Genomic DNA, 56,452 nt, shown 5'->3' with positions numbered 1-56,452 from the left:
GGTTCAGTCGGTCAACCAGCCGGTGTCCATCGGTGCCGCCCGGGTCTGTGCCCGCGACATCGTAGTCGCCGACGCCAACGGTGTGGTCGTCGTCCCCCGGGCTCGTGCAGCTGAAGTGGCAGCGTGTGCCCGTCAGATCGAATCGGTCGAAGCCGACATTCGCGCGCTGATCAGCCAAGGCAAAACCCTTAAAGAAGCCCGGGTCGCACTGGGTTACCACAGCCTGCAGAGGAAAGTCTGATGACTATGCTCCCCCTCCCCCTGGATTCTTACGCACGGGCAAAAGTTCTGGGCAGTTCGACGCTGTATGAAGCATCTCATCTGCCTTGCGCGGTCGACAGCGCGATCCGCCCGATCTGGGACGGTGCCTTTATCTCCGCTCCCGCTTACCCTCTGGAATGCTCGCCCGGCGACAACCTCGCCCTGCACCTGGCGATGGAACGTGTACCCCGTGGCAGCGTGCTGGTCGTAGGCACGGGCAGCTTCATCGCCGGTTATTGGGGCGAAGTGCTGACCGTGGCGGCCGAAGCGGCTGGCGTGGTCGGGCTGGTGATCGATGGTGGCGTACGCGATATTGCGGCCCTGAAGAAACGCCAGTTCCCGGTGTTCGCCCGCGGCATCTCGCTGAAAGGCACAATCAAGGCCAGTGCGCCTTCGGTGGGGCAGCCGTTCAATTTCAATGGTGCTTTCGTGACACAGGGCGACTGGGTGGTGGCCGACGATGATGGTGTGATCATCATTCCCAAGGCGGATGCCGCACGCACCCTGGCAGAAGGTGAAGCGCGGGCGGACAAGGAAGCGCAGATGATGCAGGCGTTGACCGAGGGCCGCTCGACCCTGGAACTGATGAACCTGACTGAGTGGAGAACTCGCGCATGAGCGCCGATATCCAACGTCTGAATCAGCGTCTTGCCAATGCGCAACCGTCCGCGACTTACCGAATAATGGATCGGGTGGCAGAGCGCCGGGCGCAAGGCGCGAAAATTATTTCGCTGTGTGCCGGCGAGCCGGATTTCGATACGCCCAAGCATGTGCGTGAAGCAGCCATTCATGCCATTGAACACGGCCACACCCGCTACACCCAGGTCGCCGGTGTACGTTCACTGCGAGAAGCAGTGGCCGCCAAGTTCCGTCGTGAGAACGGTCTGGACGTGGCCTGGCAAGACACCCTTGTCTGCAACGGTGGCAAACAGGTGATCTACAACGCCTTGGCCGCGACCCTCAATGAGGGTGACGAAGTTATCGTGCCGGCGCCGTACTGGGTCAGTTACCCGGAGATGGTTCAATTGCGTGGCGGTGAAGCCCGAATCGTTACTTGCGACGCCGACACTGGCTTCAAGCTGACGCCCTCGGCGCTGGCCGCCGCGATCACACCGCAGACCCGCTGGTTGATCCTCAATTCGCCGTCCAACCCGACCGGCGCGGTGTATAGCCGGGAAGAACTGCACGCCTTGGCTGAGGTGTTGTTGGCTCACCCTCACGTGCTGATTCTGGCCGATGACATCTACGAGCATCTGATTTTTGATGATCAAGCGTTCTACACCCTGGCCCAGGTTGAACCACGACTGGCACCTCGCACCCTGACCATGAACGGTGTGTCCAAGGCCTATGCCATGACCGGCTGGCGAATCGGTTTCGCCACAGGGCCGCGCTGGTTGCTGGAAGCCATGGAAAAACTGCAAGGTCAGCAAACCTCTGGCGCCAGCTCTGTGTCACAACAGGCTGCGCTCGCGGCACTGGAAGGTCCCAAGGATTTCATCCGTGAAAGCCGGGTGGCATTCCAGAGTCGTCGCGATTTGATGGTGGCGCTGCTGAACGACACCCCAGGCCTTGAATGCGTCAGTCCAGCCGGGGCGTTCTACGCGTTCGCGTCCTGTGCCGGATTGATCGGGCGTACCTCTGCGGGTGGCCGAGTACTGCACACCGACGAAGATGTCGCGCATGCGCTGCTCGACGAAGCGGATGTCGCCGTAGTGCATGGCAGCGCTTTTGGACTTGGCCCCTACATACGCATTGCCTACGCCCTGGATGACGCTTCATTGCGCCGGGCTTGCGAGGGGATCCGTACGTTCTGCACCTCTGTGCGTTAATCATTTCCCTTCCCATAATGCGTGGCTATCGCCGTTGCCCGGCAGGCCACGCATTCACCCTACCTGCTATACAAAATGGGCATATCTCAAAGACAAAAACGGTAGTCGTAGTCCGCTCCCAGCACTCCCAGAATGTGTAAAAACACAAAAGCAGCACTGCTTGGGAGATTGGCATGTCAACAGAAGCTGAACACACCGTGGGACAGGATTGGCAGGAGGACGTGTTTCGCGTGCTCAAGGCCCACGACGTCAAACACGTGGTCTTCGTACCGGATGCAGGCCACTCGGCGGCGATCCGTATGTCGTATGCAGACCCGGACATCAAGGCCGTTGTCCTCACCACCGAAGAAGAAGGCATCGGCTATCTCGCCGGCGCATGGCTTGGCGGCGAGCGCGGCGCTCTCTTGATGCAGTCCAGCGGCGTCGGTAACTGCATCAATACCCTGGCACTTCAAGTCTGTGCCGGCTTTCCGCTGTTGATGGTGGTCACCATGCGCGGCGACTGGGCCGAATTCAACGCGTGGCAGAACCCGATGGGCCAGGCCACAGAAGCCTCCCTGAATCTGATGAAAGTAATGACCTGGCGCGCGGACGTCCCGGAAGACGTTGCCCCGCTGCTGCACGGTGCCGCGACCATGGCCTTCAACGGTGATTCGTCCACTGCCCTGCTGCTCGGTCAGCGCCTGATTGGAGAAAAGAAATGGGTCAAGTAAGCGCAAACCACACTCTGTGCCGCCGCGAAGTGGTCAAGGCCTTGCTGGCCGACCGCAAAGACGTGCTGGTCGTGACGGGTCTCGGTTCGGCGTCCTACGACGTCATGGCTGCCGGTGACAATGATCTGAATTATTACCTGTGGGCTGCCATGGGCAGCGCGATCACTGTGGGTCTGGGCCTGGCAAATGCGCAGCCAGACAAATCGGTGGTGGTAGTCACCGGTGACGGCGAGTTGCTCATGGGCTTCGGTGCACTGGCCACGGTAGCACTGCAAAAGCCCGCCAACCTGACCATCGCGGTGCTGGATAACGGTCACTTTGGTGAAACCGGCATGCAAGTCAGCCACGCCGGTTTTGGTATTTCCCTGGACCAGGTGGCGAAGACTTGCGGCTTCAGTTGGACCGATGAAATCCGCGACATGGAAGGCGTACATGACCTGCGCGAGCGCTTTGCGAGCCGCGACGGCGTCAAGCTCGCGACGATAAAGATCAAAGCGGAAAACCCGTCACGGGTGCTGCCACCGCGCGATGGTCATTACGTCAAGAATCGCTTTCGTGCCGCCTTGGGTTTCAACCCGATCTGATTGCTCTTTGCCCGGACCCGGTCACGCAGGGCAGATGCCGTGCGTGACGCGTTGAGGAGAATAATAATGACTGACCGTAACTCTGAAGAACTCAATGCCATCCGCGAGGGCGTGCGTGCCCTGTGCGCTGAATTCGATGCGGCTTACTGGCGCAAAGTCGACGAAGAAAAAGGCTTTCCGGAAACCTTCGTCAAGGCCCTGACCGATGCCGGCTGGCTGGCGGCGATGATTCCTGTCGAGTACGGCGGATCCGGCCTCGGGCTGGCCGAGGCCTCGGTGATCCTTGAAGAAGTGAACCGTTGCGGCGGCAACTCCGGCACCGTCCACGGGCAGATGTACAACATGTTCACCCTGCTACGACACGGCAGCGAGGCGCAGAAAAGCTACTACCTGCCGAAACTGGCCAGCGGTGAATTGCGCCTGCAATCGATGGGCGTCACCGAGCCCACTACTGGTACCGACACCACAAAGATAAAGACCACCGCCGTGCGTAAAGGTGACAAGTACGTGATCAACGGGCAGAAGGTGTGGATCTCACGCGTCCAGCATTCCGACCTGATGATCTTGCTGGCGCGGACCACGCCGTTGGACGATGTTAAGAAAAAATCCGAAGGCATGTCGATCTTCCTCGTGGACCTGCGCGAAGCCATCGGTAACGGGCTGACCGTGCAGCCTATCGCTAACATGGTCAACCACGAAACCAACGAGTTGTTCTTCGACAACCTGGAAATCCCCGCAGACAGTTTGATCGGTGAGGAAGGCAAAGGCTTCCGCTACATCCTCGATGGACTGAATGCCGAACGCACCCTGATCGCCGCCGAATGCATCGGTGACGGTCGCTGGTTTATCGAAAAGGCCAGCGCCTATGCGCGTGATCGCGTCGTGTTCGGTCGCCCTATCGGGCAGAACCAAGGCGTTCAGTTCCCCATCGCTGAAGCACACATTGAAATCGAAGCGGCTGACCTGATGCGCTGGCGTGCTTGCGAGGAATACGACAGCGGTATCAACGCCGGGGCCAGCGCCAACATGGCCAAATATCTGGCGGCGAAAGCCTCTTGGGAAGCCGCCAATGCGTGCTTGCAGACCCACGGCGGTTTTGGTTTTGCCTGCGAGTACGACGTCGAGCGCAAATTCCGTGAAACCCGCCTGTATCAGGTTGCTCCCATCTCCACCAACCTGATCCTGTCGTACGTTGCCGAACACCTACTCGAACTGCCGCGCTCCTTCTAAAGGATAAGCGTATAGCCCAGCGCGTCGGCCCAAGCAGGCGCGACTGGGGAGCCATGACAAGAGAGATAATAATCATGAGCCAACCCAAAGGCATCCGTCCGCTTGATGGCATTACCGTCGTCAGCCTTGAACATGCGATTGCAGCGCCCTTCTGCACCCGACAATTGGCCGACCTTGGTGCGCGTGTCATCAAGGTCGAACGCCCAGGCACGGGTGACTTCGCCAGAGGTTACGACCAACGCGTCAACGGTCTCGCCTCGCACTTCGTCTGGACCAATCGCTCGAAAGAAAGCCTGACCCTCGACTTGAAACAAAATTCGGCCACCGAGGTGCTGGACAGTTTGCTGGCCACCGCCGATGTCCTGGTGCAGAACCTGGCACCGGGTGCAGCAGCACGAATGGGACTTTCATTTGAGGCATTGCATCAGCGATTTCCACGCCTGATTGTCTGTGACATTTCAGGCTACGGCGCAGGCGGTCCCTATGAAAAGAAAAAAGCCTATGACCTGTTGATCCAGAGCGAAGGAGGATTCCTATCGGTCACCGGCGGACCGGGTGAGGAAGAAATGGCCAAGGCCGGTTGTTCGATTGCTGACATCGCGGCCGGTATGTACGCCTACACCGGAATTCTGTCTGCCTTGCTGTTGCGTGGACGCACTGGCGAAGGAAGCCACCTCGATGTGTCCATGCTGGAAAGCCTGGTCGAGTGGATGAACTACCCGATGTACTACGCCTACGATGGCGCTACACCTCCCCCTCGCGCCGGCGCCGCGCACGCCACGATCTACCCGTATGGTCCCTTCCCCATCGGTGACGGCACGACAGTGATGCTGGGTTTGCAGAACGAGCGAGAGTGGCAGCTATTTTGCGACAAGGTACTGCTTACTCCTGAACTGGCGAAAGACGAACGTTTCTCTGCCAACTACAAGCGCGTCGATAACCGTCAAGCGTTGCGGGCATTCATCGTTGAATCGTTCTCCACACTCAATTTCGATGCCGTGTTTGATCGGTTGGAGCATGCGCAAATAGCTAATGCTCGGGTCAATGACATGCAAGGTGTTTGGGACCATCCGCAACTTCAGGCACGTGACCGCTGGCGGGAAGTCGAAACCTCCGCCGGCACCGTTCCGAGCTTGATACCTCCCGGCAGCAACAGCGCGTTCGAGCCACGTATGGATGCCGTACCGGGCCTCGGTCAGCACACCGAACAGGTGCTCAGGGAACTGGGGCTGGGTACAGACCGTATTGAACAAATGCGCGCAGCCGGGGCGATTTAGCCTTGATCTGAAAACAAAAAACCTGCCTGCAACGATCAAAGTTTTTCGAGAGAACACTGCCCAATGAAAATCCTGGTAGCTGTGAAACGTGTGGTCGACTACAACGTCAAGGTTCGCGTCAAGGCGGACAATTCCGGCGTCGACCTCGCCAACGTCAAGATGTCGATGAACCCTTTCTGCGAAATCGCCGTGGAAGAAGCCGTACGCCTGAAAGAAAAAGGCGTGGCGACTGAAATCGTCGTCGTCTCCATCGGCCCGACCACCGCCCAGGAGCAACTGCGCACTGCGCTGGCGCTGGGTGCCGATCGCGCCATCCTCGTCGAATCCGCTGAAGAGCTGACTTCTCTGGCCGTTGCCAAACTGTTGAAAGCTGTTGTCGACAAGGAACAGCCTCAGTTGGTGATCCTGGGCAAACAAGCGATCGACAGCGACAACAACCAGACTGGCCAGATGCTCGCTGCATTGAGCGGCTACGGTCAGGGCACCTTCGCTTCGAAAGTCGAAGTGTCTGGCAACAGCGTTGCCGTGACTCGTGAAATCGACGGCGGCGCGCAGACCGTTTCCCTGAAACTGCCAGCTATCGTCACCACCGACCTGCGTTTGAACGAGCCGCGCTACGCGTCCCTGCCAAACATCATGAAAGCCAAGAAGAAGCCGCTTGAAGTGCTGACGCCTGACGCTTTGGGCGTTTCCACCGCCTCCACCAACAAGACCCTGAAAGTCGAAGCGCCGGCTGCACGCAGCGCGGGCATCAAGGTCAAGTCGGTGGCTGAACTGGTCGAGAAACTGAAAAACGAAGCGAAGGTGATCTGATCATGACTATCCTCGTAATCGCCGAACACGATAACAAGGCGCTGGCCCCGGCCACCATGAACACCGTGGCTGCCGCTGCGAAAATCGCTGGCGACATCCACGTCCTGGTCGCTGGCCAGAACGTTGGCGCGGTGGCTGAGGCCGCTGCGAAAATCGCTGGCGTGGCGAAAGTGCTGGTGGCCGACAACGCCGCCTACGCTCACCAACTGCCGGAAAACGTCGCGCCGCTGGTTGCAGCTCTTGCCCAAGAAGCAGGGGCTGCGGGCTACAGCCACATCCTGGCTGCCGCGACTTCCAACGGCAAAAACATCCTGCCGCGCGTTGCTGCCCAGCTGGACGTTGACCAGATCTCCGAGATCATCTCGGTAGAAAGCGCTGACACCTTCAAGCGCCCGATCTATGCCGGTAACGCCATCGCTACCGTTCAGTCGAACGCTGCAGTGAAAGTGATCACCGTGCGTGCCACCGGTTTCGACCCGGTTGCCGCTGAAGGCGGTTCGGCTGCCGTTGAAGCCGTCGCTGCTGCGCACAACGCCGGCACTTCGAGTTTCGTTGGCGAAGAACTGGCCAAGTCCGATCGCCCGGAACTGACCGCTGCCAAAATCGTCGTTTCCGGCGGTCGCGGCATGCAGAACGGCGACAACTTCAAACACCTGTACGCCCTGGCCGACAAGCTGGGCGCTGCCGTCGGTGCTTCCCGCGCCGCGGTCGACGCAGGGTTCGTACCCAACGACATGCAAGTCGGTCAGACCGGCAAGATCGTCGCGCCACAGCTGTACATCGCCGTCGGTATTTCCGGCGCGATCCAGCACCTGGCCGGCATGAAGGACTCCAAAGTGATCGTTGCGATCAACAAGGATGAAGAAGCGCCGATCTTCCAGGTGGCCGATTACGGCCTGGTGGCGGATCTTTTTGAAGCAATTCCAGAAATGGCCGCCCTGGCCTGATCACTGACCGGTTGGAGCAAATAATATGAGCAGCAGTTCCGATTTTTCCGCCTGGATTGGACGACGTCAGGAAAGCCAGGACCGGATCAGTTTCACTCTGGTCAGACGCATTGCCGCGACATTGGGCGAGTCGGCACCACAACCTGGTGAGCCGCTGCCGCCCCTGTGGCACTGGGCATTTTTTCAGGAGCCGGTGGGCGCCAGCGAACTGGGACCAGATGGCCATCCAGCGCTTGGGGGCTTTTTGCCGCCGGCCCATAACCGCAATCGTATGTGGGCTGGAAGCAGAATTGAGTTTTACCAGCCGTTAAAGGTGGAGGCTGAAGTAACCTGTGTATCGACCATTCTCAACGTCGAGGAGAAGCACGGTCGCACGGGTTCCTTACTGTTCGTCACGGTACGCCATGAGTTTTTCCAGGACGGCCAACGCGCCCTGCAAGATGAACAGGACATTGTTTACCGTGAACCCACTCCTCCCAAACTGAGCGACACCAAAGCACTCCCTGAAAGCCAATGGCAGGCACGGGTCGAGCCCTCAGCGACCCTGCTGTTCCGCTACTCCGCCGTCACCTTCAATGGCCATCGAATTCACTATGACTGGCCATACGTCACAGAGACCGAAGGTTACCCGGGATTGGTGGTGCATGGTCCTTTGATCGCCACCCTGAATCTGCGTGCCTTTACCAAAGCGCACCCGAACGTGCGCTTGAAGCGCTTCACCTTCCGTGGCGTCCGGCCTTTGATTTCGCCTCACCCTTTCGAAGTCGGCGGACGGCTGATAGATAGCGGCAAGGCACAGCTCTGGGCAGGCAATCAGGACGGTGCAGCGCAGATCGGCGAAGTCGAGTTCAGCGCAGGAGAAACACCATGAATACGTCCATTGTTCGCTCCGCCCTGTTTGTGCCGGCCACTCGTCCAGAGCGCATACCCAAAGCCATCACCACCGGTGCGGACCGGGTCATTGTTGATCTGGAAGATGCCGTGCAGGAAAACCTCAAGGAACAGGCCAGGGATAACCTGGAGCGCTTCTTGAGTGACAATCCGGACGCCCCGATTCTGGTGCGAGTGAATGCCCCGGATCACTGGGCCCACGTAGCAGATCTGGAGCTTTGTCGACGACACGCCGGCGTGATCGGAGTTTTGCTGCCCAAAGCAGAAAGCGCGGAGCACGTCCTCACGGCTGCCAATACCCAAAAGCCGATCTGGCCCATCATCGAAAGCGCCAAGGGCCTGGCCGAACTCCAAGCGATTGCCCAGGCCCAGGGTATTGAGCGCTTGTCGTTCGGAAGCCTCGATCTGGGCTTAGACCTGAACTTGACCACCGGTAGCCATGCCGCCGAAGAGATCCTGAGTCACGCTCGATACGCAGTACTGCTCGCGACTCGTGTGGCCGGCCTCGCTCCGGCGCTGGATGGCGTGTTTCCTTCCATACAGGACACCGTCGGCCTGCATAGCACCGTTCAGTTTGCCCGCGACATGGGGTTTGGTGGCGCGTTATGTATCCATCCGAGCCAGGTGGCAATCATCCATCAGGCGTTAGAACCAAGCCCTGAGGAATTGCGCTGGGCGCAACGCATTATCGAAGCCGCCAGCTCAGGTGAAGGCGTCTTCGTGCTGGATGGGCAAATGGTCGACGCACCGGTCATTGGTCGCGCGCGCTCCATTCTGGCGCGCGCAACCTGATTCAGCGGCGGCAGTTTGCTACGAAGCCGAGCAATCATTCCCACCTCGCAGGACGGTGCCATGACTAACGTTTCCAGCCTTACCCATGCCATTTCGATCAACCCCGCCAATGGTGAGCAGATCGGCCACTACCTCTTCGATTCCACACCTGAACTGGAGGCTTCACTGTCACGAGCTATTACCGGGTTTTCCATCTGGCGTAGCCACTCCGTCGAAAAACGTGCGCAGGCGCTGATCGCTCTGGCCAGGGCATTACGCGACAACGCAGAAGCGATGGCGAAGATGATCACTCAAGAGATGGGCAAACCCACCACGCAGGCGCGCGGTGAAATTGAAAAGTGCGCGCAGCTCTGCGAGTGGTACGCCGAACACGGCCCCGCCATGCTGACCGCCGAACCCACACAGGTTGAGGGCGCAAAGGCACGAATTGAATATCGTCCACTGGGCCCGATTCTCGCCGTGATGCCGTGGAACTTTCCCGTCTGGCAGGTGCTGCGCGGCGCCGTTCCGGCGTTGATTGCCGGCAATACCTACGTCCTCAAACATGCGCCGAACGTGATGGGATGCGCCTATTTGCTGCAAGACGCGTTCAAGCACGCCGGCTTTGCTGAAGGTGTGTTCGAAGTCATCAATGTCACGCCCGACGGTGTCTCCACTGCGATAGCAGATCCTCGCATCGCCGCAGTGACGCTCACTGGCAGTGTTCGAGCTGGCATGGCTATTGGCGCGCAGGCGGGTGCAGCCTTGAAGAAGTGCGTGTTGGAACTGGGTGGCTCAGATCCATTCATTGTGCTCAACGACGCCGACCTAGACGAAGCCGTCAAAGCCGCTGTGATTGGCCGCTATCAAAACACCGGACAAGTCTGCGCGGCTGCCAAACGCCTGATTGTCGAGCAAGGCGTTGTCGAGGAGTTTACCCGCAAGTTTGTCGAGTCCACCTGCAAGTTGGTCATTGGCGATCCACTGGCCACAGACACTTACATCGGACCCATGGCCCGCTTTGATCTGCGCGATGAACTAGATCGTCAGGTCCAGGATACCCTGGAAGAAGGCGCGACCTTGTTGTTGGGCGGCAGAAAGGCTGAAGGGCCTGGAAACTTCTACGAGCCTACGGTGTTCGGTGATGTCACCGACCAGATGACCTCGTTCAAACAAGAATTGTTTGGACCCGTGGCATCGATCATCACTGCGCGGGACGCCGCACATGCCCTGGAACTGGCCAATGACAGTGAATTCGGGCTCGCCTCGACCATCTACACACGCAATGTCCAACTGGCCCAGAAGCTGGCCGGCGAACTGGAAACCGGAGGCGTGTTCATCAATGGCTATTGCGCAACCGACCCACGCGTCACCTTCGGCGGTGTAAAGAAAAGCGGGTTTGGCCGTGAGCTGTCGCATTTCGGTGTGCGCGAATTCTGTAATGCACAGACCGTCTGGCTGGACCGTCACTAACAACAAGCAAGTCGCCAGGCCCAGCGAAAACGTCCGCTGAGCCAAAGATGGGCGAGTCAGAAAAAGACTCGCCCCACCCTTATGAGGAGCTTTTGATGCGAGTCTTCCCTGCAATGCTGGGCGTTACTCTGACTGCGGCGTTAACCTTCATGCCAGCGATGGCTGCCGAATTTACCGGTACACTTAAAAAAATCAAGAACTCGGGGACCATAACCCTGGGGCACCGAGACTCTTCAATTCCGTTCTCCTACATCGCCGACGCTTCCGGCAAACCAGTTGGCTACTCCCATGACATCCAATTGAAAATTGTCGACGCTATCAAGCAGGAACTTGAGATGCCCGAGCTGAACGTACGGTACAACCTGGTGACGTCACAAACGCGCATCCCGCTTGTGCAAAACGGTACTGTCGATCTGGAGTGCGGTTCTACAACCAATACCGCAGAGAGGGCGCAGCAAGTCGAATTTTCAGTCGGCATCTTCGAAGCCAGCACTCGACTGTTGGTCCGAAAGGATTCGACCTACAAAGACTTTGACCATCTCAATGGCAAGAGCGTGGTGACCACTGCTGGCAGCACTGCCGAGCGGATGCTCAAGGTCATGAATGCCGAGAAAAAGATGAACATGAACGTAATCTCTGCCAAAGACATTGGTGAGTCTTACCAAATGCTCGAGTCCGGCCGCGCCATTGCGTTTATGCAGGACGACGCATTGCTGGCGGGCGAGATGGCCAAGGCAAAGAAACCGGAAGATTGGGTGGTGACCGGTACCCCGCAATCCAACGAAATCTATGGTTGCACAATGCGTCGGGGTGATCCGGATCTCAAAAAAGTCGTGGATGACTCGATCAAGTCACTTTTCGTCTCGGGCGAAATCAACGCCATCTACGATAAATGGTTTACTCAGCCCATCCCTCCCAAAGGCTTGAATCTCAAATTCCCCATGAGCGTAGAACTCAAAACAATCATCGCCCACCCCAACGACCAACCGGCGCCGGAAAAGGCTCTTTAACGGTCGTCCCCTTCTGCTCGAGCGACCAGGACACAGCGAGGCACTCTTCTCGCGCCATGACCTTTGTATCAGCTGAAGATTCCACCAAGAGCCAGAGCTTTTGTAGGGGTAAAAACGCCTAAAAATAAAAAGGGGTCGCGAGATAAAATCTCGCAACCCCTTGAATTATATGGTCGGGACGGAGTGATTCGAACACTCGACCCCTAGCACCCCATGCTAGTGCGCTACCGGACTGCGCTACGCCCCGACTAGGCGTGAATCTTGTTCCGCTTCTCAGCGGAACGCTCAGGAATATATCGCAAGCTTTTGAAAACTGGAAGTATTTAAAAGCAGAAATTTATTTCTTGAGCACCACCAGCACATCTTCAAGCTCGGCGATCATCTGGCGGATCATCTGTTTGTACTGGGTTGTGTCGTCTTTGGCCTCGTCACCGGAGAGGCGCAGGCGCGCGCCGCCGATGGTGAAGCCCTGATCGTACAGCAGCGCGCGGATCTGCCGGATCATCAACACGTCCTGGCGTTGATAGTACCGGCGGTTTCCGCGGCGCTTGACCGGGTTGAGCTGAGGAAACTCCTGCTCCCAATAACGCAGCACGTGTGGTTTTACCGCACACAGCTCGCTGACTTCACCAATGGTGAAGTAGCGTTTGCCCGGGATGACGGGTAGTTCGTCGTTATGACTTGGTTCCAGCATAAGCCTCAACTCGGGCCTTCAACTTCTGCCCTGGACGAAAGGTGACCACACGGCGAGCCGTGATCGGGATTTCTTCTCCCGTTTTCGGATTGCGGCCAGGCCGCTGGCGTTTGTCCCGAAGGTCGAAATTGCCGAAACCGGACAATTTGACCTGCTCGTTGTCTTCGAGAGCGTGCCTGATTTCTTCGAAAAACAGTTCGACCAGTTCTTTGGCCTCCCGTTTATTCAGGCCCAGCTCCTCATACAGACGTTCCGCCATCTCAGCTTTCGTCAGAGCCCCCATACGTCACTTCCTTAACGTGGCGTTCAACCTGTTTTCGAGCGAGGTGAGGATGTTCTGCGTTGCGGTATTCACCTCATCGTCATTAAGAGTGCGCGATGGATGCTGCCAGGTCAAGCCGACTGCCAGGCTTTTTCTATGCGGATCAATGCCTTTACCCTGATACACGTCAAATAGCCTGAGGTCCGTAAGCCATTCGCCTGCATTTTCACGGATTACGTCCAGCACAGCGCTGGAGGCAACGTCGCGGTCAGCCAGCAGTGCCAGGTCACGGCGCACTTCAGGAAAGCGCGATAACTCGTGGAATTTCGGCATTTTCCCCAGTGCCACTTCGGCCAGGACCAACTCGAAGACGAACACCGGACGATCGAGGCCCAGGGCTTTCGACAGTTCCGGGTGAATGGCGCCGACATAACCCACTTCGCGCCCGTCTCGCTCGATGCGCGCGGTCTGCCCCGGGTGCAAGGCTGGATGCTTGCCCGGCACGAAGGTGAACGCGTCGAGCGCACCGGCGAAGCCAAGTACCGCTTCCACGTCAGCCTTGACGTCGAAGAAGTCGACGACATCGCGACCCTGCGCCCAACCTTCCGGCAGACGGCTGCCGCAGACGACACCGGCCAGCATCGGCTCTTGCTTCAAGCCGTCCAGTTGGCCGACGAAGCGCAGGCCGCTCTCGAACAGACGCACGCGGTCCTGCTGGCGGTTCAGGTTGTGCTGCAGCGACTTGACCAGGCCCGGCCACAGGGACGAGCGCATGGCCGCCATGTCGTTGGAGATCGGATTGGCCAGCAACAGCGGCTCGACGCCCGGGTTGAACAGTTCGAACTGGCGTGGATCGATGAAGCTGTAGGTGATCGCTTCCTGGTACCCACGGGCCACCAGCAGGCGGCGCAGTTCCGGCAGGTCGCTACGGGCTTCAGCCTTGGCTTGTGGAGCCAGGCGAGCTTGCGGGTAGCGAACCGGAAGGCGGTTGTAGCCGTACAGGCGGGCCAGTTCTTCGATCAGGTCGACTTCCAGGCTGATGTCGAAGCGATGGCTTGGCACTTCGACGCGCCACTGCCCTGCTCCGTCGGCGCTGATGTTCAGGCCCAGGGCACTGAGCAGACGCTCGACTTCGGGGGCATCCATGTCCATGCCCAGCATCTGGGAGATGCGTTGGGCACGCAAAGTGACCGGTGCGATCTTGGGCAGGTGCTGTTCGCTGACGGTTTCGATGATCGGGCCGGCTTCGCCGCCGGTGATCTCCAGCAGCAAGCCGGTGGCGCGCTCCATGGCTTCACGGGCCAGTTGCCAGTCCACGCCACGCTCGTAGCGATGCGAGGCATCGGTGTGCAGGCCATAGGAGCGGGCCTTGCCGGCCACGGCGATCTGATCGAAGAACGCGCTTTCCAGGAATACATCGCGAGTCGACGCGGAAACACCGCTGTGCTCGCCGCCCATCACGCCGGCAATGGCCAGGGCGCGGGAATGGTCGGCGATCACCAGGGTATCGCTGCGCAGGGTGACTTCCTGGCCGTCGAGCAGGACCAGCTTCTCGCCTTCCTCGGCCATGCGCACGCGGATGCCGCCATTGATTTCGGCGAGATCGAACGCATGCAGGGGTTGACCCAGCTCCAGCATCACGTAGTTGGTGATGTCGACGGCGGCGTCGATGCTGCGCACGTCGGCGCGACGCAGGCGCTCGACCATCCACAACGGCGTCGGCTTCGACAGGTCGACGTTACGGATCACCCGGCCCAGGTAACGCGGGCACGCTGCCGGTGCCAGGACCTCGACCGAACGCACTTCATCATGCACTGCCGGGACCGGCGCGACCGTCGGGCGAACCACCGCAGCGTCGTACAAGGCGCCCACTTCGCGGGCCAGACCGGCCAGGGACAGGCAGTCGCCACGGTTAGGCGTCAGGTCGACCTCGATGCTGGCATCGTCCAGGCCCAGGTACTCACGAATGTCCTGGCCCACCGGCGCATCGGCCGGAAGCTCCATCAGGCCATCGTTGCCTTCGCCGATCTGCAGTTCGGCCTGGGAGCACAGCATGCCGTTGGACTCGACACCACGCAGCTTGGCCTTCTTGATCTTGAAGTCGCCCGGCAGCTCGGCACCGATCATGGCGAACGGAATCTTCAGGCCAGGACGCACGTTCGGCGCGCCGCACACGACCTGGAAGGTTTCCGCGCCATTGCTGACCTGGCACACCCGCAGCTTGTCAGCGTCGGGATGCTGCTCGGTGCTCAGCACCTCGCCCACCACCACGCCGTTGAATTCGCCGGCGGCCGGCGTCACGCTATCGACCTCGAGACCGGCCATCGACAGGCGAGCAACCAGCTCGTCCCGGCTTACCTGCGGGCTTACCCAGCCGCGCAGCCACTGTTCACTGAATTTCATCCTGCTCTCCTAATAGATTCGTTACGGGCTGCGACCTAGCGAAATTGCGCAAGGAACCGCAAGTCGTTGTCGAAGAACAGGCGCAAGTCATTCACACCGTAACGCAGCATGGCCAGACGCTCGACGCCCATGCCGAAGGCAAAGCCCGAAAACTCTTCCGGATCGATCCCGGACATACGCAGCACGTTCGGATGAACCATGCCGCAGCCCATGACTTCCAGCCAGCCGGTCTGCTTGCAGACCCGGCAGCCCTTGCCGCTGCACATCACGCATTCCATGTCGACTTCAGCCGACGGCTCGGTGAACGGGAAGTACGAAGGGCGGAAACGCACCGCCAGCTCTTTTTCGAAGAACACCCGCAGGAATTCTTCGATGGTGCCTTTGAGGTCGGCGAAATTGATGTCGCGATCGACCAGCAGGCCTTCGACCTGGTGGAACATCGGCGAGTGGGTGATATCCGAGTCGCTACGGTACACACGGCCTGGGCAGACGATGCGGATCGGCGGCTTTTTCGATTCCATGGTGCGGACCTGTACCGGCGAGGTATGGGTGCGCAACAGCATGTTCGCGTTGAAATAGAAGGTGTCGTGCATCGACCGGGCCGGGTGATGGCCTGGGATGTTGAGCGCTTCGAAGTTGTGGTAGTCGTCTTCGACCTCAGGACCTTCGGCTATGCCGTAGCCGATGTGGGTGAAGAATTGCTCGATACGTTCCAGGGTCCGGGTAACCGGGTGCAGGCCTCCGGAGGTCTGGCCACGGCCAGGCAGGGTCACGTCGATAGACTCGGCGGCGAGCTTGGCGGCCAGATCCGCCTCCTCGAACAACGCCTTGCGCGCATTGAGGACCTCTGTGACACGCTCCTTGGCAACGTTGATCAGCGCACCGACTTGCGGACGCTCTTCGGCAGGCAGGTTCCCCAGGGTCTTCATCACCTGAGTCAACTCGCCCTTCTTGCCAAGGTAGTGAACCCGGATTTGCTCCAGGGCATTGATATCTTCAGCGCTTTGCACAGCCTCTAGTGCTTGAGAGACCAGCGCATCCAGGTTTTCCATGTACAGACTCCAGATACGAAATAGGGGAAGAGCTTTAAGGCTCTTCCCCTATTCATGACGTTTAACACCTGGGCCCACAGAGGTGGGCCCAGGTGACTGCCGGGGGTACTTAAGCCAAGGTGGCTTTAGCTTTCTCGACAATCGCAGCAAACGCCGCTTTTTCGTTCACTGCCAGATCGGCCAGAACCTTACGGTCGATCTCGATGGACGCCTTTTTCAGGCCAGCGATCAAACGGCTGTAAGACAGGCCGTTGGTACGAGCACCAGCATTGATACGAGCGATCCACAGAGCGCGGAACTGACGTTTTTTCTGACGACGGTCACGGTAGGCGTATTGGCCTGCCTTGATTACGGCTTGCTTGGCAACACGGAATACGCGGGAACGCGCACCGTAGTAGCCTTTAGCAAGTTTCATAATTTTCTTGTGACGCTTACGGGCAATGACGCCACGCTTTACACGAGCCATGAGTTACTTCCTCTATTCTTGATCCAAAAATTAACGAAGGCGCAGCATGCGCTCGACTTTTGCCACGTCAGACGGATGCAGCAAGCTGCTACCGCGCAGTTGACGCTTACGCTTGGTCGACATTTTGGTCAGGATGTGGCTCTTGAAAGCGTGCTTGTGCTTGATGCCGTTGGCAGTTTTCAGAAACCGCTTGGCAGCACCACTTTTGGTTTTCATCTTTGGCATGTTCGGATACTCCGCATTCAGTTGATAAACATAATCGCAAGGCCTGCCGTGCCCTGGTGATTACTTCTTCTTTTTCGGGGCGATGACCATGATCAGCTGGCGTCCTTCCATCTTAGGATGCTGTTCGACCGAACCGTACTCGAGCAGGTCTTGTTCAACCCGCTTGAGGAGTTCCATCCCCAGCTCCTGGTGGGCCATCTCACGGCCGCGGAATCGCAAGGATACCTTGGCCCTGTCCCCGTCACTCAGGAAACGTACCAGGTTGCGCAGTTTTACCTGGTAATCCCCTTCCTCCGTCCCTGGACGAAACTTGATTTCTTTTACCTGAATCTGCTTCTGGTTTTTCTTCGCCGCGGCAATCTGCTTCTTCTTCTCGAAGATCGACTTGCCGTAGTCCATCACCCGGCAAACCGGTGGGACTGCGTCTGCGGAAATTTCCACCAGATCAAGCTTGGCTTCTTCAGCAATACGAAGCGCTTCATCAATCGAGACGATGCCAATCTGCTCGCCGTCAGCGCCAATTAACCGAACCTCGCGTGCCGAGATATTCTCGTTGATCGGGGCCTTCGGTGCAGCTCGTTTATCTTGTCTCATTTCACGCTTAATAATAATTACTCCGAATCTGGGCGACCACGCCGGGAAACCGCTTGCGCGAGGAACTCGGCGAATTCGGCGACGGGCATCGAGCCCAGGTCAGCACCTTCACGAGTACGCACAGCGACAGTCTGCATCTCGACCTCCCGATCTCCAATAACCAAGAGATAGGGAACCTTGAGCAAAGTATGCTCGCGGATTTTAAAGCCGATCTTTTCATTTCTCAAGTCAGACTTGGCACGAAATCCGCTTTGGTTGAGGGTTTTTTCGACCTCGGCGGCAAAATCTGCCTGTTTATCAGTGATATTCATGATCACTGCCTGGGTCGGCGCCAGCCACGCAGGGAACGCGCCCTCGTAATGTTCGATCAGAATCCCGACGAAACGCTCGAAGGAACCGAGGATCGCGCGGTGAAGCATGACCGGGTGCTTGCGACTGTTGTCTTCGGACACGTATTCGGCGCCCAGACGGATCGGCAGGTTGAAATCGAGCTGCAAGGTACCACATTGCCAGACACGACCCAGACAATCTTTCAGCGAGAATTCGATCTTCGGACCGTAGAAAGCCCCCTCGCCCGGCTGCAGGTCGTACGCAAGGCCCGCGCTGTCGAGCGCAGCGGCCAGAGCGGCTTCGGCGCGATCCCATAGCTCATCGGAGCCGACGCGTTTTTCCGGACGAGTGGACAACTTCATCTCGACTTCGGTGAAGCCGAAGTCACGGTAGACGTCCATGGTCAGCTTGATGAACGCGGCGGATTCAGCCTGCATCTGCTCTTCGGTGCAGAAGATGTGCGCATCGTCCTGGGTAAACGCACGCACGCGCATGATGCCATGCAGCGCACCCGACGGCTCGTTGCGGTGGCAGGCACCGAACTCGGCCAGGCGCATCGGCAGCTCGCGGTAGCTTTTCAGGCCCTGGTTGAACACCTGCACGTGGCAAGGGCAGTTCATCGGCTTGATGGCGTAGTCGCGGTTTTCCGACTGGGTGGTGAACATGTTGTCGGCGTAGTTGGCCCAGTGCCCGGATTTTTCCCACAGGCTGCGGTCCACCACTTGCGGCGTCTTGATCTCCAGGTAGCCGTTTTCACGCTGGACCTGACGCATGTACTGCTCGAGCACCTGGTACATCGTCCAGCCGTTCGGGTGCCAGAACACCATGCCCGGGGATTCTTCCTGGGTATGGAACAGGCCCAGGCGCTTGCCGATCTTGCGGTGATCGCGCTTCTCGGCTTCCTCGATGCGCTGGATGTAGGCCGCCAGTTGCTTCTTGTCCGCCCAGGCAGTGCCATAGACACGCTGCAACTGCTCGTTCTTCGCGTCGCCACGCCAGTAGGCGCCGGACAGCTTGGTCAGCTTGAAGGACTTCAGGAAACGGGTATTCGGCACGTGCGGACCGCGGCACATGTCGACGTATTCTTCGTGGTAGTACAGGCCCATGGCCTGCTCGTCCGGCATGTCTTCCACCAGACGCAGCTTGTAGTCTTCGCCACGGGCCTTGAAGACTTCGATGACTTCGGCGCGCGGGGTGACTTTCTTGATGACGTCGTAGTCCTTCTCGATCAGCTGCTGCATGCGCTGTTCGATCGCAGCCATGTCGTCCGGGGTAAAAGGACGCTCGAAGGCGATGTCGTAATAGAAGCCTTCATCGATGACCGGCCCGATGACCATCTTCGCGCTCGGGTACAACTGCTTGACCGCATGGCCGACCAGGTGCGCGCAGGAGTGGCGAATGATCTCCAGTCCCTCTTCATCCTTGGGCGTGATGATTTGCAGCGTGGCGTCGCTGTCGATGACATCACTGGCATCCACCAGTTTGCCGTTGACCTTGCCGGCCAGGGTGGCCTTGGCCAGGCCTGCACCGATGGATGCGGCGACCTCGGCTACGGATACCGGATGATCGAATGAACGTTGACTGCCGTCGGGAAGAGTAATAGTTGGCATGGCGCCTCCTCTCCTAGTGGTGACCCCTACCAAAGGTCACGTGGGTTGGGATGAGCCAGTACAAGATCCAGTCCAGGCCATTCAATCATGAACGCCTGCCTTACAGCGGCAGGAGCCTTGCGGCCAACCGGGAAACCGAACCAGAGTGACTGGGATTCAAATCAGGGTTATTTCGAACATTTGCCGCCGCCGGGACCTGTCGTCATCCGGAGCCTGAAAATACCCGAGCCCGGCATGCTAGCACAGATGAACGGTCATCGCCGTATCGAGTGCGACACAAGCGTAAACCCCTGGTTTTTATGCCAGAGTGCTGAACTGAAACGCCCCGCAGCACCTCTGATAACAAGACATCGACCCAAAGGAGCATCCCAGCATGCGTCTGAATACGTTACTGGCAGCAGTCGCCCCCCTCGCCCTGCTGCTCCCGCTGACCGCCCACGCCGACTGGCCGAAAGGCGAACGCGAGAAATACATGACCCAGTGCACTCAGGCGGCCACACCGCAGATCGGCGCGGCGGCGGCCAAATCCCATTGCGCCTGTGGTGCCGATGCAATCAAGTCCTACCCGGCCGCCGACATCCAGGCCCTGATGGACAACAAGGCACCCGTGGAATTGCAGCAGAAAGCACTGGGACAGATCGCCAAATGCAAGGCCGATCCCTCGAAGAAAAAATGAGCAGACAGGCCTTTCAAGACCGGCCTGAGCCCATGAAAAGCCCTGAATTTGCCTTTTTTCAGACGAATTTTGCAGGTTTTACAGCTTTTTTTATCGCCTTTACTTTCGGCTGAAAGCCTTTAAAACCGGGGCTTTCAGCGGGTCAAGACGGTAAAGAAAAGACGACTGTTCGGCAAACAGCACGTCCGGGGGGCTCCCAAATCGAACATTTCGACTATGATACCCAGGTGTGCCCAGTTGGCCTGAGCAGCACAGCACTACTGAAAATATATGTTTCTTGGAGATACACCATGTCTAATCGCCAAACCGGCACCGTTAAATGGTTCAACGATGAAAAAGGCTTCGGCTTCATCACTCCTCAAGGTGGCGGTGACGACCTGTTCGTACACTTCAAAGCTATCGAAAGCGACGGTTTCAAAAGCCTGAAAGAAGGCCAGACCGTTTCCTTCGTGGCTGAGAAAGGCCAAAAGGGTATGCAAGCTGCACAAGTTCGCCCAGAGTAATTTCTCGGCGCGCTAAAAAAACCCCGTCCATGTGACGGGGTTTTTTATGGGCGGCTGTTGGAACGCAGAGCGTCCCTGGCTGCATTCCCAGCAGAGCATGGGAACGATCCTCCAACCTGCTCCAGGGCAATCAGCCGCAGTTCACCCGATTGACCACCAGGTTGGCATCGGTATTGAGATTCAGGCGATCAGAGCGATACTCAAGCGTCACCATGTCGTTGGGCTTGAGGATCCGGGCAATCTGCGCGCCGGAACGGGTGCGAGCCTGCTCCAGCAATTGTGGCGATGCCTGCTTACCGATGGCGAACTCGGCCGCCTTCGCTTCGCAGCGGTCGTAAGCGGTCTCGGCGGCTACCGGATCAGGGGACGATTCAGCGTTGCTGCTGCAACCGTGCAAGAACCCGGCGGCCAGCAAAATACCCAATGACGCGAGCTTCCAAGGCATGAAGCCTCCTTTCTTTGATCAATAAACAGAGAGCGTGCGACAACCCAAACGAAGCTTGGTTTCAGCATAAGGGCCACCGTCATGCCCTCACCTGGAAAACCGGCAGTTTGCCTGAGCCCGACGCCCTTGGTCAGGCATGAATCGTGACTGAATATGTTTGGCGCTCAATAAACATCAATGTAGTCGAAGGGTGGGTTCGGCCAATTATCCTTCAGGGCGTTGTAGATCTGCATGACCCAGACCTCGTCACTGGCAGCGACCCGTCCGACATACCCCGACCCCTTTGCCCACGTCTCGAGCCGAAACAGCAAACCATCGATGTCGGCACCCCCCACCACGCCCGAAGACAGATAGGCGATCCCCCCCTTGGTCACGCGCAATTGGGTGTGTTCCTCATCACTGGCCGAGGCCAGCAACTGGCGGACCGCTTCGAGGGTCAGCCCGTCAGGCGCATTCAAATCGATCTGCACGGCAGGGGTTCCTTGGACAATCAAAAAAACAAGTGTCGCACAGCCCTCCCCTGATGCCTAAGTCGCAGTGCCAAACCCCGGGCAAAAGTGGTTAACTCAGCCTACAGCCCCCCCCAACCCGCGAGCCCTGCCATGAGCATCATCAGCATCGAAGCCACCATCAATGCCAAATGGTCGGAGGGCCACAGCTCCTACAGCCCTGGCAGCCCCGAGGAGCTGGCAATCATCGGGATAGAACTGTTGGTGAAGGAACTGGGGACGGAGGTTGCCCGCAACTTCATCCAGCAGGCATTCGAACGCTACCCGAGCGTCGTCGACGCTGCGGACTGAGGCGACGCAAAGAGCCTGTGGGAACCGAGCTTGCTCGCGATAGCGGCGGGCTGGCAATTCTATCGCGAGCAGGCTCGCTCCCACAGGTCTGGTGCTTGAGGCAGGTTACTTGAGGCGAGCCAGGCGCTCGGTCAACAGGTCAAAGAAACCCTGGGCATCGCCGTTTTCCACCCAGAACGCATTCTTGGGCGCCTTCAGGCCGTCGTACCAGTCAACGATGGTCTGCCCGAAGGTCGGCCCCTCGCGGCTATCCACCACCACGTTGACCGAGCGACCAGTGAACAACTGTGGCTTGAGCAGGTAGGCAATCACCGTCGCATCGTGCACCGGTCCGCCCGACATGCCGTAGTGCTCCATATCGCCCTTGACGTACTCGTTGAGGATATCGCCGACCAGCTTGCTGGCATTGTTGTTCACGGCCGCGATCTGCTTCAGGCGAGCTTCGCTGGTGAGGATCTTGTGGGTCACGTCCAACGGCAGGTAGGTCAGTTTCACACCACTTTTGGCGACCACCTCGGCCGCCTGTGGGTCGGCGAACAGATTGAATTCGGCCACCGGCGTGATGTTCCCGCCATTGAAGTGCGCGCCACCCATGATCACCACTTCCTTGATGCCCTGGACGATGTCCGGCTCCTGGATCAGCGCCAGGGCCAGGTTGGTCTGCGGACCGAGCATGGCAATGGTGATGCTGTGGGGCTTGGCGGACTTGAGGGTGTCGATCAGGTAGTTGACGGCGTTGCCCTTGGCCAGGCCCTTTTTCGGCTCATGCACGGTGACACCCGACAGGCCTTCCTTGCCATGGATGTTTTCCGCATAGATCGGTGTGCGCATCATCGGCTTCGGCGCACCGGCGTACACCGGCACCTCTTCTCGCCCTGCCCACTCCCGGGCCAGGCGAGCATTGCGCGAGGTCTTGTCCAGGCGCACATTGCCGGCGACAGTGGTCAGCGCGCGGATCTGCAGTTCTTCAGGGGATGCCAGGGCGAACAACAAGGCGACCACGTCATCGGCCCCCGGGTCGGTGTCGATGATCAGATCGATTTTTTCCGCCGCCTGGGCGCTCGTAGCGGTGATCAGTGACAACAGCAGCAGACTCCGGAACAGTTGATGCATTTTCTGAGCATAGCGGTGCATGGCGCACTCCTTGTGCGGGGTTTTAGAAGGTTACTCCAGCAATCAGCACAACGTTGCAGTACGGAGAGCATTCTCCTGTGCGAATAATCGCTCGAGCTTGTCGGCTGAGGACCTTGAATTGCTCATGGCTGACCAACTCCCGCGCCCCCATTGCACCTTCGGCCTGCAACGACTCGAGGGTCGACAGGGCCGTCGGCTGTTTATCGAAGATTTCCGTGGCCAGCACATGGCTTTCCACCTGCATTTCACTGAGCACCACTTTCAGGGTACTGACGAAATCGGGAATGCCGTGGGTCAAGGCCAGGTCGATCAACTCGACCCCGGGAGGTACCGGCAGCCCGGCGTCGCCAATGACCACCTTATCGCCATGACCGAGGGAGGCGATCAGTCGCGAGAGCGCCACATTCAACAAGGGAGTCTTTTTCATGATTTGAAAGCCTGTACTTCCGACAAAGTGGGAATGGAGGGCTGCGCCCCGACGCGGGTGACCGACAACCCTGCGGCGACCTGACCGAAACGGATCGCGTCGACCTCACTTTTACCGTTGGCCAGGGCCGCCGCGAAGCCGCCGACAAAGGTATCCCCCGCCGCCGTGGTGTCCACAGCCTTGACCCGTGGCGCCGGGAAGTGTTCGAAGCTCGAGCCGTTGGCGAACATCAGCCCCTGGGCGCCCAGGGTCACGATGACCTTGCCGGCGCCGGCGGCGATCAACTGCGCCGCGGCAGCTTCGGCGGTTTCCAGGGAGTCCACCGCCAGCCCGCTCAGCATGGCGGCTTCGCTTTCATTGGGAATCAGGTAGTCGACACACGCGTACCAGTCGGCCGGCAGCGCACGGGAAGCCGGCGCCGGGTTGAGGATGACGATCTTGCCCAGCTCGCGGCCGCGCTTGAGTGCATGGCCAACCGTGGCATCCGGCACTTCAAGCTGGCAGATGATGACATCGGCGCCTTGCAGCACCTTGTCGAAACCGTCCAGGACCTCGGGCGTCAGCACGCCATTGGCACCGGCGACGATGACAATCGCATTCTGGCTGTTGTCATCGACCACGATCAGCGCCACGCCGCTGGCCCCCTCCACGACGCTGACGGCCTGGCAATCGATGCCCTCGGCCAGCAGCGCGCCTCGCAACTCCTGGCCATAGGCATCGCTGCCCACACAACCGACCATGGAAACCTGAGCCCCCAGGCGCGCGGCGGCCACCGCCTGGTTGGCACCCTTGCCTCCCGCAATGGTGGAGAACGACTCGCCGATCAGCGTTTCACCGCCCCGGGGCAAACGCGGCGCACGGGTCACCAGGTCCATGTTCAGGCTGCCTATTACCACTACTTTTGCAGACATACGTCACTACTCATTCCATTCGGTTCAGCGGTATTGGGCGAAGGCACCGGACAGCGGCGCGGTCGACTCTCGCAAGACAATGCTGGGCGTCACGATCCGTTGATCGGTGACAAGCCCGGGCGTGGCGATCCGCCGCAACAACACTTCTGCCGCCATCTCGCCCAGTTGCAGGATCGATTGCCCCACCGTGGTCAGCGCCGGGTAGACATAGCGACTCATCTGGATGTCGTCAAAACCGATGACCGACAGTTCGCTGGGCACCCGCACATTGCGCTCGGCGGCGGCTCGCAGCACACCGATGCCGATCATGTCGTTGGCCGCAAAAATCGCACTGGGAGGCTGGTCTTCAAGCAACTCGGCCGCAGCGCGGTAGCCGCCCGTGCTGGTGAAATCGCTCTCAAGCATGCGCTCGACGGGCAATTCGATCCCCGCCTCTTTCAGCGCACGGCAGTAACCGGCCAGACGCATCTGCGCCACACTGGTGTCCGCCGGCCCACCGATAAAGGCGATATCGCGGTGCCCCAGCTCCAGCAGGTGTCGGGTTGCCAGGTACGCGCCGTACTCGTGATCGATGCGCACCAGGTCCGCATCGACGCCATCAAGCCCACGGTCGACGATGACCATGGGCGTGCGCACGCCGGCCAGCCCCTGCGCCAGGCCGACGTCGCCACCGGCGGAGGCGACGATCAGGCCGTCAATGCGTTTTTCCAGCAGCACCCGCAGGTAACTGCGCTGCTTGTCCGGGTTGTCGTCGGAGTTGCACAGGATCACGCAGTAACCATTGCGCTCGCAGTAATCCTCGATCCCCCGGGCCAGCTCGGCAAAGTACGGGTTGAGGCTGTTGGGCACCAGCAGGCCGATGGTCGCCGTGGTCTTGGCCTTGAGCGAACGGGCCACCGCGCTGGGCACATAGTCGAGACGCTTGATCGCCGCCTCGACCTTGAGTCGTACTTCTTCGCTGACCGGCCGGGTCTTGTTCACCACATGGGACACAGTGGTATAGGAAATCCCCGCGAGCGCCGCTACATCCTTGATGGTCGCCATGGTTCAGGCCGGCCGACTGGCGCGCTGGCTGCGGTAGGTATCCAGCACCACCGCGACCACGATCACCGCACCGGTAATGATGCGCTTGGTCGGTTCGGTAGCGCCGATCTGCGCCAGGCCCGCCGCCAACACGGAGATGATCAACACGCCAAAGAAGGTGCTGATGACCGAACCGCGCCCACCCATCAGGCTGGTCCCACCGATCACCACGGCGGCAATGACTTGCAGCTCAAGCCCCGAGCCCGCATTCGGGTCTGCCGCCTCCAGCCGGGAAATCTGGAACAGCGCCGCCACACCGGCCAGCAAGCCCATCAGGCTGAATACCAGGATCTTGTAGGGTTTCGGATTGATGCCGGCCAGGCGCACCGCTTCTTCATTGGTGCCGATGCCGATCAGGTAGCGGCCGAACACCGTGCGGGTCAAAACGGCCTGGGCAATGAAGATCACCAGCAAGGCAATGATGAATGACGGCGAAATACCGAACGCAATCGGATTGGACAGCCAGGCAAAGGAATCGCCGATATAAGCTGTCCGGGAGCCGGTCATCTGGTACGCGAGGCCGCGGGCCATTTCCAGCACGCCAAGGGAGACGATGAACGATGGAATCCGCCACGCCACGGTAATCGAACCGGTCACGGTCCCCGCCAGCGCCGCCACGGCCATGCCCAGCAACGCCGATGGCCAGACGCTCCAACCCCAACCGAGCACCGCGACGCTGACGGTCGATGCCGCCAGCGCCAGCACCGAGCCCACCGACAGGTCGATGCCGCCGATGATCAGGATGAACGTCATGCCGACCGCCAGCACCATGAGGTCAGGAATCTGGTTCGCCAGGGTGCTGAAGGTGTCATAGGAGAGGAAGTGGCTGCTCAGGACCGAGAACAGCGCGACCATGGCCAGCAGCGCGCCGGCCAGGCCCAGATAGGTGCCGAGGCCATAAAAGTTGCCACTCGGCTTGCCCACGGCAGATGCGGTTTTCATGAAAATTCCCTAGGCGCCGCTTCATTGAGCAACGCGTCACGTTTCTGGTAGCCGGCAAATGCGGCGGCAAGCAAATCATCCTGGGTCCAGCTGTCGCGCTCGAAAGTGTCGATCAGGCGTCCGGCGGACAGCACGCCGATCCGGTCACAGATCAGCATCAGCTCCCGCAGGTCGCTGGACACCACGACCAGTGCCTTGCCCTGGCGGGTCAATTCGCCGAGCAGTGCATAGATGTCGAACTTCGCGCCGACGTCGATACCACGGGTCGGCTCGTCGAACAACAGCACCGAGCAATCCCGTTCGAGCCAGCGGCCAATCACCACCTTCTGCTGATTGCCACCCGACAGCTCGGAGACCAATTGTGTCGGGCTGGAACTGCGGATGCGCATGGCATCGATCTGCCGCCGAGCCAGGGACAGTTCGTCGCCGCCATTGACGATCCCGGCACTGGAAATCTCCGGCATGTTACCCAAGGCGATGTTGGCGGCAATCGATTGGGTCAGCAACAGGCCCTCGCCCTTGCGGTCCTCGGTGATCAGGGCAATGCCATGGGCCACCGCATCGGCCGGCGAACGGATATTGGCGACGGTGGCTGGCGAACCCAACGCCACGGTGCCGCTGTCGGCCGCGTCGGCGCCGAAGATCAGCCGCAGCAGTTCGGTGCGCCCTGCCCCGATCAGGCCGGAGATGCCAAAGATCTCGCCACTGCGCACTTCGAAGGACACGTCGCGGACCTTGTCGGATCGGCTCAGGCCCTTGACGGTCAGTGCCGGCGCGCCGATCTGCCGTGGACCCAGGTCGATGTGCTCGCCCAGCTCCCGGCCGACCATCAGGGTCACCAGTTGCTCGCTGTTATAGTTGGCCATCGGCTCGACACAGACCAGGTTGCCGTCACGCAGCACCGCAATGCGCTGGGCCACCCGCGCCAGTTCTTCGAGACGATGGGAAATGTAGATGATCGAAACGCCCCGGGCCTGCAGGCGGGTGATCTGTTCGAACAGCATCTCGACCTCGCGCGCCGTCAGCATGGCGGTCGGCTCGTCGAGGATCAGCACATGGCAGTCACCAATCAGGTTACGGGCAATCTCGACCATCTGCTGGTGACCGATGCCCAGCTCACCGACCAGGGTGTCGGGGTCGATTGCGTCGAGCCCCACCTGGGCCATGGCTTCAATAGCGGCCTTGCGCAACTGCTTGCGGCTGATCCAGCCACCGCGGCTGGGCAGGTTGTCGAGAAACAGGTTTTCGGCCACGGACAGGGTCGGCAGCAGGTTGAGCTCCTGCATCACCATTCGCACACCCAGCTCTTCGGCCTGGGTACGGCTGCCGGGGCGATAGTCCTGCCCCTGGAATTGCATCTGCCCGGTCGTCGGTGTCACCAGTCCACCGATGATCTTGGACAGGGTACTTTTACCGGCACCATTTTCACCGGTCAGCGCCAACACTTCACCGCGCATCAACGTCAGGTCGATGTCGGTCAGTACAGGCTGGGCATAGGTCTTGCCGATGCCGCTGACAGTCAAGACAGCGTTCGGGTCGAAAACGGACATAAAAACTCTCCATGCGCTCGCCCGGATGGGCGAGCACCACTACTTCGCCAGGATGATTACTTCGTAACCAGCTCGACCGGCGTTTCGATCACGCCGTTGGCACCGCTGTCGACTTTCTCGCCCTTGAGCATTTTCAGGGCTGTCTCGATACCGAAGACCGCCTGCTTGGCAGCAAACTGGTCGGCGGTCGCCAGGACACGACCGTCCTTGAGCATAGGCTTGATGGCATTGATGTTGTCGTAACCGACCACTTGCACCTTGCCGGCCTTGCCCGCAGCGCGCACGGCGGATACCGCACCCACGGCCATGCTGTCGTTGCCGGCCAGCAGCGCCTTGATGTTCGGGTATTCGCTGAGCATCGACGCGGCCACCTGGTTGCCCTTGTTGATTTCCCAGTCACCCGATTGCAGGGACACGACCTTGACCTGCGCCGCTTCCATCGCATCCTTGAAACCAGCAGTGCGCGCCTGAGCGTTGGTGGTGGTGGACACGCCTTCGATGATGCCGACTTCGTCACCGGCCTTGAGCTGCTTGGCCAGGTATTCACCGACCAGGCGTGCGCCCTTGCGGTTGTCCGGGCCTACGAACGGTACGTTGATGTTCTTGCTCTTGACCACAGCTGGATCGAGCTGGTTGTCGATGTTGATCACCGTGATACCGGCGTCGACAGCTTTCTTGATCACCGGCACCATCGCCTTGGAATCGGCGGGCGCGATGATCAGGGCGTCGACCTTGGACACGATCATCTGCTCGACAATGCGGATCTGGTTGGCGGTGTCGGTTTCATCCTTGATCCCGTTGGAGATCAGGTCGAAATCGGCGGAGTGTTCCTTCTGATAGGCCTTGGCGCCGTCTTCCATGGTCAGGAAGAATTCGTTGGCCAGGGATTTCATGACCAGGGCGACCTTGGGTTTTTCAGCGGTCTGGGCGAATGCCGAGGAGAACGGCAACGCAGTGGATGCGGCCGCGAGCATGGCGACAGCGAGAAGGCGTCCAGCGAATGGCAACTTCATGGGTTCACTCCGATCTTATGATTATTGTGAGCAAATCAGTGCACGGAACGCCGCGCAAACGTTTGCGTGAAGTGAACTATGGTAAGGCTTTGGAGATTTGTCAACGTTGCGATTGCATTCGCAGGTCCCAGGCCAAGCCGTCCCGCCTGACGCTCGCGCTGCACAGAGTAGCTGAAGTCACGGCTGTCAGCTTTTTCAGTCGCAACGATAAATAAACATTTTTTTCCTACACTAAAACGTCAAAAGCGCTGTCAGACGATTTTCTTGAATTTTAAGCAGTTGCGTAAATGCCTACGGTTAAATACTGTATGCACGTACAGCTTAATAAGGATAATCCTGTGGCCACGCCCTCCGCTGCAACTACCCCCTTAGATTCCTATACAAAACTCGGCCTGCGGGTCTCGAAAATCATCAACGCCCCTACCGCACAAAAGGCCAAGGCCGCCCTGATCTTTCGCCTTCCCGACGAGCCGATGGAGGAATGGGAGCGCCTGCTGGAAGAAATCGACGAGAACGACAACGTGACCCTCGCCTATCGCGACGATGGTGGTGTGCAGGTTTTCTGGGTTGTGCCGAAGGAAGATTGAGCCCGATGAATGTCCGCTGCGTTGCTTTACTGCTTGTGCTCATCGCCACAGGCGCCCAGGCCGGGGCACCCCGCACCTTCAATGAAGCCAAGAAAATCGCCTGGAAACTCTACGCCCCGCAATCCACTGAGTTCTATTGCGGCTGCAAGTACACCGGCAATCGCGTGAACCTGGAGGCCTGCGGTTATGTACCGCGCAAGAACGCCAGTCGCGCCGCCCGTATCGAATGGGAACATATCGTTCCGGCGTGGCAGATCGGTCATCAGCGCCAATGCTGGCAACAGGGCGGACGCAAGAACTGCACCCGCTACGACCCGGTCTATCAACGGGCCGAGGCCGACCTTCACAATCTGGTGCCCAGCATCGGGGAAGTGAATGGCGATCGGAACAATTTCAGCTTCGGCTGGCTGCCGGTGCAGAAGGGCCAATACGGCTCATGCCTGACCCAGGTGGACTTCAAGGCCAAGAAAGTCATGCCCCGCCCTTCCATCCGGGGCATGATCGCCCGAACGTATTTCTACATGAGCAAGCAATATGGCCTGCAGCTTTCGAAACAGGACCGGCGCCTGTACGAAGCCTGGGACAAGACCTATCCGGTGGAAAGCTGGGAGCGCCAGCGCAACCAGAGCGTGGCCTGTGTTATGGGACGTGGGAACGAGTTCGTCGGCCCGGTGGACCTGAAAGCCTGCGGCTGACCGCGCATTTGTGAACCGCACAAAGCAACTGTGGGAGCGAGCCTGCTCGCGAGAGCGGTGAATCAGTCGATGCAGAAGTAACTGACATACCGCTATCGCGAGCAGGCTCGCTCCCACAGGGTTTGTTCTATCCGATCATTGAGCCGTCGGGAAATCCACCACCTGGGTCTCGATGTTGCGCTTCTTGGCCCGGACCAGGGCGGCAGTGACCTGCTCCTGCTTGGCCTCGGCTTCGGCTCGGGAAGCGAGAGGACCGACCAGCACCCGCTCCTTGCCATTTTCCCGCACTACGGTCGACATGAAGCTGTGCTCGATGAGCCACCCGGTCAGATCGCTGATCGCTTGCGGGGTCTCGCCTCGAACCTCGACAGCCCATTGCGGCGCAGCAGCGGCAGACGGCGCGGAGGTCGCGGCGGGTTTCGGCTTCGGCGCCTCGGCATCACGCCCCTCACCGCACCCAGCCAGCATGAATACCGCAATAACCCAAGCCAATTTGCGCACAACGTTTCCTCTGGAAGACATGAGGGAGGGATTTTAGCACTCACATCCACCAGGAACCCCGCAAACAGTACGCAAAACACGAGAATCCTGGCCGGTCTCTCTGTATAGTCGCACCCTGGGAATTAATGCTGCGTCTGCACGTCAGAAAGAGGCACCCACATTGTGACACTTAGCACTAATCTATAAGCAGTACCGACATCTGCACTGTCTGAATCAGGTGCCCTAATAAAGCAATCAAGGAGAACACCATGCTGATACTCACCCGCAAAGTCGGTGAAAGCATAAACATTGGTGACGACATCACGATCACCATTCTGGGCGTTAGCGGCCAACAGGTCCGGATCGGCATCAATGCCCCGAAAAACGTTGCGGTGCATCGCGAAGAGATCTATCAGCGTATTCAGGCGGGCCTTACCGCCCCCGACAAGCCGCAAACTCCCTGAGCCTTGCAGCAGTCCGTAGCCAGCCCGTTTGCATCATCGCAGTGGCTGGCTAAAGATTCAGGCCGTCCGCGCCTTTTCCCCCCGCTTCCCCCCGCCTCTGCTTTTTCTGTCCAGCCCGTGAAACCGATATTAATGCCATGACTCGTAGCATGGCTGTCGGACGTTTCGTTTTAATGGCGATGAAGCGGGTGTTCGTGTCGGTCAGCCCAAGCTCACACCACGGGCCATGCCGGTGGCGGCGATCACCATCAGTACCAGCAGCAAGGCTTCGATGTGGCTGATCCGGGCAAACCGGCCGGCCCTTGAAGCATCGATCGTCGCTCCTTTGCCCAGTGCCATCCGCCATTTGATCAGGGTGATCATCGGCGCGAGTTCGAGCAGCAGGATCAGCAGGAACAAGGTCATCTTCAGGTGAAACAAAGGCTGATGCAGGTAATAGTCCGAGCCTTTTTCATAGCCGCCGAAGGCACGCATCCCACCGGTCACCAGCAGGACCAGGGCCGACAGGCCCCACACGTTATCCGCCATCAATACATTTCGAACCGCATCCGCGCCGCCGGCCAGGCGTCGCAGCGCCGTGCCGCGGGTGAGCACCGCCCAGAAACCGAGGGCGAAAGCCAGGAGATGAATTGCCGCGAGAGACCAATGAGCCAACATGGAAGGCACCTGTCAGAGAGAACGTCGAATCGACCTGACAGTACTAGCTCATAAAAGAAGGATCGGCAGACAGGGCACAAAAAAATGCGGGAGCGGGCTTGCTCGCGATAGCGGTTCAGCATTCAACAAAGATGTTGACTGATCCGACGCCATCGCGAGCAAGCTCGCTCCCACATTGTCCCGGGGTTAACCCAGAATCGAGGTTCACCACCGACCTCTGTGGGAGCGAGCCTGCTCGCGAAAGCGGTTCAGCATTCAACAAAGATGTTGACTGATCCGACGCCATCGCGAGCAGGCTCGCTCCCACATTGTCCCGGGGTTAACCCAGAATCGAGGTTCACCACCGACCTCTGTGGGAGCGAGCCTGCTCGCGATAGCGGCTTAGCATTCAACGACGATGTTGACTGATCTGACGCCATCGCGAGCAGGCTCGCTCCCACAGGTTAAGCATCAGTCAGCCAGACGCCAGGTCGTGCCGCCCTTCCCGTCTTCCAGCACCACGCCCATGGCGGTGAGCTGGTCGCGGATGCGGTCGGATTCGGCCCAGTCCTTGTTGGCCCGTGCAGTCAGGCGCGCCTGGATCAAGGCCTCGACCTCGGCCGCGTCCACGCGACCTTCGGCACCGGCCTGGAGGAAGTCGTCCGCCTCGAGCTGCAACACACCCAGGACACTGGCCAGTTCCTTCAGGCGTGCCGCCAGGCCCGCCGCCGCGGTGAGATCGCTCTCACGCAGGCGGTTGATCTCGCGCACCATTTCGAACAGCACCGCGCAGGCTTCCGGGGTACCGAAGTCATCGTTCATCACCTCGGTAAACCGCGCCACGAACGCTTCGCCACCCGCCGCCGGCACATTCGGCAGGCCTTTCAACGCATGGTAGAAACGCTCCAGGGCGCCCTTGGCGTCCTTGAGGTTGTCTTCCGAATAGTTGATGGCGCTGCGGTAGTGGCTCGACACCAACAGATAACGCACCACCTCGGGGTGGTACTTGTCGAGCACGTCGCGGATGGTGAAGAAGTTGTTCAAGGACTTGGACATCTTCTCGCCGTTGATCCGGATCATGCCGCAATGCATCCACGCGTTGGCGTAGGTCTTGCCGGTGGCCGCTTCGCTCTGGGCGATCTCGTTTTCGTGGTGCGGGAATTCCAGGTCGCTGCCGCCGCCATGAATATCGAAGGTCTCGCCCAGGCAGCAGGTCGACATCACCGAGCATTCGATGTGCCAGCCCGGACGGCCCTTGCCCCACGGCGAATCCCAGCTCGGTTCGCCCGGCTTGGCGGCTTTCCACAGGACGAAATCCAGCGGGTCCTGTTTCGACTCGCCGACTTCGATCCGCGCGCCGATGCGCAGGTCTTCGATCTTCTTGCGCGACAGCTTGCCGTAGCCCATGAACTTGCCGACGCGGTAGTACACGTCGCCATTGCCCGGCGCGTAGGCATAACCCTTGTCGATCAGGGTCTGGATCATCGCGTGCATGCCAGGGATATGATCGGTGGCCCGCGGCTCCATGTCCGGCTTGAGGATATTGAGGCGCGCCTCATCCTCGTGCATCGCCACGATCATGCGCTCGGTCAACGCCTCGAACGACTCGCCGTTCTCGTTGGCACGGTTGATGATCTTGTCGTCGATGTCGGTGATGTTGCGTACATACGTCAGGTCATAACCGCTGAAACGCAACCAGCGGGTCACCAGGTCGAAAGCAACCATGCTGCGACCATGCCCGATGTGGCAGTAGTCGTACACGGTCATGCCGCACACGTACATGCGCACCTTGTTGCCATCCAGCGGCTTGAAAACTTCTTTGCTCTTGGTGAGCGTGTTGTAGATCGTAAGCACAGGGTTTCCCTTAAGACTTGATCACTGACCCCAGGAATCACGCAAGGTCACGGTACGGTTGAATACCGGAGCACCTGGTTTCGAGTCCTTGATATCCGCGCAGAAGTAGCCTTCGCGCTCGAACTGGAACCGGTCTTCCGGCTGTGCGTTGCCCAGCGAGGGTTCGGCACGACAACCGGTGAGGACTTGCAAGGAGTCAGGGTTGATGTTGTCCAGGAAGCTGGCGCTGTCTTCGGCCTTTTCCGGGTTCGGCGAACGGAACAGGCGATCGTACAGGCGCACTTCGCACTCGACGCTGGCGGCGGCCGGCACCCAGTGGATCACGCCCTTGACCTTGCGACCTTCTGGGTTTTTGCCCAGGGTGTCGGGATCGTAGGAGCAACGCAGTTCGACGATGTTGCCATCGGCGTCCTTGATCGCCTCGTCGGCGCGGATCACGTAGCTGCCGCGCAGGCGCACTTCACCAGCCGGTTCCAGGCGCTTGTAGCCTTTTGGCGGCTCTTCCATGAAGTCTTCACGGTCGATGTAGATTTCCCGGGCGAACGGCAGGACGCGCACGCCCATGTCTTCTTTCGGGTGGCACGGCAGCTCGAGGTTCTCGACCTGGCCTTCCGGGTAATTGGTGATCACCACCTTGAGCGGACGCAGCACGCACATGGCACGCGGGGCGCTCTGGTCGAGGTCTTCGCGGATGCTAAACTCCAGCATGCCGAAGTCCACCACGCCGTCGGAACGGTTGGTACCGACCATTTCGCAGAAATTGCGGATCGATTTCGGCGTGTAGCCACGACGACGGAAGCCCGACAGCGTCGACATGCGTGGGTCGTCCCAGCCGTTGACGTGCTGTTCATCCACCAGTTGCTTGAGCTTGCGCTTGCTGGTGATGGTGTAGTTCAGGTTCAGGCGGCTGAATTCGTACTGGCGCGGGGTGGCCGGCACCGGCAGGTGCTCGAGGAACCATTCGTACAAGGGACGATGGCTTTCGAACTCCAGGGTGCAGATCGAGTGGGTGATGCCCTCGATGGCGTCCGACTGACCGTGGGTGAAGTCATAGTTCGGGTAGATGCACCACTTGTCACCGGTCTGGTGGTGATGGGCATGGCGGATGCGGTACATGATCGGGTCGCGCAGGTTCATGTTCGGCGAGGCCATGTCGATCCTGGCCCGCAGCACCCGTGCGCCGTCCGGGAACTCGCCGGCGCGCATGCGGGCGAACAGGTCCAGGTTCTCTTCGACGCTGCGCTCACGGAACGGGCTGTTTTTGCCCGGCTCGGTCAGGCTGCCACGGTATTCCCGGGCCTGCTCCGGCGTCAGGTCGCACACATAGGCCTTGCCGGCCTTGATCAGCTCGACCGCCCAGTCGTGCAACTGGTCGAAATATTGCGAGGCATAGCGCACTTCACCGGACCATTCGAAGCCCAGCCACTTGACGTCGCTTTCGATCGCGTCGATGTATTCCTGGTCTTCCTTGGCCGGGTTGGTGTCGTCGAAACGCAGGTGCGTGACGCCACCGAACTCCTGGGCCAGGCCGAAGTTCACGCAGATCGACTTGGCATGGCCGATGTGCAGGTAGCCGTTGGGCTCCGGCGGGAAACGGGTGACGATCTGTGTGTGCTTACCCGAATCCAGGTCCGCCTGGATGATCGGGCGCAGGAAATTGACCGGCACGGCCGGGCCGGTCTTGGAATTCGAGGTAGGGTCGACAGTGGGCTTGCTCATAGGATCCTTGAACGTACAAGTGCGCGGCCGGGTGCGGCCTGATAAATCAAAGCCCGTATCATAGCCGATGCTGTCAAGCCGCTGACAGGCCAGGCCGGCAAACGATTGAATTTAATCGGCCGCCAGATGAAAAACCGCCTCGAATTTCGTGCCTGGCACGCTAAACTGCCCAACCTGGCTGATTGCAGCCGGACCGGTTGCGGGCTTTCGGGCCGCGAAACCCACGAATTCCTTGAAAGAGTAGTCATCATGAGCAAAGTCAAACTGACCACCAACCACGGCGACATCGTCCTGGAACTGAACGCCGAGAAAGCGCCGATTACCGTTGCCAACTTCATTGAGTACGTCAAGAAGGGTCACTACGAGAACGTCGTGTTCCACCGTGTGATCAAGGGCTTCATGATCCAGGGCGGCGGTTTCGAGCCTGGCATGCAGGAAAAGAAGGACAAGAGCCCGAGCATCCAGAACGAAGCCGATAACGGCCTGAAGAACAAGAAATACTCCATCGCCATGGCGCGCACCATGGATCCACATTCGGCATCGGCGCAGTTCTTCATCAATGCCAGCGACAACAGCTTCCTCAACCACACCGCCAAGAACGCCCAGGGCTGGGGTTATGCCGTGTTCGGTGAAGTGATCGAAGGCCAGGACGTGGTCGACAAGATCGAAGGCGTTGCCACCACCTCCAAGGCTGGTCACCAGGACGTTCCAAAGGATGACGTGATCATCGAGAAAGCCGAGATCATTGAGTGATCCTACTGATTTCAGATCTGCATCTGGAAGAGGAGCGCCCGGACATCACCCGGGCGTTTCTGGATCTACTCGCCACCCGCGCCCGCTCGGCGCAGGCGTTGTACATTCTCGGCGACTTTTTCGAAGCGTGGATCGGTGACGATGCCATGACGCCGTTCCAGCGTTCCATCTGCCAGGCCCTGCGCGAACTGAGCGACAGCGGCACGGCCATTTTCCTGATGCATGGCAATCGCGACTTCATGCTGGGGCAAGCCTTCTGCAAAGCGGCCGGCTGCACCCTGATCAAGGACCCGAGTGTCGTGCAGTTCAACGGCGAACCGGTGTTGCTGATGCACGGCGACAGCCTCTGCACCCGCGACGAAGGCTACATGAAGCTGCGGCGCTGGCTGCGCAACCCGGTCACGCTGTTCATCCTGCGCCACCTGCCATTGGGCAGCCGCCAGAAACTGGCGCGCAAGCTGCGCAGTGAAAGCACCACACAGGTGAGGATGAAAGCCAACGACATCGTCGACGTCACGCCCGAGGAAATTCCACGGATCATGCAGCAGTATGGCGTGAAGACCCTGATCCACGGCCACACCCACCGCCCCGCCATCCACAAGCTGCAACTCGGCGAACAGGCCGCCCGGCGCATCGTGCTGGGGGATTGGGACAAACAGGGCTGGGCGTTGCAGGTGGATGAACAGGGGTTTGCGTTGGCGCCGTTTGGGTTTGCCCCACCGCCACAGCTGGCAGCCCCACCTCACTGACGCCAGACACAGATCCCTTGTGGGAGCGAGCCTGCTCGCGATAGCGGTATGCCAGTCACTGATGAGTTGACTGATACACCGCTATCGCGAGCAGGCTCGCTCCCACATTTGGATTGTATTTCAGCTCCCGGTCAGTGCCCACTGGCCGCCGGCCCCGCCTTCGCCGCAAACGGCGGCTTCGCCAGCCACACCAATACGATCAAGCCCATGAACGCCCAGCCCAGCAGCGTGAAGTAATCCACGGTGGAAAGCATGTACGCCTGGCTGGTGAGGACATGGTCAAGCTGCGCATAGGCCGGGGCGCTCGGGCCACCGAGCTGGTTCAACACTTCGCGGGTGGCCGGATCGAACGTGCTGATGCTCTCGCTCATATAGGCATGATGCTCGTTCGCCCGGCGGATCCAGATCCAGGTGGTCAGGGACGCGGCAAAGCTGCCGCCCAGGGTCCGCAGGAAGGTCGCCAGCCCCGCGCCATCGGCAATCTGCTGGGGCGGCAGGTCGGACATCAGGATGCTCAGGGTCGGCATGAAGAACAATGCCACGCCGATGCCCATGAACAGCTGCACCATGGCGATGTGCTGGAAATCCACTTCGTTGGTAAACCCGGCGCGCATGAAGCAGCTCAGGCCGATGGCCAGGAACGCCAGCCCGGCCAGCAGGCGCAGGTCGAACCTGTGGGCGTACTTGCCGACGAAGGGTGACATCAACACCGGCAGGATGCCGATGGGCGCCACGGCCAGTCCGGCCCAGGTGGCGGTATAGCCCATCTGGGTCTGCAACCATTGCGGCAGGATCAGGTTGATGCCGAAGAACCCCGCATAGCCGCCCACCAGCACAATGGTGCCGATGCGAAAATTGCGATAGGCGAACAACCGCAGATTGACCACCGGGTGACGGTCGGTCATTTCCCAGATCACGAACACGGCCAGGGCCACCAGCGAAATCAACGCACCGATGATGATGAAGTTCGACTCGAACCAATCCAGGTCGTTGCCCTTGTCGAGAATCACCTGGAGCGCGCCGACGCCGATGATCAACGTGATCAACCCGACGTAATCCATCGGCTGACGACTGGTCTCCACCGGTCGCGCCTTGAGCTGCTGGCGCACCACCATCACTGCAAAGACCCCGATGGGCACGTTGATGAAGAAGATCCACGGCCAACTGTAGCTGTCGGTGATCCAGCCCCCCAGGATCGGCCCGGCAATCGGCGCCACCACCGTGACCATCGCCAGCAGCGCCAGGGCCATCCCGCGCCTGGCGGGTGGATACACGGCAATCAGCAGGGTCTGGGTCATCGGGTACAGCGGCCCGGCCACCAGGCCCTGGAGCACGCGAAAGCCGATCAGCTCCGGCATCGACGTGGAAATGCCGCACAGGAACGAAGCAAGCACGAACAGCATGGTTGCCCACAAGAACAGCTTCACCTCGCCGAACCGACGGCTCAGCCAGCCGGTCAGCGGCAGCGCGATGGCGTTGCTCACCGCGAACGAAGTGATCACCCAGGTGCCCTGCTCCGAACTGACGCCCAGGTTGCCGGAAATGGTCGGCAAGGCGACGTTGGCGATGGTGGTGTCGAGCACTTGCATGAACGTCGCCAGCGACAGCCCGATGGTACTGAGCAACAGGCTGGGCGGCGAGAAGGACGCGTTATTGCTCATTGTGAAATCCTAGGAAGCGAAGATGGCGAAATCGCGGCCGGGCCGAATAAGACCGAACTCAGCCCTTGTGGCGAGGGGATTCATCCCCGCTGGACTGCGCAGCAGCCCCTGAATTGAATGCATAAACCCTGACACACCGAGTCGCAGGGTTTTGGGGCTGCTGCGCAGCCCAGCGGGGATAAATCCCCTCGCCACAGGATCTGCTGCGCTGCTTCAACGCTGCGCAGTCTTGCTCGCAGCAGCGCTGTTTTCATGGATCAGGCGCGTGATCATCGCGTCGGCATCGGCCAGTTGACGGTCGTAGACCTGGGTGCTGAACGAGGCTTTCTGCGGTGGCTGCTGGGCCAGGACCGGGCCGCTCTGGTCGCGCAGGTTGACGTTGACCTCGGTGGACAGCCCGACCCGCAACGGATGCCTGGCCAGTTCCTGGGCATTGACATGAATGCGCACCGGCACCCGCTGGACAATCTTGATCCAGTTACCGGTGGCGTTCTGCGCCGGCAGCAAGGCAAACGCGCTGCCCGTTCCCGCGCCAAGGCTGTCGATGGTGCCGCTGTACTTCACATCGCTGCCGTAGAGGTCGGTTTCGATTTCCACCGGTTGGCCGATGCGCATCTCACGCAGCTGGGTTTCCTTGAAGTTGGCGTCGATCCACAACTGATCCAGCGGAATCACCGCCATCAGCGCGGTACCCGGCTGGACCCGTTGCCCCAGTTGCACGGTGCGCTTGGCGACATAACCGGTGACCGGCGCGATCAGGGTGCTGCGGGCATTGTTCAGGTAGGCCTGGCGCAATTGCGCGGCGGCCGATTGCACGTCGGGATGGGACGACACCACGGTGTCATCCACCAGGGCGCTGGTGGTCTTGAGTTGTTGCCGGGCATTGGCCAGGGCGTTCTGCGCCGAGGTCAGGTCATCCCGGGCGTGGGACAGTTCTTCCTGGGAAATCGCCCCGCCGGCCGCGAGGTTTTTACGCCGGTTGTAGTTCTCCTGGGCCTTCTGCACTTCAGCTTCCTGCGCATTGACCTGCGCACGCATGCCGTCGACGTTGCTGTACAAACCACGCACCTGGCGCACGGTGCGGGCCAGGTTGGCCTGGGCACTTTGCAGGCCGACCTCGGAGTCGTTCGGGTCGAACTGCACCAGCACCTGGCCTTCGCGCACCAGATCGCCGTCATCGGCACCGATGCTCACCACCGTGCCGGTGACTTGCGGGGTGATTTCCACCACGTTGCCATTCACGTAGGCATCGTCGGTGCTTTCGCTCCAGCGGCCGTACAGTTCATGCCAGGCCCAGACACCCAGGCTGGCGAGAATGACGATCACCGTCAGCGCCAGCAGCATCACTTTGCGCTTGCGTGGGTTGTTGTCCTGTTGGTTTTCGGACGCTTGAGTGTCTTCTGCTGTGGCCATGACAAATACCTCAAATCAGTTATGCGGCGTGGCGGAGACCGCCGTGGCCGAGGCCAGGGTGTCGGTCTCGAAACCGCCGCCCAGGGCCTGCATCAATTGGATCGACAAATCGATCTGCTCGGCGTTCAGGGTCGCCAGTTGGCGCTGGGCCTGGAGCAGTTGCTGCTCGATACTCAGCACATCCAGATAATTGCCGATGCCCGAGCCGTAGCGCTGGACCACGGTGTCGTAGGAACTCTGCGCGATATCGGTAGCATGTTGCTGGGCACCGATCTGCCGAGCGATGTCGCGCAACTGGTTGATGGTGTCGCTGACATCCCCAAGGGCCGCGACCAGGCTCTTGTTGTATTGCGCCACCGCCAGGTCGTAGTCGGCGTCCCGGGCATCCAGGTCCGCCCGCAGGCGCCCGCCGTCGAAAATCGGCAGCGACACCGTCGGCGCTACATTGAAGAAGCGGCTGGCCGAACCGAACATCGCATCACCCAACAACGACTGCACCCCCGCCGCCGCGCTCAGGTTGAGGTTGGGGTAGAAGTTGGTCTTGCCGGCTTCGATGCTCTTGCCCGCCGCCTCGACCCGCCAGCGTGCCGCGACCAGGTCCGGACGTCGCCCCAGCAACTCGGCCGGCAGGTTCGACGGCAACGCGACGGCACTGGCTTGCAACACATTGGGTCGGGCGATTTCGTTGCCACGGTCCGGGCCCTTGCCCAGCAGCACTGCCAAGGCGATCTTGGCGCTTTGCAGGCGTTTTTCCGTGTCGATCAGGGTCGCGCTCGCGCTGGCCTCCAGGCTTTCGGTCTGTTGGAACTGGTATTCGCTGTCGATCCCGGCATTGAGACGACGCTTGCTCAGGTCAAGCATTTGCCGGGTGCGCTTGAGGTCTTCGGCGGCCAGGTCATGAATGATGTGGGCCTGCCCCAGGTCGCTGTAGGCCCGGGCCACGTCGGCGGCCAGGGTCAACTGCGCGGCCTGGCGGTCGACTTCTGCCGCGCGAGCCTGGCCCAGTGCGGCCTCCCAGTTAGCCCGCTGGCCGCCCCAGAGGTCGAAGTTGTAATTGAAATCCACACTCAGCGAACGCAAGGTGCTGTACGCGCCGCCCTGCCCCGCCGGATCCTGATCCCGGGCCAGTCGCGAACGGCTGACGCTGCCGCTGGCATCCAGGGTCGGCAGGCGCGCCGCGTTGGCGGCGTAGGCGGCGGCACTGGCTTGATGCACCCGGGCACTGGCGATCTGCATGTCCGGGCTGTCGCGCAGCGCTTCACGGATCAGACCGTCGAGTTGCGGGTCGCCGAGGCTTTTCCACCAATCGCTCTTCGGCCACGAAGCCGGCGACAGCTTGACGCCATTGAGGGATTGTCCGGCCTTGAGGCTTTGGGCTTCAAGGCTGACGCCCTCGGTCTTCAGGCCGCTGTAGCTGGCACAGCCCGCGAGGCTCATGGCCAGCAGTACCAGGCTCAAGCGGGTACGCAAAGTTGTACGGCTCATTTCCCACCCATTCGCAACACGGTGAGCGGATCACCGGCCGCCAGAAGAATTTTCTTGAGAATCTGTTCGAGGGTTTCCAGCTCTTCGCGGGTGATGACGTTGGCCAACTGGTTCATGGCGTCGGCACCGATATAAGGCAGGCGATCAGCCATGGCCTTGCCGGCGTCGGTCAATATCACTCGCACCTGGCGGCGGTCATCCGCCGAACGCTGGCGAACGAGAAAACCTTTCTGCTCCAGACGGTCGAGCATCCGGGTCATCGAACCGCTGTCCAGGGGCAGGTGCCGGCTCAGCTCGGCCGGCGTGTCGAAACCGAACTGGACCATGATGATCAGCACCTTGAACTGCGCGGCGGTAATGCCGAGAGGCTCCATGTGGGTATCGATGATCCGATCCTTGAGCATGGCGGCGCGCCCAAGCAGCAGGCCGAGATGGCAGTTGTGGAATTCGTCTGGGGTGAAGTGCTTCATCCGGTCACCGTTTGCTGCCTAGGCAGTGAATGTATGTCGAGATATTACTGCTTAGGCAGCAAATGTCAAACAAATCGTTAGCAAGCTACATACAAGTCCGACGAACGCAGAAAAACCTGTGGGAGCGAGCCTGCTCGCGATAGCGGTGTATCAGTCAACTCATCAGTGACTGACATGCCGCTATCGCGAGCAGGCTCGCTCCCACATTGGGTTTTGGGGAGGAAGTTTAGAAATCGCGCTTGTAGAAGATATCCAGCGAACTGGCGACGCCGCTGGCGGCTTCGAGGTAGACCTTTTTGCTGAGCTTGTAGCGCAGGGCGATGGTGTTGGCCGGTTCGAACACCCCGACGCCGTAGCGCAGACTGAGTTTTTCCGACAGGTTGCCGCTGGCGACCACGCTGGTGGTGTTGCCACTGCCCTGACTGTCGAGCTGGAAATCCTTGATGCCCAAGTCGTTGGCCAGGCTGGTGGTCACCCCCGAACTGCCCATCAAACCCAGGCCCAATGCGGCCTGGGCGAGCATGTTGTTGTCCTCGCCGGTGGTGCTGAGGGGGCGACCCAGCACCAGGTAGGACAGCGCCTGCTCCTGGCTCATGGCCGGTTCCGAGAAGATCTGCGTGACCGGCTGTTCGGCGCTGCCGCTCAAGCGGATGCCGGCGATCACGTCATCGGTCTGGCGAATCGCCTCGACGTCCAGATACGGCTGGTCAATGGGCCCGGCGAACAACAGTCGCGCCCGGCGCACCGTCAGCCGCTGGCCGTAGGCCCGGTAACGACCGTCGTTGAGCCAGAGTTCGCCACGGGTGTCCATGTTGTCGCCGATGTGTACCTGGCCCTGGACGTTGGCCGTCAGGCCGAAACCGGAAAAGGCGAGTTTCTCCTGACCTACGATCACATCGATGTCCATCGCCATGGCCAGCGGCGCCTTGCCCTCTTCGGTCTGGTGGCCGACGATCACCGTGTCATCCGAAACCTTGACGGTGGAGGGCGGTAATTCGCGGATGGTGATCTCACCCTTGGGCACCAGCACCTTGCCGGCAATCGACAGCCGCTCGCCGTGTAGGGTGATGTTGAGGTCAGGCGCCGCCTCCAGTACCGCATAAGGCTCGACGGTGACCGGCAGGTGCGAACCCTTGAGTGCCAGGTTCATGCTCAAGGCCTCACCCCAGCCGATGTCGCCGCTCAGGCTGCCCTGTCCGCTCTTGCCACTTTTCCAGTCGCCGTTGAGGCGTACCGTTTCGCCGGCAATCATGGCCCGTACCTGCAAGGCTTCGAGGCTGACCGGCAGTTCCGGCCCGGAGACTTCGCCATCGCTGAGCACGAGATTGCCGTTCACCTGGGGCGCCAGCAGGCCACCAGATAACGTGCCACTGCCATTCAGGTGCCCGGTGAGGGTTTCCACCATCGGCACGAACGGCCGGGCCACGGACAGGTCCAGGCCGGTCAGGCGGAACGAACCGCTGAGGGGCTTGCTGGCCGGTAACGGATTGATCTGCGCCTGGAGCATCAGTTCGCCGAGCCGGGCGCCGACAAAATTCAGCTCAGTGTCGATGCGCCTGGGGGTCAGGCGGCTGTCCAGCTTCAGGGTCTGGTAGGGAAAGTCCAGCCACTGCTCCTTGTCCCGAATCCGTAGCGTGCCGCCGCCGGCATCCACCAGAATCCGCCCGTTCGGACCGCTGGCCGGCAGGTCCACCTGCAGATCGGCATTGAGCCGGCCCTGCCAGGCAAAATCCTTGGGCATCCACTGGGCCAGGCTCTCGATAGGGAACTGCTTGAGGTGATAGCGCAGCTTCGGCTCCGGCATCAGGCGCTGGTCTTCGCCACACAGGCTGGCCTGGCCAGAACGCCAGCAGTGGGCACCGAAATTGAGCGTGCCGTTGGCCAGGCGCTCCAGCTTCGCCGGGGCTTGCAGGCGCCAATCCTGACCACCGGCCTGCACGTCACCGCTGTTCAGGCGCCCGCGCCAGTTGCCTTGATCCAGTGCGCCATCGAACCCCAGGGCAGTCTTCAGTTGCGGCCCTTGCAGGTCCAGGTTGAGCTTTTGCTGCTTGATATCACCCTGCCCGCTGACGGTCAGCACGCCCAATGAGGTGTCGCCGGCGTGGATACCGCTGGCCTTGAGGTCGACTTTGCCCCGTTGCGTGCTGTCGAGGGTAGCGTCCAGGCTCAGGCTCTGCAGGCGGTTGTCCTGGAAAGCAAGTTGAGTGCCTTGCAGGCCGAGCTTGCCTTGGGGGGCCTTGAGGGTTCCGGCCACATCGATACGGCCGTTGAGCTGGCCGCGCAGTTGCGGCCAGAGCTGAGCCAGTCGCGCGAGCTTGATGTCGATCTGGCCGGTCAGCTTCTGTTGCAGGCTGGCACTGCCGTTGATGCGGTTGTCCCCCAGGCGGATGTCCAGCGCGCTGAGATTCCATTGTTCACCGACACCGCTGGCCTTGGCCTGGAACAGCGCCGGTTGGCCGCGCAACTTGCCCTTGAGGTCGAGGTCCGCGTCGAGGTTGAGGGTGTCGTTTTTCAGCGAGCCTTTGCTGCGCAGCGGTCCGGCCAGGGTGCCGGGCAGTTCGCCGAGCCAGTAGGCCGGGTTGATGGCCGACAGGTCCAGCGCCGTATCCCAGGCAATGCCCTCGGCAAATTGCAGGTCCAGGTGACCTTCGGCCTTGCCCTGCCCCGCTGCGAGCTTGAGTTCCGGCAAGTGGATCTGCGTCAGGTCGCCGCTGAACGGGCTACCAAGACTGAAGGCGCCCGCGGGGCCGTCCAGCGCTGCCTGGAAATTGCCCAGGTACTTACCGTCGGTGTAGGAGACTTCGCCATTGAAGCTCTGCAGCGTCACCTGAGGTTCGTCGATCAGCGGGTAGAGACGATGCCAGGGGAAATCCAGCCAGGCGATTTTCGCTTCGGCGCTCAGGCCTTCGCGCCAGTCCACCTGTCCGGTCAGGTTCAGGCTTTGCCGGTCGCCGGCGTTCAGGTCCAGGCCCGCGATCTGGGCGCCATTGGCGTCGACCTGACCTTGTAACAGCAACGCCACCGGCCCCTGTTCGGCGGGCAACGTGGCCTTACCGAGCAGTTGATAACCGCTCTTCAGGTCGCCTTCACCGGTCAGTTCCAGTTGATTGAGCAACAGCGTGTCCGGCAGATCGGCGCTGGCCTTGAAGCCGTCGGCAGTGATGCGCACCTTGGCTGGGAGGTTGTCTGCCAGCGGTTGCAGCTCACCGGTCAAACGGCCTTGCAGGTAGCCGCTGCTGTCGGCGTTGAGGTTGAGGGTCTTGAGCAGCTCGCCGTCGACACTCAGGTCCAATGCCCACGGCGTGTCGCCCGGCGCCGGCAAGGTCAACTGGCCCTGGGCTTTCAGTGGCCAGTCGCCGGCGGGCTTCAACAGCCCGGAGAGTTTCAGGCTCAGTTCGTCACGCTGCAATTGCAGCGCGTCGATCTGCAAGCCCGCCGCGGTCCAATGGGCAGCCAGTTGCAAGCCCTTGAGCTGCTCGCTGCCGTTGAACAGCAGGCTGCCGACCTGTACTTCGCCCAGTTCGATGGCGACCGGCAGGTCCAGGTCCGGCAACGCGAGCGGACCACTGCTCGGCGCGTCGGCAGAGGGTGGCAGTTGCAGGCTGGCCTTATCGACCTTGAGCTGTTCGATGCACAGGGTCATGCGCGCCAGGCACAGCGGCGACCACGCGACCATCAGCCCATCGAGCTCCACACGACTGCTGTCCTGCTGCCACAACACCTGGTCGGCACGCCACTGTCCGCCCAGCCGCCCCTGGAAGTTTTCCACGCTCAGGCCCGGCACCAGGCCAAGCGTCCAACGGCTGCCCGGTTGCGTACCCAACAGGGCGCTCAAGGTCAGCACCACCAGCGCCAGCAAGGCAGCGAGCGCCAGCAGTGTTCTCTTCAAACCACGACTCACAGCTCAGGCCCCATGGAAAAGTGCAATCGAATGCCGCCCTCGTCGTCCAACGCATGGGCCAGGTCGAGGCGGATCGGGCCTACCGGCGATACCCAGCGCACGCCAACGCCCACGCCGGTCTTGAGGCTCGGCAGTTCAAGGCTGTTAAAAGAGTTCCCCTGATCGACGAAGGTCGCGACCCGCCATTTTTCCGCAATCGAATATTGGTACTCGAGGCTGCCAGCGACCATGTAGCGCCCCCCGATGCGATCGCCTTCGTTGTTTTCCGGCGACAGGCTCTGATAATCGTAGCCGCGCACGCTCTGGTCGCCGCCGGCGAAAAAGCGCAGGGACGGCGGAATGGATTTGTAGCCATTGGTGGCGCTGCCGCCTATCTGGGCCCGGGCCAGCAGGCGATGCTTGTCGAACACCGTGGTCAGGCCCTTGACCAGGGCCGTGCCGTAGACCACGTTGTTGTCCGACCCCAGCCCTTCCTTGGCGACCTTGGTGTCGAACTGCAAGCGATAACCGTTGTGCGGGTCGATGCGGTTGTCGCTGCGCAGGTACGAATAGCTGACGCCCGGCATCAGCAGCGTGCTCAGGCCCGAATCGTCACCCAGGCGATACTCCTCGCGCTGCCACTTGAGCGACACCACCCGCTGCCAGCCGCTGGGCAACTTGCTGTGCCATTCGGGGCCGACGGTCAGCAGCTTGCTGAGGCTGTCGGTATCGGCCAACTCTTCATACTGATAGCCGCCGGCGTAGCGCAGTTTGTCGGTCAGCGGTGGGTCCAGCGGTACGTCGTACCACAGGCCGACGTTCTGCCGGGGTGCCGACACCTCCGTCTCCCAGCCGTAGCTGTGGCCCTGGGGATTGACCCAGTGGCGCGTCCAGTTGGCCTTGGCCCGTGGGCCGACGTCGGTGGAAAACCCCAGGCCCAGGCCCATGGTGCGCGGCTTGCGGGTGTCAAGCTTGACCGCTACCGGAATCACGTTGTCCGTTGCTGCGGTGGGCGCCGCATCCACGCGCACGCCTTCGAAGTAACCGCTCGATTGCAGGGCCTGGTTCAGTTCGGCGATCAGTTCGGAGTCGTAGGCCGTACCGGCCTTGAACGGCACCATGCGTTGCAACAGCTCTTCGTCGAACGGCGTATCGCCCTCGAAACTCACCGGCCCCAGGGCGTAGCGCGGCCCGCTATCGTAGATCAGCTCGATATCGGCGACACCGGCCTGGGGGTCCACCTGCAATTTCTGGCTGACGAATCGTCCGCTGAAAAAACCATAGCGCGAGGCCTGGTTCTGGATCAGCCGCTTGGCGTCTTCATAGCGACCATGGTTGAGCACCGCGCCCGGCTTGAGGGCCGCGTTGTCGGGTATGCGAAAGGCCTTGAGCGACGCCGCCGGGCCGTCGATGCGTACCGTGATGTTGCGCACATGCACGGGCTCGCCGGGGTCGATGCTCAGGACCAGGCGCGGCGTCTTGCCACCCTTGACCTCGCTGTCGATCCGCGGCTGATAGTAGCCCAGTGCCTGGGCGGCTTTGCGCGCCTGTTCCTCGGCGCCACGGCTGAAGCGCAGCAAGGCCTCTTCGTCACGATCACCCAGGCCACCGATGTAACCTTCTACGTTGGCCTTGAGTGCGTCATTGGACGGTTTGACCCGTACATCCAATTCACTTTGAGCCAGTACCGCGCAGCTGAGGGACAGCAAAAACGCGCCACTGGTTATTCGTCCTGGGAGTTTCATGGCGCGGATGCTAACACGGGCTTGGGAGCCTGATAGAACCGGACATGTCTCAAAAGTTCGCAGACCAGGATGCGCTTCAGGCCGTTGCGCTTTGCAAAACCTGGGGATTGGGGTGGAAGAACACGTGCTCGCGGATCGGTCCTACCGCAATTTCACCGATTTCCTCATACCCCTGGCGCTTGTAGAACTCCAGGTATCGCGGGTTGCCGGTGTCCAGGACCACGCCTTGCGAGTGCTCATCCACCGCACACCAGTTATGCACCGCCTCGAGCAACTGCTCGCCAAAATGCTTGCCTTGAAATTGTGGATGCACCCCCAACAGCGGCAACACATGGACCGCATCCGACGGCAGGCAGCCTGTCACCGCCGCGTGGTACTCAAGGTAGCGCCGGGTGCAGCGAAAACCGGTGCTCAACACCATGCGCAGGCGCCAGGCCCAGCTTTCGGTGATACCCAGGCGTCGTTGGGGGGGCGCGATCAGGGCGATGCCGATCAGCCGGTCGTTGACCAGCAGGCCGATGGCCGGCAACTCCTGGAGAAAATGCTGTTTGACCAACTCACGCACCGTTGCCCGCACCCGCTGCTCATAGCCCGGGCGTTCGGACTCGAACAGGTAGCTGAACGTCGGCTCATGGCGATAGGCCTGGTACAGCAACGAACGGGCTTCGCGGGAATAGCCGCTGTCGAGCATGTGGATATCGGCGATGGCGGTGGCGGTTTCAGGCATGGGTGGATCTCCTCGGCAAGGTCTAAGGTTGCTGTAGGAGCTGACGAGTACAACGAGGCTGCGATCTTTTCACTGTCCATTGAGTCTCAAGCAAAAGATCAAAAGATCGCAGCCTTCGGCAGCTCCTACAGGGCAGCCGAACCGGAATCAGTTCTCTCGCCACAGGACATTAGCAGCGCATTTGTCCTACTGCCACGCTGGCCCCCTTCCGACATGTCAGCTAGCATCGCAGTTTTGCCAGGACAGCCGACCATGAAGATCGTCTCCTTCAACATCAACGGGCTGCGCGCCCGCCCCCATCAGTTGGCGGCACTGATCGAGAAGCATCAGCCGGACGTGATCGGCCTGCAGGAAACCAAGGTCCACGACGAGCAATTCCCCCTGGCCGAAGTGCAAGCCCTGGGTTACCACGTGCATTACCACGGGCAAAAAGGCCACTACGGCGTCGCCCTGCTCTCCCGCCAGGCGCCGCTGAACCTGTACAAAGGCTTCGAGAGCGACGATGAAGACGCCCAGCGGCGCTTTATCTGGGGCACCTTCGCCGACGCCAATGGCGTGCCGGTGACCATCATGAACGGCTATTTCCCACAAGGTGAAAGCCGCGATCATCCGACCAAGTTCCCGGCCAAGGAACGTTTCTACAGCGATTTGCAGCAACTGCTGGAAAGCCGCTTCCGCAACGACCAGCCCGTGGTGGTGATGGGCGATGTGAACATTTCCCCGGAAGACTGCGACATCGGCATCGGCCCGGACAACATGAAGCGCTGGCTGAAAACCGGCAAATGCAGCTTTCTGCCGGAAGAACGCGAATGGATGGCCCGCCTGAAGAACTGGGGCCTGGTGGACAGCTTCCGCCACCTGAACCCGGACGTCACCGACCGCTTCAGCTGGTTCGACTACCGCAGCCGCGGCTTCGAGGACGAACCCAAGCGTGGCCTGCGCATCGACCTGATCCTGACCTCCCACGGCCTGCTGCCACGGGTCAAGGACGCCGGTGTGGACTATGAACTGCGGGGCATGGACAAGCCTTCGGATCATGCGCCGATCTGGCTGCAATTGAGCTAGCACGCGCTGCCCAGTGGGAGCGAGCCTGCTCGCGATAGCGGTGGATCTGCTTGCATTGATGTTGAATGTGCCGCCGTCATCGCGAGCAGGCTCGCTCCCACAGAGGTCGAGGGTGGCTGTCATTTTTCAGCAACCTGACTGACTTAATCTTGCGGCATTTCTCTGGGTTCAGAAGGTGCCGAGATGCGGCTTTGGGTGGGCTTTTTCGTGGGGCTGTGGCTGCCGCTGGTGGCCTGGGCCAGCGACCTGCCGGTACCCGAGCAGGGTCCTGCCCTGCGTATCCAGGGCTCGAACACCATTGGCGCGACGCTCGGACCGGCGCTGGTCAAGGGGCTGATGACAGACCAGGGACTGCTCAAGGTCAGCAGCGAAATCACCGGCCATGACAACGAGCAACGCATCGTCGGCCAGACCGCCGATGGCCGACGGCTGGAGATCGACATCGCCGCCCATGGCTCCAGCACCGGTTTCGCTGCTCTCAAGCAGGGCGACGCCGATCTGGCCGCCTCTTCCCGCCCAATCAAGGACAACGAACTGAAGGAACTGCTGCCCCTCGGTGATCTGAAAAGCCCTACGGCCGAGCAGGTCATTGCCATCGACGGCCTGGCGATCATTCTTCACCCGCAGAACCCGTTGCGTCAGCTTAATACCGTGCAACTGGCGAAGATTTTCAGCGGCGAGGCGAAAACCTGGGAGTCGGTGGGCAGCGTCGGCGGACCGATACGGCTCTATGCCCGGGATGACCAGTCCGGCACCTACGATACCTTCAAGGAACTGGTGCTCAACCGCCAGGGCAAACGGCTGGATCCTGCCGCCCTGCGCTTCGAATCCAGCGAACAGTTGTCCGACGCCGTCAGCCAGGACCCGCAAGGCATCGGTTTCATCGGTTTGCCCTACGTCCGCCAGGCCAAGGCGCTGGCGATTGCCGACGGCGACTCCCAACCCATGTTGCCGCTGAACAACCTGATTGCCACCGAGGACTACCCGTTGTCCCGGCGGTTGTTCTTCTATTTGCCGCCCCAGGCGAGCAACCCGTGGGCCGAGGCGCTGGTGGCGTTCACTCAAAGCGACAAGGGCCAGGCCATCGTCGCGGCGAACGGATTCATCGCCCAAACCGTGCGGGCCATGTCCGTCACGCCCAACGCCTTGATGCCGGAGGGCTATCAGGCCTTGAGCCGCCGCGCCCAGCGCCTTAGTGTCAATTTCCGCTTCGCCGAAGGCAGCGCCAGCCTCGACAACAAGGCCCGCCAGGACCTGAGCCGCGTGCTCGATTACATCCGGCAACACGGTAAAACCGAACGGCACGTGACACTGGTGGGTTTCGGCGACGCCAAGGACGATCCGGCCCGAGCGGACCTGCTGTCCAAGTTACGGGCCATGGCGGTGCGACGCGAACTGGTCAGGAACGGCGTGACGCTGCGGGAGGTACGCGGGTTCGGCGCATTGATGCCGGTGGCGGCCAACAGCGAGGATGAAGGCCGGATCAGGAATCGGCGGGTGGAGGTCTGGGTGTACTGAAATCTCCCGGCCGACATCAAACCCTGTGGCGAGGGGATTTATCCCCGCTGGGCTGCGAAGCGGCCCCAAAACCAGCCACCGAGGTGCAACAGGATGAACCGTGTCAGCCGATTTGCGACTGCTACGCAGTCGAGCGGGGATAAATCCCCTCGCCACAGGGACTTGCCCTTGCCATAGGATTCTGCGCTGGGCCTGATGGTTACCGTCCCGCCAACTCCATGATCATCCGCGACAGCAGATACACCCGCGGCACCACGCTTTCCACTTCCGCGTATTCCTCAGGGGTGTGGATGTTGCCACCGACGATACCGAAGCCATCCAACGTCGGCGTGCCGACCCCGGCCGACAGGCTGGCGTCTGCCGCGCCGCCGCTGCCTTCTTCGGTGAGCTTGCGTCCCAGCTCACCGTAGATGCCCTGGGCCATGGCCATCAGGCGATCCGACTCCGCCGTCTGCGGCATCGGCGGCAGGCCGCGTTTCAGGCTGGTGGTGACCTCGGTGTCGGCGATCAGTTTGTCCTGCGACACCCGGGCCAGGTCTTTTTCGATACGGTCAAACTCTTCCGGCACCGCGGCCCGCACGTCGGCCTTGGCGGTGGCCTTGTCGGGGATCACGTTGGTCCGGTCGCCCGCGTTGAGCACCGTGAAGTTGATGGTGGTTTTCTTGTCCGCGTCGCCGAGCTTGCCGAGCTGGAGAATCTGGTGTGCCGCTTCCATCGCCGCATTGCGCCCCAGTTCCGGCGCCACACCGGCGTGGGACGCCTTGCCTTTGACCTCCACCAGCGCCGTGGCACTGCCCTTGCGCCACACCACCAGGCCGTCGGCCGGACGACCCGGTTCGAGGTTGAGGGTCACGTCATGGGCCTTGGCGGTTTTCTTGATCAGGTCGGTGGCGACGTCCGAGCCGGTTTCTTCGCTGGCGTCGAGCAGGAAGGTGATCTGTGCGTAATTCTTGAAGTCCAGGTTCTTGAGCACCTTCAACGCATAGATGCCGGCGACGATGCCGCCCTTGTCATCCATCACACCCGGCCCGTAGGCGCGGCCATCCTTGATATGGAACGGACGCTCGGCAGCCGAGCCTTCCTTGAACACCGTGTCCATGTGGGCCATCAGCAGGATCTTCGCTTTCCCGGTGCCCTTGAGGGTCGCCAGGATGTGCTGGCTGCCGTCGGAATTCGGCACCTTTTCAATGCTGGCGCCCAGCTTCTTCAACTCATCGATGGCAATGTCGCCGACCTGGGTCAGCCCCGGCACATAGCCGGAGCCGGAGTCGATGTTCACCAGTTTTTCGAGCAGTTTCAGGGCCTCGCCCTTGTACTGTTCGGCATCGGCGAGTACCTGTTGATTGGGCTGCGCGAAAGCGGCGGGAGCCAAGGCGCCGAGGGCCAGGCTCAAGCCGAGACTCACGGCCAGACGGGAGCGCAGAGCGGTAATCATCATGATTTCATCCTTGTTCCGTATAGAAAGACTGCACGGGCACCCTACCCGAGCCAATGGGCAGCCGCCACCCGAAGGCAGAGGATTTAAATCCTGTAGTCCTCTTCAGATTTGGCTATACATGACAAGGGGGTATCCGCAAACAAGCCCCATCGGCCCAGGCTGACCGAACACATTGCGTCGTGGTTCATGGAGAGAAAGGCATGCTGTTGTGGGTGATCCTCGCTGTATTCATCGTCTGGAGCTGGCTGACCTATCCGAGCATCGGCCAGGTGCTGTTCGACCTGGGCATGGCCGTGGAAACGCGTCTTTCAAGGCTGCATAAAATCACCGTACCCATCAGCGAAATGACGGTATCGACCCTGCAAGGTGGCCCCTACGAAGCGTCCGGCAGCATCCTGATGCTGCATGGCTACAGTGCCGACAAAAACCTCTGGCTGCGGGTTGCCCGGCAGTTTGTCCGTGATTACCGGGTGCTGATCCCCGACCTCGCCGGCCATGGCGAAACCGGCTTCAAGGCCGGCGGCGGCTATGACATTCCGACCCAGGCCCGGCGGGTGATCGAGCTGCTCGACGCCTGCGGCCTGGACAAGGTCCATGTGATCGGCAACTCCATGGGCGGTTACCTGGCCGCCTGGCTGGCGGCCACTTCACCCGAGCGCGTGCTGACCCTGGCGCTGCTCAATCCGGCCGGCGTCACGTCGCCCCAACCCAGCGACATGGATCGCCTGGTGGCCGCCGGCAAGAACCCGTCCCTCATGCGTTCGCGCAGTGATTTCGCACCGTTCTACGCGATGACCATGGACTCGCCGCCCTGGGTACCGAAGGTGGTGTTGGCGGCGGTGGCCGAGAAGTATGTGCAGTGCCGGGAAGAGCTGGCGGAAATCTACGCGGACTTCAACGCCAGCCCGCCGATGGAGCCGCGCCTGGCCGACATCCGCGCCCCGTCGCTGCTACTCTGGGGCCACCAGGACCGGATGATCGACGTCAGTTGCGTGCCGGTGTGGAGCAAGGGCATCGCGGATCTGCGGGTGGAAATCTGGGAAGGGCTGGGTCACTTGCCACCGATTGAAAAACCGGAACGGACTGCGGCGCTGTATCGGGGGTTTCTCAAGGGGTTGGGGCAGTGACGGTGTACGAGCTGTTGGATCAGTCCCTGGCAGAATGAAGTCCTGAAGATTCTTCGTTTGCCGGGGCTGGAGAAGGCTGCGATCTTTCGTCCCACTTTCATTCCCAATTCCCACCGCCCGAACCAGGAACTCCTACCATGAGCTTCGTCAGTCCCGACCTGATCCGCCAACGCTTCTCCAGGGCGATGTCCGACATGTACCGCGACGAAGTGCCTCTGTACGGCACGCTGATGAACCTGGTGGAACAAACCAATACCCAAGTGCTGGTCAACGATCCGCAGTTGGCCGAACACCTGAGCAGCACCGGCGAACGCGAGCGCCTGGACCTCGAACGCCACGGCGCGATCCGGGTCGGCACCGCGGCGGAACTGGCGACCTTGAGTCGGTTGTTCGCGGTCATGGGCATGCAGCCGGTCGGCTATTACGACCTCACGCCCGCCGGGGTGCCGGTGCACTCCACGGCATTTCGCGCCGTGCATGAAACCGCTCTGCAGGTCAGCCCGTTCCGGGTATTCACCTCGTTGCTGCGCCTGGAACTGATCGACAACGCCGAGCTTCGGGCGTTTGCCCAGTCGGTGCTGGCTGAACGGCAGATTTTTACGCCCCAGGCCCTTGAGCTCATCGACCTTGCAGAACGCCAGGGCGGCCTGACGCAAGCCCAAGCCGACGACTTCGTCCTACAGGCCCTGGAAACGTTTCGCTGGCACCACAGCGCCACCGTCACGGCCGAACAGTACCGTCAACTCAGCGCCCAGCACCGTTTGATCGCCGACGTGGTGGCCTTCAAGGGCCCACACATCAATCACCTGACACCGCGCACCCTGGACATCGACATCGTCCAGGAACAGATGCCTGTGCATGGCATCACCCCCAAGGCGGTGGTCGAAGGCCCGCCCCGTCGCCAGTGCCCGATCCTGCTGCGCCAGACCAGTTTCAAGGCGCTCGACGAGCCCGTCGCGTTCATCGACCAGCCACACGCCCAGGGCAGTCACAGCGCCCGCTTTGGTGAAATCGAACAACGCGGTGCCGCCCTCACCCCCAAGGGCCGTGCGCTCTACGATCAGTTGCTGAACGCGGCGCGGGATGCCTTGGGGGAGTTTCCCAACGAGGCCAATGCCGTGCGCTACAACACGCTGATGGCCGAACACTTTGCTCCGTTCCCGGACACTCACGATGAGCTGCGCCAGCAGGCACTGGCGTACTTCCGCTATTTCGTCACGCCAAAGGGCCTGGCCGTCAAAGGCTCGATCGAGCCATCAACGTCGTTGGAACAGCTAGTGGAGCAACAATACCTGCGCGCCGAACCGCTGGTGTACGAAGATTTCCTGCCGGTCAGCGCGGCCGGTATCTTCCAGTCGAACCTCGGCGATGACGCCCAGAGTCGTTATGCCGGACAGTCCAATCGCCAGGCCTTTGAACAAGCGCTGGGACGAACGACGATCGATGAGCTGGGGCTGTATGCCGAGACGCAACAGCGTTCCATTGATGAATGCAGGGTGGCGTTGGGTTTGTAGGAACGCCGGTTCATCTGCCTGGCTATGGCGAAGGCACTTACTGTGGCGAGGGAGCTTGCTCCCGCTTGAGTGCGGAGCACTCACAAAGAGGGTCTGCTGCGCAGCCCAGCGGGAGCAAGCTCCCTCGCCACAAGATCGGCTTGGCAAGAAATGCACACCTGCTTTCGCCATGAAGCCCATCAATCGAGTCGTTGTGTCTGTGCTCACGGGCTCACAGCCGCTGCGCAGAAAACTGCGCGACATTGCGCAGGCCGTTGCGCACATCCTGTCCAAATGGCCGGCAAACACTCGACAGCCTCTCTATAAAACTCATTAACCACTTGAAATTACAGCATTTTTTAAAAAATGGCATAGCTCTTGATAACCCTCAGGCACCTCGGGACGATTTTTTCCCGGGTCCTTTAGTTATCCAGCAAGGAGAGCATCCATTGGCTACCCCCGCGTACATGTCCATCGAAGGCACCAAACAAGGTCTGATCACTGCCGGTGCGTTTACCGCCGACTCGGTGGGCAACACCTATCAGGAAGGTCATGAAGACCAGGTCATGGTGCAGGGCTTCCAGCATCAGGTCATCATCCCGCGCGATCCACAGTCCGGCCAGCCAACCGGCCAACGCGTGCATAAACCGCTGGTCATCACCAAGGTGTTCGACAAGGCTTCGCCGCTGCTGTTGGCGGCGCTGACCTGCGGTGAACGCCTGACCAAAGTTGAAATCCAGTGGTACCGCACTTCTGCTGCCGGCACCCAGGAGCATTACTACACCACCACACTGGAAGACGCGATCATCGTCGATATCAAGGACTACATGCTCAACTGCCAGGATCCGGCGAACGCGCACTTCACCCATCTGGAAGATGTGCACTTCACCTATCGCAAGATCACCTGGACCCACGAAGTCAGCGGAACCTCGGGCTCCGATGATTGGCGCTCCCCGGTTGCCGGTTAATACCGGGACAGCTGTTCACGCATCGGCCGGCTCTGCTGGTCGATGTGCATGAATAAAATCGGAAGTGTTTCAGACGGTGTTCGCCCAGTGCAACGGCCTCGGCATTCCATGCACTGGTAAAGAGCCAGACACTGGGCGAACGGGCACAATAATAGTGGAACTTTTGTGCCATGTCCGCTTAATCGCGATAAATAATTATTTACTCTTGGAGTATTTTGATCGTTGCCTGTCAATACTCACTTGTTTGATCAATTAATCGTTTGATTGAGTTTGACCGGGTTGCCTTACAGTTCAGCGGAGCCCGCCCTCCAAACTTTGGATCCATATAAATAGCTATACAACCCGTTATACAAATGCAATACATCAGTACAACAAACCCCTCCAACAAAACATGTAGCGTGTCACAAAAACTTAACAATACTTATAAATCGATGCTTTTATCTGGATCGGTGTGACCGACTCGCGTCATGGCGTCCGATTTTTTGTGCATCGGTTTCCCCCGCCCCAGGGTCACCTTCGTGCTGCTTGCGCCTGGCCGGGTCGTTGGGTCGCAAGGCGTCGTTGTCGCGCTCCACTTCGCCGGGCAGCGCCGGTTCATCGGGGTTC

General features: G+C 60.4%; 56 protein-coding genes and 1 tRNA gene (2 of these 57 running past the window's edge). 26 read left to right on the top strand and 31 right to left on the bottom strand.

The window, feature by feature from the left end:
• From LOY67_RS09485 to LOY67_RS09425, 13 genes are all read left to right on the top strand, one after another.
• On the top strand, positions 1–241 hold the 3' portion of the coding sequence (locus tag LOY67_RS09485) for an RraA family protein (RefSeq protein ID WP_265066918.1). It extends 422 nt beyond the left edge of the window; the window shows 241 of its 663 coding nt (coding positions 423–663); its start codon lies off the left edge, out of view; it ends in the stop codon at positions 239–241.
• Positions 241–879 (top strand): RraA family protein, encoded by a 639-nt coding sequence (locus LOY67_RS09480; RefSeq protein ID WP_265066917.1) that lies wholly within the window; start codon positions 241–243, stop codon positions 877–879. Before LOY67_RS09485 ends, LOY67_RS09480 begins: the two co-directional genes overlap by 1 nt.
• Positions 876–2,090 carry a pyridoxal phosphate-dependent aminotransferase gene (locus LOY67_RS09475; RefSeq protein ID WP_265066916.1) on the top strand — a complete coding sequence of 405 codons (1,215 nt, stop codon included), beginning with the start codon at positions 876–878 and terminating at the stop codon, positions 2,088–2,090. The genes LOY67_RS09480 and LOY67_RS09475 overlap by 4 nt, the downstream gene beginning before the upstream one ends.
• A gap of 173 nt (positions 2,091–2,263) precedes the next feature.
• Complete coding sequence (locus LOY67_RS09470; protein ID WP_003442221.1) at positions 2,264–2,803, top strand: thiamine pyrophosphate-binding protein; 540 nt, start codon at positions 2,264–2,266, stop codon at positions 2,801–2,803.
• A complete protein-coding gene (locus tag LOY67_RS09465; protein WP_265066915.1) occupies positions 2,791–3,387 on the top strand; it encodes a thiamine pyrophosphate-dependent enzyme in 597 nt (198 codons plus the stop codon). Before LOY67_RS09470 ends, LOY67_RS09465 begins: the two co-directional genes overlap by 13 nt.
• Before the next feature lie 66 nt (positions 3,388–3,453).
• The gene (locus LOY67_RS09460; RefSeq protein WP_265066914.1) at positions 3,454–4,617 is read left to right on the top strand and encodes an acyl-CoA dehydrogenase family protein; all 1,164 of its coding nucleotides are present in this window, start codon (positions 3,454–3,456) and stop codon (positions 4,615–4,617) included.
• Positions 4,618–4,691: 74 nt separating this feature from the next.
• Complete coding sequence (locus LOY67_RS09455) at positions 4,692–5,894, top strand: CaiB/BaiF CoA transferase family protein (RefSeq protein ID WP_265066913.1); 1,203 nt, start codon at positions 4,692–4,694, stop codon at positions 5,892–5,894.
• A gap of 63 nt (positions 5,895–5,957) precedes the next feature.
• Positions 5,958–6,707, top strand: a complete 750-nt coding sequence (locus LOY67_RS09450; protein ID WP_265066912.1) for an electron transfer flavoprotein subunit beta/FixA family protein — start codon at positions 5,958–5,960, stop codon at positions 6,705–6,707.
• A gap of 2 nt (positions 6,708–6,709) precedes the next feature.
• Positions 6,710–7,654, top strand: coding sequence for an electron transfer flavoprotein subunit alpha/FixB family protein (locus tag LOY67_RS09445; protein WP_265066911.1), 945 nt, complete (start codon positions 6,710–6,712; stop codon positions 7,652–7,654).
• A 25-nt stretch (positions 7,655–7,679) separates the two neighbouring features.
• Complete coding sequence (locus LOY67_RS09440; protein WP_265066910.1) at positions 7,680–8,525, top strand: MaoC family dehydratase N-terminal domain-containing protein; 846 nt, start codon at positions 7,680–7,682, stop codon at positions 8,523–8,525.
• The gene (locus LOY67_RS09435) at positions 8,522–9,337 is read left to right on the top strand and encodes an HpcH/HpaI aldolase/citrate lyase family protein (RefSeq protein WP_265066909.1); all 816 of its coding nucleotides are present in this window, start codon (positions 8,522–8,524) and stop codon (positions 9,335–9,337) included. The genes LOY67_RS09440 and LOY67_RS09435 overlap by 4 nt, the downstream gene beginning before the upstream one ends.
• A 60-nt stretch (positions 9,338–9,397) precedes the next feature.
• A complete protein-coding gene (locus LOY67_RS09430; protein ID WP_265066908.1) occupies positions 9,398–10,789 on the top strand; it encodes an aldehyde dehydrogenase family protein in 1,392 nt (463 codons plus the stop codon).
• Between the two features lie 95 nt (positions 10,790–10,884).
• A complete protein-coding gene (locus LOY67_RS09425; RefSeq protein ID WP_265067731.1) occupies positions 10,885–11,799 on the top strand; it encodes a transporter substrate-binding domain-containing protein in 915 nt (304 codons plus the stop codon).
• A gap of 170 nt (positions 11,800–11,969) precedes the next feature.
• Here LOY67_RS09425 and LOY67_RS09420 read toward each other — a convergent pair.
• The 9 genes from LOY67_RS09420 to thrS form a co-directional block, all read right to left on the bottom strand.
• A tRNA-Pro gene (locus LOY67_RS09420) sits at positions 11,970–12,046 on the bottom strand.
• 90 nt (positions 12,047–12,136) lie between these two features.
• Positions 12,137–12,493, bottom strand: coding sequence for a MerR family transcriptional regulator (locus tag LOY67_RS09415; protein WP_003179985.1), 357 nt, complete (start codon positions 12,491–12,493; stop codon positions 12,137–12,139).
• Positions 12,474–12,776 (bottom strand): integration host factor subunit alpha, encoded by a 303-nt coding sequence (gene ihfA, locus LOY67_RS09410; protein ID WP_002553164.1) that lies wholly within the window; start codon positions 12,774–12,776, stop codon positions 12,474–12,476. The genes LOY67_RS09415 and ihfA overlap by 20 nt, the downstream gene beginning before the upstream one ends.
• Positions 12,777–12,779: 3 nt before the next feature.
• Positions 12,780–15,158, bottom strand: coding sequence for a phenylalanine--tRNA ligase subunit beta (gene pheT / locus LOY67_RS09405; protein WP_265066907.1), 2,379 nt, complete (start codon positions 15,156–15,158; stop codon positions 12,780–12,782).
• A gap of 35 nt (positions 15,159–15,193) precedes the next feature.
• Entirely contained in the window at positions 15,194–16,210 is a 1,017-nt protein-coding gene (pheS, locus tag LOY67_RS09400) for a phenylalanine--tRNA ligase subunit alpha (RefSeq protein WP_265066906.1), read from the bottom strand.
• A 109-nt stretch (positions 16,211–16,319) separates the two neighbouring features.
• The gene (gene rplT / locus LOY67_RS09395) at positions 16,320–16,676 is read right to left on the bottom strand and encodes a 50S ribosomal protein L20 (RefSeq protein WP_024779372.1); all 357 of its coding nucleotides are present in this window, start codon (positions 16,674–16,676) and stop codon (positions 16,320–16,322) included.
• A gap of 30 nt (positions 16,677–16,706) precedes the next feature.
• Entirely contained in the window at positions 16,707–16,901 is a 195-nt protein-coding gene (gene rpmI, locus LOY67_RS09390; RefSeq protein WP_002553160.1) for a 50S ribosomal protein L35, read from the bottom strand.
• A gap of 60 nt (positions 16,902–16,961) precedes the next feature.
• Positions 16,962–17,513 (bottom strand): translation initiation factor IF-3, encoded by a 552-nt coding sequence (infC, locus tag LOY67_RS09385; protein ID WP_169432615.1) that lies wholly within the window; start codon positions 17,511–17,513, stop codon positions 16,962–16,964.
• Positions 17,513–19,435, bottom strand: a complete 1,923-nt coding sequence (thrS, locus tag LOY67_RS09380; protein ID WP_047700668.1) for a threonine--tRNA ligase — start codon at positions 19,433–19,435, stop codon at positions 17,513–17,515. Before thrS ends, infC begins: the two co-directional genes overlap by 1 nt.
• Positions 19,436–19,808: 373 nt before the next feature.
• Here thrS and LOY67_RS09375 point away from each other — a divergent pair, with 373 nt between their 5' ends.
• Complete coding sequence (locus LOY67_RS09375) at positions 19,809–20,111, top strand: hypothetical protein (protein WP_265066905.1); 303 nt, start codon at positions 19,809–19,811, stop codon at positions 20,109–20,111.
• Positions 20,112–20,401: 290 nt separating this feature from the next.
• Positions 20,402–20,614: a cold-shock protein gene (locus tag LOY67_RS09370; RefSeq protein WP_003179963.1), complete on the top strand. Its 213-nt coding sequence runs from the start codon at positions 20,402–20,404 to the stop codon at positions 20,612–20,614.
• 130 nt (positions 20,615–20,744) lie between these two features.
• On the opposite strand, the gene LOY67_RS09365 is transcribed toward LOY67_RS09370, so the two are convergent.
• A complete protein-coding gene (locus tag LOY67_RS09365; RefSeq protein ID WP_265066904.1) occupies positions 20,745–21,059 on the bottom strand; it encodes an I78 family peptidase inhibitor in 315 nt (104 codons plus the stop codon).
• Between the two features lie 164 nt (positions 21,060–21,223).
• Complete coding sequence (locus LOY67_RS09360; RefSeq protein WP_230165529.1) at positions 21,224–21,529, bottom strand: hypothetical protein; 306 nt, start codon at positions 21,527–21,529, stop codon at positions 21,224–21,226.
• Positions 21,530–21,661: 132 nt separating this feature from the next.
• Between LOY67_RS09360 and LOY67_RS09355 the strand changes: the two genes are divergently transcribed.
• The gene (locus LOY67_RS09355) at positions 21,662–21,859 is read left to right on the top strand and encodes a hypothetical protein (RefSeq protein ID WP_265066903.1); all 198 of its coding nucleotides are present in this window, start codon (positions 21,662–21,664) and stop codon (positions 21,857–21,859) included.
• Positions 21,860–21,964: 105 nt separating this feature from the next.
• On the opposite strand, the gene LOY67_RS09350 is transcribed toward LOY67_RS09355, so the two are convergent.
• Genes LOY67_RS09350 through LOY67_RS09320 form a run of 7 tightly spaced genes read right to left on the bottom strand, consistent with a single transcriptional unit; the run spans position 21,965 to position 28,919 of the window.
• Entirely contained in the window at positions 21,965–22,993 is a 1,029-nt protein-coding gene (locus LOY67_RS09350) for a nucleoside hydrolase (protein ID WP_265066902.1), read from the bottom strand.
• A 22-nt stretch (positions 22,994–23,015) separates the two neighbouring features.
• Positions 23,016–23,420 (bottom strand): D-ribose pyranase, encoded by a 405-nt coding sequence (rbsD, locus tag LOY67_RS09345; protein ID WP_265066901.1) that lies wholly within the window; start codon positions 23,418–23,420, stop codon positions 23,016–23,018.
• Complete coding sequence (gene rbsK, locus LOY67_RS09340; protein WP_265066900.1) at positions 23,417–24,331, bottom strand: ribokinase; 915 nt, start codon at positions 24,329–24,331, stop codon at positions 23,417–23,419. The genes rbsD and rbsK overlap by 4 nt, the downstream gene beginning before the upstream one ends.
• Positions 24,332–24,355: 24 nt before the next feature.
• The gene (locus LOY67_RS09335) at positions 24,356–25,375 is read right to left on the bottom strand and encodes a LacI family DNA-binding transcriptional regulator (protein ID WP_265066899.1); all 1,020 of its coding nucleotides are present in this window, start codon (positions 25,373–25,375) and stop codon (positions 24,356–24,358) included.
• A gap of 3 nt (positions 25,376–25,378) precedes the next feature.
• The gene (locus LOY67_RS09330; RefSeq protein ID WP_265066898.1) at positions 25,379–26,356 is read right to left on the bottom strand and encodes an ABC transporter permease; all 978 of its coding nucleotides are present in this window, start codon (positions 26,354–26,356) and stop codon (positions 25,379–25,381) included.
• Positions 26,353–27,906, bottom strand: a complete 1,554-nt coding sequence (locus LOY67_RS09325; RefSeq protein WP_265066897.1) for a sugar ABC transporter ATP-binding protein — start codon at positions 27,904–27,906, stop codon at positions 26,353–26,355. Before LOY67_RS09325 ends, LOY67_RS09330 begins: the two co-directional genes overlap by 4 nt.
• A 56-nt stretch (positions 27,907–27,962) precedes the next feature.
• Positions 27,963–28,919, bottom strand: coding sequence for a sugar ABC transporter substrate-binding protein (locus tag LOY67_RS09320; protein ID WP_265066896.1), 957 nt, complete (start codon positions 28,917–28,919; stop codon positions 27,963–27,965).
• Positions 28,920–29,206: 287 nt separating this feature from the next.
• Between LOY67_RS09320 and LOY67_RS09315 the strand changes: the two genes are divergently transcribed.
• On the top strand, positions 29,207–29,506 hold the full coding sequence (locus LOY67_RS09315; protein WP_052126365.1) for a DUF1654 domain-containing protein: 300 nt from the start codon (positions 29,207–29,209) through the stop codon (positions 29,504–29,506).
• Positions 29,507–29,511: 5 nt separating this feature from the next.
• Complete coding sequence (locus tag LOY67_RS09310) at positions 29,512–30,201, top strand: endonuclease I family protein (protein ID WP_265066895.1); 690 nt, start codon at positions 29,512–29,514, stop codon at positions 30,199–30,201.
• Positions 30,202–30,336: 135 nt separating this feature from the next.
• Here the strand turns inward: LOY67_RS09310 and LOY67_RS09305 are convergent, their stop codons facing one another.
• The gene (locus LOY67_RS09305) at positions 30,337–30,702 is read right to left on the bottom strand and encodes an SPOR domain-containing protein (protein WP_265066894.1); all 366 of its coding nucleotides are present in this window, start codon (positions 30,700–30,702) and stop codon (positions 30,337–30,339) included.
• A gap of 248 nt (positions 30,703–30,950) precedes the next feature.
• Between LOY67_RS09305 and csrA the strand changes: the two genes are divergently transcribed.
• The gene (gene csrA / locus LOY67_RS09300) at positions 30,951–31,145 is read left to right on the top strand and encodes a carbon storage regulator CsrA (RefSeq protein ID WP_003179932.1); all 195 of its coding nucleotides are present in this window, start codon (positions 30,951–30,953) and stop codon (positions 31,143–31,145) included.
• A 201-nt stretch (positions 31,146–31,346) separates the two neighbouring features.
• On the opposite strand, the gene LOY67_RS09295 is transcribed toward csrA, so the two are convergent.
• From LOY67_RS09295 to LOY67_RS09285, 3 genes are all read right to left on the bottom strand, one after another.
• Complete coding sequence (locus tag LOY67_RS09295) at positions 31,347–31,802, bottom strand: DUF2214 family protein (RefSeq protein WP_265066893.1); 456 nt, start codon at positions 31,800–31,802, stop codon at positions 31,347–31,349.
• A 450-nt stretch (positions 31,803–32,252) separates the two neighbouring features.
• Positions 32,253–33,635 carry a cysteine--tRNA ligase gene (cysS, locus tag LOY67_RS09290; protein WP_265066892.1) on the bottom strand — a complete coding sequence of 461 codons (1,383 nt, stop codon included), beginning with the start codon at positions 33,633–33,635 and terminating at the stop codon, positions 32,253–32,255.
• A gap of 21 nt (positions 33,636–33,656) precedes the next feature.
• Complete coding sequence (locus tag LOY67_RS09285) at positions 33,657–35,354, bottom strand: glutamine--tRNA ligase/YqeY domain fusion protein (RefSeq protein ID WP_265066891.1); 1,698 nt, start codon at positions 35,352–35,354, stop codon at positions 33,657–33,659.
• A 249-nt stretch (positions 35,355–35,603) separates the two neighbouring features.
• Between LOY67_RS09285 and LOY67_RS09280 the strand changes: the two genes are divergently transcribed.
• Both LOY67_RS09280 and LOY67_RS09275 read left to right on the top strand, forming a co-directional pair.
• A complete protein-coding gene (locus LOY67_RS09280) occupies positions 35,604–36,107 on the top strand; it encodes a peptidylprolyl isomerase (protein WP_265066890.1) in 504 nt (167 codons plus the stop codon).
• Positions 36,104–36,856, top strand: coding sequence for a UDP-2,3-diacylglucosamine diphosphatase (locus tag LOY67_RS09275; RefSeq protein WP_265066889.1), 753 nt, complete (start codon positions 36,104–36,106; stop codon positions 36,854–36,856). Before LOY67_RS09280 ends, LOY67_RS09275 begins: the two co-directional genes overlap by 4 nt.
• 131 nt (positions 36,857–36,987) lie before the next feature.
• On the opposite strand, the gene LOY67_RS09270 is transcribed toward LOY67_RS09275, so the two are convergent.
• From LOY67_RS09270 to LOY67_RS09240, 7 genes are all read right to left on the bottom strand, one after another.
• Positions 36,988–38,517, bottom strand: coding sequence for a DHA2 family efflux MFS transporter permease subunit (locus tag LOY67_RS09270; protein WP_265066888.1), 1,530 nt, complete (start codon positions 38,515–38,517; stop codon positions 36,988–36,990).
• Positions 38,518–38,730: 213 nt separating this feature from the next.
• The gene (locus LOY67_RS09265) at positions 38,731–39,930 is read right to left on the bottom strand and encodes an efflux RND transporter periplasmic adaptor subunit (protein ID WP_265066887.1); all 1,200 of its coding nucleotides are present in this window, start codon (positions 39,928–39,930) and stop codon (positions 38,731–38,733) included.
• 15 nt (positions 39,931–39,945) lie between these two features.
• Positions 39,946–41,415, bottom strand: a complete 1,470-nt coding sequence (locus LOY67_RS09260) for an efflux transporter outer membrane subunit (protein ID WP_265066886.1) — start codon at positions 41,413–41,415, stop codon at positions 39,946–39,948.
• Positions 41,412–41,885, bottom strand: a complete 474-nt coding sequence (locus LOY67_RS09255; RefSeq protein ID WP_265066885.1) for a MarR family winged helix-turn-helix transcriptional regulator — start codon at positions 41,883–41,885, stop codon at positions 41,412–41,414. Before LOY67_RS09255 ends, LOY67_RS09260 begins: the two co-directional genes overlap by 4 nt.
• A 226-nt stretch (positions 41,886–42,111) precedes the next feature.
• Positions 42,112–45,786, bottom strand: a complete 3,675-nt coding sequence (locus tag LOY67_RS09250; protein ID WP_265066884.1) for a translocation/assembly module TamB domain-containing protein — start codon at positions 45,784–45,786, stop codon at positions 42,112–42,114.
• On the bottom strand, positions 45,783–47,510 hold the full coding sequence (locus tag LOY67_RS09245) for an autotransporter assembly complex protein TamA (RefSeq protein ID WP_265066883.1): 1,728 nt from the start codon (positions 47,508–47,510) through the stop codon (positions 45,783–45,785). The genes LOY67_RS09250 and LOY67_RS09245 overlap by 4 nt, the downstream gene beginning before the upstream one ends.
• A gap of 76 nt (positions 47,511–47,586) precedes the next feature.
• A complete protein-coding gene (locus tag LOY67_RS09240) occupies positions 47,587–48,237 on the bottom strand; it encodes a GNAT family N-acetyltransferase (protein ID WP_265066882.1) in 651 nt (216 codons plus the stop codon).
• Between the two features lie 252 nt (positions 48,238–48,489).
• Between LOY67_RS09240 and xthA the strand changes: the two genes are divergently transcribed.
• Both xthA and LOY67_RS09230 read left to right on the top strand, forming a co-directional pair.
• Positions 48,490–49,302, top strand: coding sequence for an exodeoxyribonuclease III (gene xthA / locus LOY67_RS09235; RefSeq protein WP_265066881.1), 813 nt, complete (start codon positions 48,490–48,492; stop codon positions 49,300–49,302).
• Positions 49,303–49,485: 183 nt separating this feature from the next.
• On the top strand, positions 49,486–50,820 hold the full coding sequence (locus LOY67_RS09230) for a phosphate ABC transporter substrate-binding/OmpA family protein (protein WP_265066880.1): 1,335 nt from the start codon (positions 49,486–49,488) through the stop codon (positions 50,818–50,820).
• Positions 50,821–51,019: 199 nt separating this feature from the next.
• Here the strand turns inward: LOY67_RS09230 and LOY67_RS09225 are convergent, their stop codons facing one another.
• Positions 51,020–52,258, bottom strand: a complete 1,239-nt coding sequence (locus tag LOY67_RS09225) for a M20/M25/M40 family metallo-hydrolase (RefSeq protein ID WP_265066879.1) — start codon at positions 52,256–52,258, stop codon at positions 51,020–51,022.
• Positions 52,259–52,458: 200 nt separating this feature from the next.
• Here LOY67_RS09225 and LOY67_RS09220 point away from each other — a divergent pair, with 200 nt between their 5' ends.
• From LOY67_RS09220 to LOY67_RS09210, 3 genes are all read left to right on the top strand, one after another.
• A complete protein-coding gene (locus LOY67_RS09220) occupies positions 52,459–53,385 on the top strand; it encodes an alpha/beta fold hydrolase (RefSeq protein ID WP_265066878.1) in 927 nt (308 codons plus the stop codon).
• A 137-nt stretch (positions 53,386–53,522) separates the two neighbouring features.
• Complete coding sequence (locus LOY67_RS09215) at positions 53,523–54,899, top strand: VOC family protein (RefSeq protein WP_265066877.1); 1,377 nt, start codon at positions 53,523–53,525, stop codon at positions 54,897–54,899.
• A gap of 428 nt (positions 54,900–55,327) precedes the next feature.
• Positions 55,328–55,846, top strand: a complete 519-nt coding sequence (locus LOY67_RS09210; protein ID WP_041022074.1) for an Hcp family type VI secretion system effector — start codon at positions 55,328–55,330, stop codon at positions 55,844–55,846.
• A 437-nt stretch (positions 55,847–56,283) separates the two neighbouring features.
• Here LOY67_RS09210 and LOY67_RS09205 read toward each other — a convergent pair whose 3' ends face one another.
• Positions 56,284–56,452, bottom strand: partial view of a hypothetical protein gene (locus LOY67_RS09205; protein ID WP_265066876.1) — the 3' portion only. Its footprint extends 29 nt past the window's final position; the window shows 169 of its 198 coding nt (coding positions 30–198); its start codon lies beyond the right edge, outside the window; the stop codon is at positions 56,284–56,286.

This window comes from Pseudomonas sp. B21-056 (assembly GCF_026016325.1).
Taxonomy (GTDB): domain Bacteria; phylum Pseudomonadota; class Gammaproteobacteria; order Pseudomonadales; family Pseudomonadaceae; genus Aquipseudomonas.
The sequence above is the reverse complement of the archived record's forward strand: the minus strand, read 5'-3'. Positions and strand labels throughout refer to the sequence as shown.

Bases quoted from the DNA above. Each gene is read 5' to 3' on its own strand.
- LOY67_RS09480 (WP_265066917.1), top strand. From the start codon at position 241: ATGACTATGCTCCCCCTCCCCCTGGATTCTTACGCACGGGCAAAAGTT.
- LOY67_RS09475 (WP_265066916.1), top strand. From the start codon at position 876: ATGAGCGCCGATATCCAACGTCTGAATCAGCGTCTTGCCAATGCGCAA.
- LOY67_RS09470 (WP_003442221.1), top strand. From the start codon at position 2,264: ATGTCAACAGAAGCTGAACACACCGTGGGACAGGATTGGCAGGAGGAC.
- LOY67_RS09465 (WP_265066915.1), top strand. From the start codon at position 2,791: ATGGGTCAAGTAAGCGCAAACCACACTCTGTGCCGCCGCGAAGTGGTC.
- LOY67_RS09460 (WP_265066914.1), top strand. From the start codon at position 3,454: ATGACTGACCGTAACTCTGAAGAACTCAATGCCATCCGCGAGGGCGTG.
- LOY67_RS09455 (WP_265066913.1), top strand. From the start codon at position 4,692: ATGAGCCAACCCAAAGGCATCCGTCCGCTTGATGGCATTACCGTCGTC.
- LOY67_RS09450 (WP_265066912.1), top strand. From the start codon at position 5,958: ATGAAAATCCTGGTAGCTGTGAAACGTGTGGTCGACTACAACGTCAAG.
- LOY67_RS09445 (WP_265066911.1), top strand. From the start codon at position 6,710: ATGACTATCCTCGTAATCGCCGAACACGATAACAAGGCGCTGGCCCCG.
- LOY67_RS09440 (WP_265066910.1), top strand. From the start codon at position 7,680: ATGAGCAGCAGTTCCGATTTTTCCGCCTGGATTGGACGACGTCAGGAA.
- LOY67_RS09435 (WP_265066909.1), top strand. From the start codon at position 8,522: ATGAATACGTCCATTGTTCGCTCCGCCCTGTTTGTGCCGGCCACTCGT.
- LOY67_RS09430 (WP_265066908.1), top strand. From the start codon at position 9,398: ATGACTAACGTTTCCAGCCTTACCCATGCCATTTCGATCAACCCCGCC.
- LOY67_RS09425 (WP_265067731.1), top strand. From the start codon at position 10,885: ATGCGAGTCTTCCCTGCAATGCTGGGCGTTACTCTGACTGCGGCGTTA.
- LOY67_RS09415 (WP_003179985.1), bottom strand. From the start codon at position 12,493: ATGCTGGAACCAAGTCATAACGACGAACTACCCGTCATCCCGGGCAAA.
- ihfA (WP_002553164.1), bottom strand. From the start codon at position 12,776: ATGGGGGCTCTGACGAAAGCTGAGATGGCGGAACGTCTGTATGAGGAG.
- pheT (WP_265066907.1), bottom strand. From the start codon at position 15,158: ATGAAATTCAGTGAACAGTGGCTGCGCGGCTGGGTAAGCCCGCAGGTA.
- pheS (WP_265066906.1), bottom strand. From the start codon at position 16,210: ATGGAAAACCTGGATGCGCTGGTCTCTCAAGCACTAGAGGCTGTGCAA.
- rplT (WP_024779372.1), bottom strand. From the start codon at position 16,676: ATGGCTCGTGTAAAGCGTGGCGTCATTGCCCGTAAGCGTCACAAGAAA.
- rpmI (WP_002553160.1), bottom strand. From the start codon at position 16,901: ATGCCAAAGATGAAAACCAAAAGTGGTGCTGCCAAGCGGTTTCTGAAA.
- thrS (WP_047700668.1), bottom strand. From the start codon at position 19,435: ATGCCAACTATTACTCTTCCCGACGGCAGTCAACGTTCATTCGATCAT.
- LOY67_RS09375 (WP_265066905.1), top strand. From the start codon at position 19,809: ATGCGTCTGAATACGTTACTGGCAGCAGTCGCCCCCCTCGCCCTGCTG.
- LOY67_RS09370 (WP_003179963.1), top strand. From the start codon at position 20,402: ATGTCTAATCGCCAAACCGGCACCGTTAAATGGTTCAACGATGAAAAA.
- LOY67_RS09365 (WP_265066904.1), bottom strand. From the start codon at position 21,059: ATGCCTTGGAAGCTCGCGTCATTGGGTATTTTGCTGGCCGCCGGGTTC.
- LOY67_RS09355 (WP_265066903.1), top strand. From the start codon at position 21,662: ATGAGCATCATCAGCATCGAAGCCACCATCAATGCCAAATGGTCGGAG.
- LOY67_RS09350 (WP_265066902.1), bottom strand. From the start codon at position 22,993: ATGCACCGCTATGCTCAGAAAATGCATCAACTGTTCCGGAGTCTGCTG.
- rbsD (WP_265066901.1), bottom strand. From the start codon at position 23,420: ATGAAAAAGACTCCCTTGTTGAATGTGGCGCTCTCGCGACTGATCGCC.
- rbsK (WP_265066900.1), bottom strand. From the start codon at position 24,331: ATGTCTGCAAAAGTAGTGGTAATAGGCAGCCTGAACATGGACCTGGTG.
- LOY67_RS09335 (WP_265066899.1), bottom strand. From the start codon at position 25,375: ATGGCGACCATCAAGGATGTAGCGGCGCTCGCGGGGATTTCCTATACC.
- LOY67_RS09330 (WP_265066898.1), bottom strand. From the start codon at position 26,356: ATGAAAACCGCATCTGCCGTGGGCAAGCCGAGTGGCAACTTTTATGGC.
- LOY67_RS09325 (WP_265066897.1), bottom strand. From the start codon at position 27,906: ATGTCCGTTTTCGACCCGAACGCTGTCTTGACTGTCAGCGGCATCGGC.
- LOY67_RS09320 (WP_265066896.1), bottom strand. From the start codon at position 28,919: ATGAAGTTGCCATTCGCTGGACGCCTTCTCGCTGTCGCCATGCTCGCG.
- LOY67_RS09315 (WP_052126365.1), top strand. From the start codon at position 29,207: ATGCCTACGGTTAAATACTGTATGCACGTACAGCTTAATAAGGATAAT.
- LOY67_RS09310 (WP_265066895.1), top strand. From the start codon at position 29,512: ATGAATGTCCGCTGCGTTGCTTTACTGCTTGTGCTCATCGCCACAGGC.
- csrA (WP_003179932.1), top strand. From the start codon at position 30,951: ATGCTGATACTCACCCGCAAAGTCGGTGAAAGCATAAACATTGGTGAC.
- LOY67_RS09295 (WP_265066893.1), bottom strand. From the start codon at position 31,802: ATGTTGGCTCATTGGTCTCTCGCGGCAATTCATCTCCTGGCTTTCGCC.
- LOY67_RS09285 (WP_265066891.1), bottom strand. From the start codon at position 35,354: ATGAGCAAGCCCACTGTCGACCCTACCTCGAATTCCAAGACCGGCCCG.
- LOY67_RS09280 (WP_265066890.1), top strand. From the start codon at position 35,604: ATGAGCAAAGTCAAACTGACCACCAACCACGGCGACATCGTCCTGGAA.
- LOY67_RS09270 (WP_265066888.1), bottom strand. From the start codon at position 38,517: ATGAGCAATAACGCGTCCTTCTCGCCGCCCAGCCTGTTGCTCAGTACC.
- LOY67_RS09265 (WP_265066887.1), bottom strand. From the start codon at position 39,930: ATGGCCACAGCAGAAGACACTCAAGCGTCCGAAAACCAACAGGACAAC.
- LOY67_RS09260 (WP_265066886.1), bottom strand. From the start codon at position 41,415: ATGAGCCGTACAACTTTGCGTACCCGCTTGAGCCTGGTACTGCTGGCC.
- LOY67_RS09255 (WP_265066885.1), bottom strand. From the start codon at position 41,885: ATGAAGCACTTCACCCCAGACGAATTCCACAACTGCCATCTCGGCCTG.
- LOY67_RS09245 (WP_265066883.1), bottom strand. From the start codon at position 47,510: ATGAAACTCCCAGGACGAATAACCAGTGGCGCGTTTTTGCTGTCCCTC.
- LOY67_RS09240 (WP_265066882.1), bottom strand. From the start codon at position 48,237: ATGCCTGAAACCGCCACCGCCATCGCCGATATCCACATGCTCGACAGC.
- xthA (WP_265066881.1), top strand. From the start codon at position 48,490: ATGAAGATCGTCTCCTTCAACATCAACGGGCTGCGCGCCCGCCCCCAT.
- LOY67_RS09230 (WP_265066880.1), top strand. From the start codon at position 49,486: ATGCGGCTTTGGGTGGGCTTTTTCGTGGGGCTGTGGCTGCCGCTGGTG.
- LOY67_RS09225 (WP_265066879.1), bottom strand. From the start codon at position 52,258: ATGATGATTACCGCTCTGCGCTCCCGTCTGGCCGTGAGTCTCGGCTTG.
- LOY67_RS09220 (WP_265066878.1), top strand. From the start codon at position 52,459: ATGCTGTTGTGGGTGATCCTCGCTGTATTCATCGTCTGGAGCTGGCTG.
- LOY67_RS09215 (WP_265066877.1), top strand. From the start codon at position 53,523: ATGAGCTTCGTCAGTCCCGACCTGATCCGCCAACGCTTCTCCAGGGCG.